Annotated in this window: 50 protein-coding genes (1 of these 50 running past the window's edge); 30 read left to right on the top strand and 20 right to left on the bottom strand. The window is 63.2% G+C overall.

Annotated elements, in window-relative coordinates:
- Positions 1 to 122: 122 nt before the first annotated feature.
- Positions 123 to 788, top strand: coding sequence for a TetR/AcrR family transcriptional regulator (locus IAE40_RS07385; protein WP_200602948.1), 666 nt, complete (start codon positions 123 to 125; stop codon positions 786 to 788).
- 34 nt (positions 789 to 822) lie between these two features.
- Positions 823 to 1,677, top strand: coding sequence for a sulfurtransferase (locus IAE40_RS07380; protein WP_125931178.1), 855 nt, complete (start codon positions 823 to 825; stop codon positions 1,675 to 1,677).
- A 12-nt stretch (positions 1,678 to 1,689) separates the two neighbouring features.
- On the opposite strand, the gene IAE40_RS07375 is transcribed toward IAE40_RS07380, so the two are convergent.
- From IAE40_RS07375 to IAE40_RS07355, 5 genes are all read right to left on the bottom strand, one after another.
- Complete coding sequence (locus IAE40_RS07375; RefSeq protein ID WP_153773272.1) at positions 1,690 to 2,682, bottom strand: hydrolase; 993 nt, start codon at positions 2,680 to 2,682, stop codon at positions 1,690 to 1,692.
- Between the two features lie 63 nt (positions 2,683 to 2,745).
- On the bottom strand, positions 2,746 to 5,463 hold the full coding sequence (locus IAE40_RS07370) for a M16 family metallopeptidase (RefSeq protein WP_153773273.1): 2,718 nt from the start codon (positions 5,461 to 5,463) through the stop codon (positions 2,746 to 2,748).
- Between the two features lie 90 nt (positions 5,464 to 5,553).
- Positions 5,554 to 6,147 (bottom strand): 16S rRNA (guanine(966)-N(2))-methyltransferase RsmD, encoded by a 594-nt coding sequence (rsmD, locus tag IAE40_RS07365; RefSeq protein WP_200602933.1) that lies wholly within the window; start codon positions 6,145 to 6,147, stop codon positions 5,554 to 5,556.
- Complete coding sequence (locus tag IAE40_RS07360) at positions 6,147 to 7,646, bottom strand: M16 family metallopeptidase (protein WP_200602932.1); 1,500 nt, start codon at positions 7,644 to 7,646, stop codon at positions 6,147 to 6,149. The genes rsmD and IAE40_RS07360 overlap by 1 nt, the downstream gene beginning before the upstream one ends.
- On the bottom strand, positions 7,639 to 8,994 hold the full coding sequence (locus IAE40_RS07355; RefSeq protein ID WP_153773276.1) for a M16 family metallopeptidase: 1,356 nt from the start codon (positions 8,992 to 8,994) through the stop codon (positions 7,639 to 7,641). The genes IAE40_RS07360 and IAE40_RS07355 overlap by 8 nt, the downstream gene beginning before the upstream one ends.
- 230 nt (positions 8,995 to 9,224) lie before the next feature.
- Here IAE40_RS07355 and ftsY point away from each other — a divergent pair, with 230 nt between their 5' ends.
- From ftsY to rpoH, 4 genes are all read left to right on the top strand, one after another.
- On the top strand, positions 9,225 to 10,733 hold the full coding sequence (gene ftsY, locus IAE40_RS07350; protein WP_197890454.1) for a signal recognition particle-docking protein FtsY: 1,509 nt from the start codon (positions 9,225 to 9,227) through the stop codon (positions 10,731 to 10,733).
- Positions 10,730 to 11,401, top strand: a complete 672-nt coding sequence (ftsE, locus tag IAE40_RS07345) for a cell division ATP-binding protein FtsE (RefSeq protein WP_011531723.1) — start codon at positions 10,730 to 10,732, stop codon at positions 11,399 to 11,401. The genes ftsY and ftsE overlap by 4 nt, the downstream gene beginning before the upstream one ends.
- Positions 11,398 to 12,423: a permease-like cell division protein FtsX gene (gene ftsX / locus IAE40_RS07340; RefSeq protein ID WP_063541629.1), complete on the top strand. Its 1,026-nt coding sequence runs from the start codon at positions 11,398 to 11,400 to the stop codon at positions 12,421 to 12,423. The genes ftsE and ftsX overlap by 4 nt, the downstream gene beginning before the upstream one ends.
- Positions 12,424 to 12,534: 111 nt before the next feature.
- Positions 12,535 to 13,389, top strand: a complete 855-nt coding sequence (gene rpoH / locus IAE40_RS07335; RefSeq protein ID WP_112899427.1) for an RNA polymerase sigma factor RpoH — start codon at positions 12,535 to 12,537, stop codon at positions 13,387 to 13,389.
- A gap of 78 nt (positions 13,390 to 13,467) precedes the next feature.
- Here the strand turns inward: rpoH and mtgA are convergent, their stop codons facing one another.
- Entirely contained in the window at positions 13,468 to 14,178 is a 711-nt protein-coding gene (mtgA, locus tag IAE40_RS07330; RefSeq protein ID WP_065863965.1) for a monofunctional biosynthetic peptidoglycan transglycosylase, read from the bottom strand.
- A 64-nt stretch (positions 14,179 to 14,242) separates the two neighbouring features.
- On the opposite strand from mtgA, the gene IAE40_RS07325 reads away from it, so the two are divergent.
- The 4 genes from IAE40_RS07325 to trmB all read left to right on the top strand — a co-directional run bounded on the left by IAE40_RS07325 (position 14,243) and on the right by trmB (position 16,497).
- Entirely contained in the window at positions 14,243 to 14,614 is a 372-nt protein-coding gene (locus IAE40_RS07325; protein WP_200602931.1) for a DUF423 domain-containing protein, read from the top strand.
- A 102-nt stretch (positions 14,615 to 14,716) separates the two neighbouring features.
- Positions 14,717 to 14,917 carry a sulfur carrier protein ThiS gene (gene thiS, locus IAE40_RS07320; protein WP_054891258.1) on the top strand — a complete coding sequence of 67 codons (201 nt, stop codon included), beginning with the start codon at positions 14,717 to 14,719 and terminating at the stop codon, positions 14,915 to 14,917.
- A gap of 53 nt (positions 14,918 to 14,970) precedes the next feature.
- Positions 14,971 to 15,765, top strand: a complete 795-nt coding sequence (locus tag IAE40_RS07315) for a thiazole synthase (protein ID WP_008092966.1) — start codon at positions 14,971 to 14,973, stop codon at positions 15,763 to 15,765.
- A 9-nt stretch (positions 15,766 to 15,774) separates the two neighbouring features.
- Entirely contained in the window at positions 15,775 to 16,497 is a 723-nt protein-coding gene (gene trmB / locus IAE40_RS07310; protein ID WP_200602930.1) for a tRNA (guanosine(46)-N7)-methyltransferase TrmB, read from the top strand.
- A gap of 56 nt (positions 16,498 to 16,553) precedes the next feature.
- On the opposite strand, the gene IAE40_RS07305 is transcribed toward trmB, so the two are convergent.
- The 9 genes from IAE40_RS07305 to IAE40_RS07265 form a co-directional block, all read right to left on the bottom strand.
- Positions 16,554 to 16,880: a DUF3392 family protein gene (locus IAE40_RS07305; protein WP_054891168.1), complete on the bottom strand. Its 327-nt coding sequence runs from the start codon at positions 16,878 to 16,880 to the stop codon at positions 16,554 to 16,556.
- A gap of 9 nt (positions 16,881 to 16,889) precedes the next feature.
- Complete coding sequence (gene hemW, locus IAE40_RS07300) at positions 16,890 to 18,068, bottom strand: radical SAM family heme chaperone HemW (protein WP_112899424.1); 1,179 nt, start codon at positions 18,066 to 18,068, stop codon at positions 16,890 to 16,892.
- A complete protein-coding gene (rdgB, locus tag IAE40_RS07295; protein WP_197890453.1) occupies positions 18,065 to 18,661 on the bottom strand; it encodes an RdgB/HAM1 family non-canonical purine NTP pyrophosphatase in 597 nt (198 codons plus the stop codon). The genes hemW and rdgB overlap by 4 nt, the downstream gene beginning before the upstream one ends.
- Complete coding sequence (locus IAE40_RS07290; RefSeq protein WP_200602929.1) at positions 18,658 to 19,092, bottom strand: DUF4426 domain-containing protein; 435 nt, start codon at positions 19,090 to 19,092, stop codon at positions 18,658 to 18,660. The genes rdgB and IAE40_RS07290 overlap by 4 nt, the downstream gene beginning before the upstream one ends.
- Before the next feature lie 24 nt (positions 19,093 to 19,116).
- A complete protein-coding gene (gene metW / locus IAE40_RS07285; RefSeq protein WP_063541621.1) occupies positions 19,117 to 19,737 on the bottom strand; it encodes a methionine biosynthesis protein MetW in 621 nt (206 codons plus the stop codon).
- Between the two features lie 7 nt (positions 19,738 to 19,744).
- Positions 19,745 to 20,884 carry a homoserine O-succinyltransferase MetX gene (gene metX, locus IAE40_RS07280; RefSeq protein ID WP_054891173.1) on the bottom strand — a complete coding sequence of 380 codons (1,140 nt, stop codon included), beginning with the start codon at positions 20,882 to 20,884 and terminating at the stop codon, positions 19,745 to 19,747.
- An 88-nt stretch (positions 20,885 to 20,972) separates the two neighbouring features.
- The gene (locus IAE40_RS07275) at positions 20,973 to 21,563 is read right to left on the bottom strand and encodes a YggT family protein (RefSeq protein WP_054891174.1); all 591 of its coding nucleotides are present in this window, start codon (positions 21,561 to 21,563) and stop codon (positions 20,973 to 20,975) included.
- A 10-nt stretch (positions 21,564 to 21,573) separates the two neighbouring features.
- Positions 21,574 to 22,392, bottom strand: a complete 819-nt coding sequence (gene proC / locus IAE40_RS07270) for a pyrroline-5-carboxylate reductase (protein WP_054891175.1) — start codon at positions 22,390 to 22,392, stop codon at positions 21,574 to 21,576.
- Positions 22,393 to 22,430: 38 nt separating this feature from the next.
- Complete coding sequence (locus tag IAE40_RS07265; protein WP_200602928.1) at positions 22,431 to 23,117, bottom strand: YggS family pyridoxal phosphate-dependent enzyme; 687 nt, start codon at positions 23,115 to 23,117, stop codon at positions 22,431 to 22,433.
- 65 nt (positions 23,118 to 23,182) lie between these two features.
- On the opposite strand from IAE40_RS07265, the gene IAE40_RS07260 reads away from it, so the two are divergent.
- On the top strand, positions 23,183 to 24,184 hold the full coding sequence (locus IAE40_RS07260; protein WP_153773281.1) for a type IV pilus twitching motility protein PilT: 1,002 nt from the start codon (positions 23,183 to 23,185) through the stop codon (positions 24,182 to 24,184).
- A 56-nt stretch (positions 24,185 to 24,240) separates the two neighbouring features.
- Here IAE40_RS07260 and IAE40_RS07255 read toward each other — a convergent pair whose 3' ends face one another.
- Positions 24,241 to 24,873, bottom strand: a complete 633-nt coding sequence (locus IAE40_RS07255) for a C40 family peptidase (RefSeq protein WP_153773282.1) — start codon at positions 24,871 to 24,873, stop codon at positions 24,241 to 24,243.
- Between the two features lie 168 nt (positions 24,874 to 25,041).
- Between IAE40_RS07255 and IAE40_RS07250 the strand changes: the two genes are divergently transcribed.
- Positions 25,042 to 25,461, top strand: coding sequence for an NINE protein (locus IAE40_RS07250; RefSeq protein WP_065863958.1), 420 nt, complete (start codon positions 25,042 to 25,044; stop codon positions 25,459 to 25,461).
- Positions 25,462 to 25,508: 47 nt separating this feature from the next.
- Here the strand turns inward: IAE40_RS07250 and IAE40_RS07245 are convergent, their stop codons facing one another.
- From IAE40_RS07245 to IAE40_RS07235, 3 genes are all read right to left on the bottom strand, one after another.
- Complete coding sequence (locus IAE40_RS07245; protein ID WP_054891179.1) at positions 25,509 to 26,207, bottom strand: SPOR domain-containing protein; 699 nt, start codon at positions 26,205 to 26,207, stop codon at positions 25,509 to 25,511.
- A 1-nt stretch (position 26,208) separates the two neighbouring features.
- Complete coding sequence (argS, locus tag IAE40_RS07240; protein ID WP_054891180.1) at positions 26,209 to 27,945, bottom strand: arginine--tRNA ligase; 1,737 nt, start codon at positions 27,943 to 27,945, stop codon at positions 26,209 to 26,211.
- Between the two features lie 132 nt (positions 27,946 to 28,077).
- Positions 28,078 to 30,297, bottom strand: coding sequence for a primosomal protein N' (locus IAE40_RS07235; RefSeq protein ID WP_112899420.1), 2,220 nt, complete (start codon positions 30,295 to 30,297; stop codon positions 28,078 to 28,080).
- A gap of 167 nt (positions 30,298 to 30,464) precedes the next feature.
- Between IAE40_RS07235 and rpmE the strand changes: the two genes are divergently transcribed.
- From rpmE to IAE40_RS07220, 3 genes are all read left to right on the top strand, one after another.
- Complete coding sequence (rpmE, locus tag IAE40_RS07230; RefSeq protein ID WP_054891182.1) at positions 30,465 to 30,680, top strand: 50S ribosomal protein L31; 216 nt, start codon at positions 30,465 to 30,467, stop codon at positions 30,678 to 30,680.
- 2 nt (positions 30,681 to 30,682) lie between these two features.
- On the top strand, positions 30,683 to 31,510 hold the full coding sequence (locus IAE40_RS07225) for a thermonuclease family protein (protein ID WP_197890445.1): 828 nt from the start codon (positions 30,683 to 30,685) through the stop codon (positions 31,508 to 31,510).
- 175 nt (positions 31,511 to 31,685) lie between these two features.
- Positions 31,686 to 32,954: a malic enzyme-like NAD(P)-binding protein gene (locus IAE40_RS07220; RefSeq protein WP_054891184.1), complete on the top strand. Its 1,269-nt coding sequence runs from the start codon at positions 31,686 to 31,688 to the stop codon at positions 32,952 to 32,954.
- Positions 32,955 to 33,083: 129 nt separating this feature from the next.
- Here IAE40_RS07220 and IAE40_RS07215 read toward each other — a convergent pair whose 3' ends face one another.
- Positions 33,084 to 35,534 (bottom strand): penicillin-binding protein 1A, encoded by a 2,451-nt coding sequence (locus IAE40_RS07215; protein ID WP_419555274.1) that lies wholly within the window; start codon positions 35,532 to 35,534, stop codon positions 33,084 to 33,086.
- A gap of 173 nt (positions 35,535 to 35,707) precedes the next feature.
- Between IAE40_RS07215 and pilM the strand changes: the two genes are divergently transcribed.
- The 15 genes from pilM to gspF all read left to right on the top strand — a co-directional run.
- On the top strand, positions 35,708 to 36,592 hold the full coding sequence (pilM, locus tag IAE40_RS07210) for a type IV pilus biogenesis protein PilM (protein ID WP_200602927.1): 885 nt from the start codon (positions 35,708 to 35,710) through the stop codon (positions 36,590 to 36,592).
- Positions 36,589 to 37,122, top strand: coding sequence for a PilN domain-containing protein (locus IAE40_RS07205; protein ID WP_200602926.1), 534 nt, complete (start codon positions 36,589 to 36,591; stop codon positions 37,120 to 37,122). The genes pilM and IAE40_RS07205 overlap by 4 nt, the downstream gene beginning before the upstream one ends.
- A 2-nt stretch (positions 37,123 to 37,124) precedes the next feature.
- On the top strand, positions 37,125 to 38,135 hold the full coding sequence (locus IAE40_RS07200; protein WP_200602925.1) for a pilus assembly protein PilP: 1,011 nt from the start codon (positions 37,125 to 37,127) through the stop codon (positions 38,133 to 38,135).
- The gene (locus IAE40_RS07195; protein ID WP_200602947.1) at positions 38,089 to 39,327 is read left to right on the top strand and encodes a secretin N-terminal domain-containing protein; all 1,239 of its coding nucleotides are present in this window, start codon (positions 38,089 to 38,091) and stop codon (positions 39,325 to 39,327) included. The genes IAE40_RS07200 and IAE40_RS07195 overlap by 47 nt, the downstream gene beginning before the upstream one ends.
- A gap of 4 nt (positions 39,328 to 39,331) precedes the next feature.
- Positions 39,332 to 39,850, top strand: coding sequence for a shikimate kinase AroK (aroK, locus tag IAE40_RS07190; RefSeq protein WP_063541601.1), 519 nt, complete (start codon positions 39,332 to 39,334; stop codon positions 39,848 to 39,850).
- 97 nt (positions 39,851 to 39,947) lie between these two features.
- Entirely contained in the window at positions 39,948 to 41,045 is a 1,098-nt protein-coding gene (gene aroB / locus IAE40_RS07185; RefSeq protein WP_153773288.1) for a 3-dehydroquinate synthase, read from the top strand.
- Between the two features lie 15 nt (positions 41,046 to 41,060).
- Positions 41,061 to 42,659, top strand: coding sequence for an AAA family ATPase (locus IAE40_RS07180; protein WP_065863946.1), 1,599 nt, complete (start codon positions 41,061 to 41,063; stop codon positions 42,657 to 42,659).
- 375 nt (positions 42,660 to 43,034) lie between these two features.
- On the top strand, positions 43,035 to 47,480 hold the full coding sequence (gene gltB / locus IAE40_RS07175; protein ID WP_054891193.1) for a glutamate synthase large subunit: 4,446 nt from the start codon (positions 43,035 to 43,037) through the stop codon (positions 47,478 to 47,480).
- A 123-nt stretch (positions 47,481 to 47,603) separates the two neighbouring features.
- Positions 47,604 to 49,022 (top strand): FAD-dependent oxidoreductase, encoded by a 1,419-nt coding sequence (locus IAE40_RS07170; RefSeq protein ID WP_054891194.1) that lies wholly within the window; start codon positions 47,604 to 47,606, stop codon positions 49,020 to 49,022.
- A 179-nt stretch (positions 49,023 to 49,201) separates the two neighbouring features.
- Positions 49,202 to 50,266, top strand: a complete 1,065-nt coding sequence (gene hemE / locus IAE40_RS07165; protein ID WP_153773290.1) for a uroporphyrinogen decarboxylase — start codon at positions 49,202 to 49,204, stop codon at positions 50,264 to 50,266.
- A gap of 198 nt (positions 50,267 to 50,464) precedes the next feature.
- Entirely contained in the window at positions 50,465 to 51,895 is a 1,431-nt protein-coding gene (gbpA, locus tag IAE40_RS07160; protein ID WP_200602924.1) for an N-acetylglucosamine-binding protein GbpA, read from the top strand.
- Positions 51,896 to 51,963: 68 nt separating this feature from the next.
- Positions 51,964 to 52,527, top strand: coding sequence for a type II secretion system protein N (locus IAE40_RS07155; RefSeq protein WP_200602923.1), 564 nt, complete (start codon positions 51,964 to 51,966; stop codon positions 52,525 to 52,527).
- A gap of 92 nt (positions 52,528 to 52,619) precedes the next feature.
- Positions 52,620 to 54,359: a type II secretion system secretin GspD gene (gene gspD / locus IAE40_RS07150; RefSeq protein WP_234465091.1), complete on the top strand. Its 1,740-nt coding sequence runs from the start codon at positions 52,620 to 52,622 to the stop codon at positions 54,357 to 54,359.
- Positions 54,356 to 55,819, top strand: a complete 1,464-nt coding sequence (gene gspE / locus IAE40_RS07145) for a type II secretion system ATPase GspE (protein WP_200602921.1) — start codon at positions 54,356 to 54,358, stop codon at positions 55,817 to 55,819. The genes gspD and gspE overlap by 4 nt, the downstream gene beginning before the upstream one ends.
- A protein-coding gene (gene gspF, locus IAE40_RS07140) for a type II secretion system inner membrane protein GspF (RefSeq protein ID WP_200602920.1) crosses the window boundary here: on the top strand, positions 55,820 to 56,782 show its 5' portion. It continues 240 nt past the right edge of the window; the window shows 963 of its 1,203 coding nt (coding positions 1-963); its start codon is at positions 55,820 to 55,822; its stop codon lies off the right edge, out of view. It begins immediately after the preceding gene.

The raw sequence follows: 56,782 nt of genomic DNA, 5'->3' as shown, positions 1-56,782 counted from the left end.
GGGCGAGTTGTTGAGCTTATACTCTAATCGGCCTTGATCTGTGAACGTCCGCGGGGTGCACCGCCCGTGGAATAAACCGTAAGATGGCTCGTCATCCGAAGCCCGCAGACCTGGATACCCGCATGGCCCCGCGCATGAAGACCCGTGAGCGCATCGTGCAAAGCAGCCTCGAACTGTTCAACCAGCAGGGCGAGCGCAGCGTCAGCACCAATCACATTGCCGCGTTCATGGAAATCTCTCCCGGCAACCTGTACTACCACTTCCCCAACAAGCAAGCGATTATCGCGTTGCTGTTCAGCCAGTACGAAGAGCTGGTGGACAGCTTCCTGCGCCCGCCCCAAGGCCGTGCAGCCACGGTCGAGGACAAACGCTTCTACCTCAAGGCACTGCTTGCAGCGATGTGGAACTACCGCTTCCTGCACCGCGATCTCGAGCATCTGCTGGAGAGCGATCCTGAGCTGGCCGCACGTTACCGGCGCTTCTCCCAGCGCTGCCTGCAGCAGGGCCAGGCGATCTATCGTGGCTTCGTCGAAGCGGGCATCCTGGACATGCTGCCGACCCAGATCGAGTCGCTGACCATCAATGCCTGGATCGTGCTCACCTCCTGGGTGCGTTTTCTCAGCACCACCCGCGAGCATTCCGCGCACCTGGGTGAAGAAGCCTTCAAGCGTGGGGTCTATCAGGTGTTGGTGTTGGAGCTAGGGTTCGTCACCGCTGGCTCCCGCGCTGCGGTGGATGCGCTATGCGATGAATTTCATGTTCCGTTCAACCAGGCCCTGGAACACTGATCCGGGCCTTTCGTGCCATCGATAGGAGATTGTCATGCCCCTTGCGCAACTGATCACCCCGCAGCAGCTGGCCGAGCGTCTGGACTCGCCGGGGCTGGTGATCCTCGACTGTCGCTTTGCCCTGGAAGACGTGGATTACGGCCAGCGCAGCTATGCCGAGGGGCATATCGCCGGTGCGCATTTCGCGGACCTGGAGCGCGATCTGAGCGGGCCTGTGGTCAAGGGGCAGACTGGGCGTCATCCATTGCCTGAGCCGCGCCGTCTGGTCGAGCGCTTGCGCGAGTGGGGCCTGGACAATGACAGCCAGGTGGTGTTGTACGACGACGGTCCCGGTGCCTTCGCTGCCCGCGCCTGGTGGTTGCTGGCCTGGCTGGGCAAGCGCAACGCGGTGTTCATCCTCGACGGCGGCCTCAAGGCTTGGCACGCGGCGCATCTGCCGCTGAGCCTGGATCCGCCGGTGCAGCGCGAGGGCAACTTCACGGGCGAGGCCGATGCGAAGCTGCTGATCGATGCCGAGCACCTGAACAAGCGTCTGGGCAGCGCCGACCTGACGTTGATCGATGCCCGCGCCTTGCCGCGTTTTCGCGGCGAAGTCGAGCCGATCGATCCTGTCGCTGGGCATATTCCTGGTGCGCAGTGTGCAGCGTTCACTGACAACCTGGGTGCGGATGGGCGTTTCCTGCCAGCCGAGCAGCTGAAACAGCGCTTCGCCGAGAAGCTGGCAGGGCGTGAGCCGGAGCAGCTGGTCGCCTATTGCGGATCCGGTGTGACGGCTTGCCATAACCTGTTTGCCCTGGCGCTGGCAGGATACCCGTTGGGGCGCCTGTATGCCGGGTCCTGGAGCGAGTGGATCAACGATTCCAGGCACGGTGTCGCCACTGGCGATTGAGGCAGCGAAGCGCTAGCGGCCCTCCAGCAGCCACTGCGGAATCCGGCGCTCAAGGTAGTAGCCCGGATTGCGCAGGCTGCCCTCTACAAAGCCCACATGTCCGCCGCGGCGGTGCAACTCGAAGTGCGTCTGCGGCGCCAGCTCCTGCGGTGCTGGCAGGCTGTGGTCGAACACGAACGGATCGTCCTGCGCGTGGATGATCAGTGTCGGTGTACGGTTTTCCCCCAGGTAATAGCGGCTCGAGGCGTGGCGGTAGTAGTCGTGGGCATCGCTGAAGCCATTGAGCGGTGCGGTTACTCGGCCATCGAAATCCCAGAAGGTCCTCAGGTTGCGTAGCGGCCCGAGGCGCTCCAGCGCAGCCAACCCTTCGTTGTGGCCCAAAGCCTGGAAGTGCTTCTGCTTGCTTTGCACGTAAGCCAGCATCTCGCGCATGAAGTGCGCCTGGTAGACCTTGCTGAAGCCTATGCCGATGCGATCGGCGCACTGATCCAGACGAAACGGCACCGACACTGCCACCGCTGCTTCAAGCTGGCTGGCCGAACCGCTTTCGCCCAGGTACTTCAACAGCACGTTGCCGCCCAACGAGTAGCCCACGGCATACAGCGGCGCCAGCGGTCGTTGCGCGCGCAGATGGCGGATGGTTTCGGCAAGATCTTCACTGGCGCCGGAGTGGTAGCTGCGAGCAAGCAGGTTCGGCTCGCCGGAGCAGCCCCGCCAGTTCAGCGCGACGCTGGCCCAGCCACGCGCCTGCAGCGCTTGCTGCAGGCCTTTTACGTAAGGGGAGTCGGAGGAGCCGGTCAGGCCGTGCAAGACCAGCACCAGCGGCGTGTCAGCTTGATGCGGGCCGTGCCAGTCCATGTCGAGGAAGTCGCCGTCGGCCAGCCACAGGCGCTCGCGGCTGCGCTCAAGTCTTGGAAGCCTGCGCCAGAGTGGGCCCCACAGTGTCTGCAGGTGAGGGTTTGACAGGCCGGTGGCTGGGCTGAAGGTTGCGGTGAGACTGGACATGCTCGGCGGCTCTTGGTGTGCCTGCCTAGAGTGCCACGAAACACCGCACCTGTGGTTGTGTTATCAGTCGGCTATTGGCAGTGCAGGCAGGGGCTGCTGAGCCACCTTGGGTCCGACGCAGGTCACGACACAACGGTTGCTGTCGAAGACCTGCCGAGCGACCGTCTGGATTTGTGTTGCCGTGGTTTGCGCGAGTTGTTCCTGGTAGCGCTGGAAATGATCCGCCGGCAATCCGGATGCGTTGATCTGTGCCAGCAGGTCTGCAAGCTCTTGGTCGTCGGCGAGGGTGCGCAACAGGTCACCGCACAGTTGGCTGCGTGCCAGCTTCATCTCGAACTCGCTTGGGCCTTGCTCGATGAAGCAGCGCAGCACGAGTTTGACGAGATCGATGGATGCTTGCAGATAGTGGGGCTTGATATCCCATTCGACGAGCAGCACCAGGGCGCCACGGTAGTCGTCGAAGTAACTGCGAATGGCGTAAGTGAGGGATCGCCGTTCGCGCAGTTCGGATACCAGGCGCGACTCGAAGCTGGCGCCCAGAATCTGGTTGGCCATGGTCAGCGCAGGAAACTGCTCATCGCCGGGCTGGATTTCTACCGCAAACGCCAGGCTGACCTTTACGTTGTCGGTGTCTGGGTTATTGCTTGGCTGTTCGATGTGCAAAGTCCTGGCCTGGTTGTATGGCCGGGCTTTTTCCAGGGCGGGAAGCGCAAGCTGGGTAATCGGCAGGGCCTGGCAAAGGTCGTTGACCAGTGTTTCGGCGTCCTCTCGAGACAGGTCCCCGGCCAAGGTGATTTCCAGGTTTGCGGCGCAGTAGGCTCGTTGGTGAAAGTCCACTATCTGCTGTCGGCTGATCGTCATGACACTGCTCGTAGTGCCATGACTGTCCCGCGTGTAAGGGTGGCTGTCATAAACGTTACGAAGCCTTTCCACCTTGAGCCGGTGTTCAGGTTTGGCTTCGCGACGGCGTAGATAGTTGATTAAGCGAGTGCGTATGCCTTCTAGCGCCGTGGCCTCGAAGCTCGGACGCGCACTCATGGCAACCAGCAACGCCACGGCTTCCTTGTAAAGGCCGTTGGTGAATGGGCTGCGCAGACGCAAGATGGCGTCGTCGTGCGTCACGTTGTGTTCGAGTGTGGCACCAAGCGACTTGAGTTGACTGGCTAGCTGCACGGCATCCAGTTGGTCACAACCCTGGTTGAGCATATACAGCGTCATTGCGGCCAAGCCGGGCGTGTCGCCGTCATGATAGGCCCCAGCCTTGAAGCGTAGTTGCAGGTCGACTGCAGGAGCACCTTGTACCGGAACGAAACACACCTTGCTGCCCAGCTCGGTATGCCACTGCTGTATTTCCTGAACTGGGGTGTCCAGGGCAGCCTCTGAAAGGCCTTGTGCCGAGGTCAGGCCGGACAGGTCCAGCGCAGCGCTACCAGTGGGCAAGTCGACGCAAGTCAGTACGGGAGTCTCTATTACCGTTGCCTCGGGCGCGCACATATGAGTGACGGTAAGGCGTTCACGGGTGAGGTAGGTCTTGATCGCGAGCTGGATGTCCTGCTCGGTGAGCGATGCCAGGGTCTGAAATTCATCATGCAGCTGCGTGGGGTCCAGGCCGCCGATCACTCTCCAACTGAGCGCATCTGCCTGGCCGGTGAGGTTGGCCTGGGCTTCTGCGTGCTGCGCCAGCAGGTGCAGCTTGGCATCTTCGATCTGCTGCGCGGTGAAGGGGGTCAACTGGAGGCTTTTGATGATGTCCAAAACCGCCTTTTCGGCGCTCGCTGGTGTGTTGCCGGGTGCGACATAGCCAGAGAACGTCAGCAGAGTATCGCCGCGCACCTGGTATTCATAGGACGGGCCGACGCCTATCAGGACCTGCCGTTTGCGCACCAGTTTGTCATGCAGGAGAGACGCCGCACCTCTGCCCAGCAATTCCGCGACAATTCTCAAAGCGTGCACGCTACGGGGCGACTCTGCCGTTGCCAGGCTTGGCACATTGAAGGACATCAGCAGGCCGTCGCGCAGGTTGGGCAGTGTCAGTGCCTGTTGGCGGTACGCCAATTGCTCAGGATGGCGAGGCGTCTGGGTCGGTTGCAGGGGGATGGCCTCGCAACCTGCGAAGTGCCGCTGCACCCATTCTTCGAGACGAGCCAGTTCGATGTCGCCAACGACTACCAGGGTGGCGTTGTTGGGGGCGTAATAATTCCTGTACCACGTGCGAATCGTGATAAGGCTCATGTCTTCGAGGTCTTGCGGGTCGCCGTAGTTGGGAGTGGCGTAGGGGCTGGTTTGGTGAGCAAGCTGTTTATGGCTTTCGAGGGCCTGTTGTACCGGCTGATTGTCGATTTTCAGTCGACGCTCATCGCGTACTGCGGTCTTGGCCTTTTCAAAGGCTTCGCCACCAAGGCGAGCATTGATCATGGCGTCGGCCATGATCTCCAGGCCTACCTCCAGGCGCGAGGCGGGCAGGGTCATCCTGTAGACCGTTGCATCGTTGAATGTAGAGGCGCCGCCGGTGCCGCCCAGCCAATTGATTATCCGAAGGTACTGGCCGGCTGCGAGTTTGCCGCTGCCCTCGAACACCATGTGCTCGATCACATGGGACAGATTGCTATGGCTTGGCGGTTCGTGGCTGGAACCCACGTGATAATGAAGCTGTGCACAAACAAGCGGGCTACGTTGATCACGCTGGAGGTAGACCTTCAGGCCATTCTCCAGGCGAAAGTGCTGTAGCGGCGTGCTTGGCGGGGTGATCAGGTTGGTGGGTTTGACAGTGGATGCTGGCATCGTCGAGCTGCTCCGGCGGGGTTTGAGAGCGGAGCAGCTTCGATCAGAGTACTTGCCGACAGGTGTTATCTATATCTGGCGCTCATGGTGTCAGCCACGCTGCCACAGGGCGTAGTTCACCTGACCCGTTTTCTTTTCCCGGTGCAAGCGCCAGTTGCCGGGCATCGGCAAACTGGAGGGCGAGGCTTCGCTTTCGGTATAGATCCAGGCCTGTTCTCGCAGCCATTGATGCTCTTCCAGCAGGTTGCAGACGTCTGCCAGCAGGTCCTTGTGGAAGGGCGGGTCGAGGAACACCACATCGAACTGCTGCTTGGCGGGGCCGCCGAGATAGCGCAGGGCGTCGGTCTGCAGGATCTGCCCGCGGGGGCAGCGCAGCAATTCGAGGTTGTGCTTGAGGTTGGCGATGGCTGCAGGGTTGCTGTCCAGTGCCACCGCATCGTCGGCGCCGCGCGAAAGGGCTTCGAGCACCAGTGCGCCGCTGCCGGTGAAGGCGTCCAGCACACGGGCGCCTTCGATGTAGGGGGCCAGCCAGTTGAAAAGGGTTTCACGCACGCGATCGGGTGTCGGGCGCAGGCCTTCGCCCTCGGGCACCGCCAGGCGACGGCTGCGCCACTCGCCGGCGATGATGCGCAGATGCCCAGCTCCCTTGCTTTGGGGCTGGGCGGGGTTGGAGGGTCTTGCCATCAGTGCTCCGGTACGCCGAGCGGTTGCTCGGAAGGTTTGTCTGTGGGCGGTGGCAGCGGCTTTTGCGGCACGCTCGGGCCTGCGGTGACGATCACCAGCTTGTCCACCGCCAAGTGCTTGTTCATCGCCGCCTTGACCTGCTCGACGGTCAGCGCCTGGGATTGTTGCATGAAGTCTTCGAGCCAGGTCAGCGGCAGGTTGTAGAAGCCGATGGCGCCCAGTTGGCCAACGATGCTCGCGTTGCTGGCATTGGAGAGCGGGAAGCTGCCGGCCAGCTCACGTTTGGCATCGTCCAGCTCTTGCTGGGTCGGGCCGTTCTTCAGGTAGTCGGTGAGGATGTCCTGGACCAGCTTGAGCGTGCCTTCGCTGAGTTCGGCGCGCGTCTGCAGGTTGATCATGAACGGGCCGCGCACCTGCATCGGGCTGAATACCGAGTACACACCGTAGGTGAGGCCGCGTTTTTCACGCACTTCGCTCATCAGGCGCGTGCCGAAGGCGCCGCCGCCGAGGATCTGGTTGCCCAGCGACAGTGCTGGCCAGTCAGGGTCCTGGCGAGTGATGCCCAGTTCGGCGAGCATCAGGTGGGTCTGCTTTGACGGGAAATCGATATGAGTCGCGCCCGGCTTGGGCTCTGCTGGTTCGCCAGGGCTGGCCAGTGCCGGACCCTTGGGCAGGGTGGCGGAGAGCTGCGTCGCGATGGTTTCGGCTTCACTGCGGCTGAGGTCGCCGACCAGGGCGATCACGGCATTGCCGGCAGCGTAGGCCTTGGCGTGGAAGTCGCGCAGTTGTGCCTGGCTGATACCCGGGATGCTTTCGGCGCTGCCGTCGCTGGGGTGGGCGTAGGGATGGCTGCCGTAGAGGTTGGCGAACAGCGCCTTGCCGGCCAGCTTGCCAGGGTTCTGCTTCTCGTACTCGAAGCCGGCCAGCAGCTGGTTCTTGATGCGCTTGAGGGCATCTTCGGGGAAGGTCGGCTTGCCGACCACGTCGGCGAACAGTTTCAGCGCCGGGTCGCGTTTGTCCGGGGCGCTCAGGCTGCGTAACGAGGCGATGGCCATGTCGCGGTACGAGCCGTTGCCAAAGTCGGCACCGAGCCCCTCGAAGCCTTGGGCGATCGCGGTGACGTCCTTGCCGGCCACACCCTCGTTGAGCATGGCGTTGGTCAGGGTGGCCAGCCCGGAGACGTTGCCGTCCTGGCTGCTGCCTGCGGCGAAGGTCACGCGCAGGTCGAACATCGGCAGCTCGCGGGCTTCGACGAACAGGACCCGCGCGCCTTCGGCGGTGGTCCAGTTCTGGATGTTCAGCTGGCGTCGGCTGGGGGATTTGCCGTCGAGCTCTGCCAACGACTGCAGCGTGTTGGCCGGGCGGGCGGCGTTGCTGTCGGCCTGGCCGGCGGCATTATCCGATTGCGCCGGGCGGGCCAGCAGCAGGGCCAGCGCCACGATCGCAGCCAGGATGCCGAGGCCGAACAGGGTATAGCGGGGGGCGCTGCGATCACTCATGAGCGGACTCCTCGGGCAGAACATGGGCAACGCTCAGGCGTTCGCGGGTGAAATAGGTGCGTGCGGCGTCCTGGATGTCCTGTGGAGTGACGCGCTTGAGGTCGTCCAGCTCGCTGTCGATCAGCTTCCATGAGAGACCCACGGTTTCCAACTGACCGATGGTGGTGGCCTGGCTGCTGATCGAGTCGCGGTCGTAGACCAGGCCGGCGATGACCTGGGCACGCACGCGCTCCAGTTCTTCTGCAGTGGGTGGCGTGTTCTTGAGCTCGTCCAGCAACTGCCAGACGCCCTTCTCGACGTCGGCGAGGGTTTTCTGCTTCTGCACGTTGGGGGTGGCGGAGATCAGGAACAGGCTGTCACCCCGGGTGAAGGCGTTGTAGCTACTCGAGGCACCGGCCACCAGCTCCTGGCCGCGCTCGAGGCGTGCCGGCATGCGCGCACTGTAGCCGCCGTCGAGCAGCGCCGAGATCAGGCGCAGGGCCTGGGCGCTGCGTGGGTCCTTGGCAGTGGCCAGGCCTGGGACGTTGAAGCCGTAGATCAGGCTGGGCAGTTGGGTGCGTACGTGAAGAGTGAGCTGGCGCTGGCCGGGTTCGGCCAGTTCCAGTGGCAGTTTGGCGGGAGGAATGGCGCGTTTGGGGATGGCGGCGAAGTACTTGTCCGCCAGGCCCTTGACCTCATCGACGGTGACATCGCCCACCACCACCAGCGTGGCGTTATTCGGTGCGTACCAGGATTCGTACCAGTGGCGCAGTTCCTCGACCTTCATCCGCTCGAGGTCGGCCATCCAGCCGATGGTCGGTGTGTGGTAGCCGCTGGCCGGGTAGGCCATGGCGCGGAACAGTTCGAAAGCCTTGGCGTTGGGCTGGTCGTCGGTACGCAGGCGGCGCTCTTCCTTGATGACTTCGATTTCACGACTGAACTCGTCGGCCGGCAGGCGCAGGCTGGCCAGGCGGTCGGCCTCGAGTTCCAGGGCTACCGGCAGTCGGTCGCGGGCCAGCACCTGGTAATAAGCGGTGTAGTCATCGCTGGTGAAGGCGTTTTCCTCGGCGCCGAGGTCGCGCAGGATGCGCGAGGCTTCGCCCGGACCGACCTTGGCGCTGCCCTTGAACATCATGTGCTCAAGCGCATGCGATAGACCGGTCTGGCCTGGCGTCTCGTAGCTGGAGCCGACCTTGTACCAGATCTGCGATACCACCACTGGCGCGCGATGGTCTTCGCGCACTACGACCTTCAGGCCGTTGTCGAGGATGAATTCGTGGGTCGGTTGCGTATCGGCGGCCAGGGCCGCAAGCGGCAGGCAGAGCGTGCCGAGCAACAGGCCAGCGGCGCGGCGGGCTAGAGCATTCATACGATGGATAACCTGTACGACGGCCCGCGGGGTTTAGCGTAGGCGGGCCAGGAGGTGCTAGGATACTGATCCGGTTGCCTGGCGACCATGCCTGTCGCCGTTCTGGCCCACAGGACACTACGACAAAACGTTGCGCATGAACCAGCCGGCTTCAAGAGAGTCTGTTCTGCGTATAGAGAATTCCCGATGCCCAATGATGGTGCATCGCTACCCTGAGATAGCCGTCTTCCATGTTTGGTTCCAACGACGACAAGAAAGCGCCGGCCGAGGCCGGTGAAAAGAAAGGCCTGTTCGGCTGGTTTCGCAAGAAGCCGCAGCAACCTGTCGCCGAACAGCCGCAAGCCCCCGAGCAGCCCGTTAACGAGCCGGTAGCGCCAGCCACGCCCGTCGAGCAGGCCGTTGTCGCTCCGCTCGAGCCGGTTGCCGCCGATGCGCCGGTTGTGCCAGATGAAGTGCCGCCGTCGGTAGAGGCTTCCCAGGCCATACCTGCGCAGCCCGTCGAGGTCGAAATCCCGGCTCCGGTGGCTGAGGCCCCGGTGGCTGCGCCGGTCAGCAATCTGGTATTGCCTGTCGCCGAGGAGCCCGTGGCGCTGGTCCCTGACCTGGAACCGAGCGAACCGCCAGTCATTCCCGAGCGCCCTGTCGCGATCCCTGAGCCTGTGGCCGCGGTTGTCGTCGAGCCTGAGCCGGTGGTTGTCACGCCCGTGGCCGAGGCGCCTGCGCCTGCACCGGTGGAGCCTCAGCCCGAGCCTGCCCTTGTCGAGCCAGAACCCGTGGTTGCCGTGGTTGCCGCTGCCGAGCAGTCCAAGCCCGGCTTCTTCGCCCGCCTCAAGCAGGGCCTGTCCAAGACCAGTGCCAGCATTGGCGAAGGCATGGCCAGCCTGTTCCTGGGCAAGAAGGTCATCGACGACGACCTGCTCGACGAGATCGAGACTCGCCTGCTCACTGCCGACGTAGGCGTCGAGGCCACTTCGCTGATCGTCCAGAATCTCACACAGAAGGTTGCCCGCAAGCAGTTGGCAGACGCCGATGCACTGTACAAGTCGCTGCAGGAAGAGCTGGCCGCGCTGCTGCGTCCGGTCGAGCAGCCTCTGAAGATCGAATCCCAGAGCAAGCCCTATGTGATCCTTGTCGTCGGCGTGAACGGCGCAGGCAAGACCACTACCATCGGCAAGCTGGCCAAGAAGCTGCAACTCGAAGGCAAGAAGGTCATGCTCGCTGCCGGCGATACGTTCCGTGCGGCTGCGGTAGAGCAGTTGCAGGTCTGGGGCGAGCGCAACCAGATCCCGGTGATCGCCCAGCACACCGGTGCCGATTCGGCCTCGGTGATCTTCGATGCCGTGCAGGCCGCCAAGGCCCGTGGCGCCGACGTGCTGATCGCCGACACCGCCGGACGTCTGCACACCAAGGACAACCTGATGGAAGAGCTGAAGAAGGTCCGTCGGGTCATCGGCAAGCTCGACGCTGACGCGCCGCACGAGGTCCTGCTGGTGCTGGACGCGGGCACCGGACAGAACGCCATCAGCCAGGCCAAGTACTTCAACCAGAGCGTGGAGCTGACCGGCCTGGCCCTGACCAAGCTGGACGGCACTGCCAAGGGCGGTGTGATCTTCGCCCTGGCCAAGCAGTTCAACCTGCCGATCCGCTTCATCGGGGTCGGTGAGGGTATCGACGATCTGCGCACCTTCGAGGCCGAACCCTTCGTCAAAGCCCTGTTTGCCGAGCGTGAGCACCCATGATCCGATTCGAGCAGGTCGCCAAGCGCTACCCCAATGGCCATGTCGGCCTGCATGAGCTGAGTTTCCGGGCACGCCGGGGCGAATTCCTGTTCGTCACCGGCCACTCCGGCGCGGGCAAGAGCACCTTGCTCCGCCTGCTGCTGGCGATGGAGCGCCCGACCAGCGGCAAGCTGCTGCTGGCCGGCCAGGACCTGGGTCAGATCAGCAATGCGCAGATCCCGTTCCTGCGCCGCCAGATCGGCGTGGTGTTCCAGAACCACCAACTGCTGTTCGATCGCACCGTGTTCAACAACATCGCGTTGCCGCTGCAGATCCTCGGGCTGTCCAAGGCGGAGATCGCCAAGCGCGTGGATTCGGCGCTGGAGCGCGTGTCGCTGTCGGACAAGGGCGAGCTGTTCCCCGCTGACCTGTCGACCGGGCAGCAGCAGCGCGTGGGCATCGCCCGTGCCATCGTCCACCAGCCGGCGCTGCTGCTGGCGGACGAACCCACCGGTAACCTCGACCCGCGGCTGGCCGCAGAGATCATGGGCGTGTTCGAAGACATCAACCGCCTGGGCACCACGGTGCTGATCGCCAGCCACGACCTGGCGCTGATCGCGCGCATGCGTCACCGCATGCTGACGCTTCAGCGCGGACGACTGATCGGCGATGGGGAGGCCGGACAATGAGCACTACGCGTACGCCAAAGGTTTCCGAGCGCGTTGCGCCCAAGGCCGCCGACCCGAAGCCGGAAAAACAGCGTGGTGGCCATGATGACGATGGTCCGGATTTCCGCACCCTGTTGAACGCCTGGCTGGAAAGCCATCGCGCCAGCCTCGCCGACAGCCTTCGCCGCCTGGGCAAGCAGCCAATCGGCAGCTTCTTCACCTGTCTGGTGATGGCAGTGGCACTGAGCATGCCCATGGGCCTGTCGCTGCTGCTGAAGAACGTCGAGAAGCTTGGGGGTTCCTGGCAGCGCGCAGCGCAGATTTCGCTTTATCTCAAGCTCGATGCGGGTAGCAAGGAAGGAGAAGCGCTGCGCGATGAGATCAAGGGCATGCCCGGCGTGGCCGAGGCGACCTACGTCAGCCGCGAGCAGGCGCTGCAGGAGTTCCAGCAGCAATCCGGCCTGGGCGAGGCCTTGCGCGAGTTGCCCGACAACCCGCTGCCCGGCGTGGTAGTGGTGACCCCGACCGAAGTCGACAAGCCGGCGCTCGAAGCCTTGCGTCAGCGCCTGTCGGAGTTGCCGCGGGTCGAAGTGGCTCAGTTGGACCTGGTCTGGGTCGAGCGCCTGGCGGCGATCCTCAAGTTGGGTGACCGTTTCGTCTTCGGCCTGGCGGTCATGCTGATTTCCGCACTGCTTTTGGTAATTGGTAACACAATTCGGCTGCACATCGAGAACCGCCGTGTCGAGATCGAAGTGATCAAGCTGGTCGGCGGTACCGACAGCTACGTGCGGCGCCCCTTCCTCTACATGGGAGCCTTGTACGGCCTGGGTGCGGGCGTGTTGGCATGGGGCATCCTGGCGTTTGGCCTGAACTGGCTGAACGACGCGGTTGTCGGGCTTTCCGGGCTGTACAACAGTGACTTCGCCCTGGGCGGGGTACCGGGGTCCGATGGTCTGTCACTCTTGATTGGTGCGGTGCTCTTGGGGTATATCGGTGCTTGGATTGCGGTCGCTCGCCACCTGAACGAGCTTGCACCGCGATAATGCTTTCTTGCCAGCATTGACTTTTTTTCATCCAGGAACTTCTTTCATGGTTCCGGGGTCAATGATGGCAGTGCCCACAAGGCACGAGTCCAGTGAGTCGGAGGTACTTGAATGACCACTTCGTTGCAACCTGCCTATGCCCTGGTGCCCGGTGCGAACCTGGAAGCCTACGTGCACACGGTCAACAGCATTCCGCTGCTGACGGTCGAGCAGGAGCGTGAACTGGCCGAGCGTCTCTATTATGAGCAGGATCTTGAGGCCGCTCGGCAAATGGTGATGGCCCACCTGCGTTTCGTCGTACATATCGCCCGCAGCTATGCCGGCTACGGGTTGGCCCAGGCTGACCTGATCCAGGAAGGCAACGTCGGCCTGATGAAGGCGGTCAAGCGCTTCAACCCCGAGATGGGCGTGCGCCTGGTGTCCTTCGCCGTGCACTGGATCAAGGCAGAGATCCACGAGTTCATCCTGCGTAACTGGCGCATCGTCAAGGTCGCCACCACCAAGGCGCAGCGCAAGCTGTTCTTCAATCTGCGCAGCCAGAAGAAGCGTCTGGCCTGGCTGAATAACGATGAAGTGCACCGTGTCGCCGAAAGCCTGGGCGTCGAGCCTCGGGAAGTGCGCGAGATGGAAAGCCGCCTGAGCGGTCAGGACATGGCCTTCGATCCGGCAGCCGATGCGGACGACGACAGCGCCTTCCAGTCGCCTGCGCACTACCTTGAGGATCACCGCTACGATCCTGCCCTGCAGCTCGAAGATGCCGATTGGAACGACAACTCCAACAGCAACCTGCACGAGGCACTCAGTGGCCTGGACGAGCGCAGCCGCGACATTCTCTATCAGCGCTGGCTGGCCGAGGAAAAGGCCACGCTGCACGAGCTGGCAGAGAAGTACAGTGTATCGGCCGAGCGGATTCGTCAGCTCGAGAAGAACGCGATGAGCAAGGTCAAGGCACTGATCACGATCTGATCGGCGCCCTGACTGAAAAGCCGCCTGTCCCTCGCGGGGCAGGCGGCTTTTTGTTGTTCGCATGGGGCGGCAAGCGGATCAAGGCTTGCGTGCGCTCTCCAACTGCATCAGGTAACTGGTTCCCCCGAGCTGGCTCATCTGTCGTCGAATCCATCCCGCCCGGCTGGCGACATAGGTGCTCGGGCGGCTGGCGCTCCACTTGATCGGGCTGGGCAGCACTGCAGCGAGCTGGCTGGCCTGTTGGCGAGTGAGACGGCTGGCATCGACGCCGAAGTGATAGCGCGCCGCTGCCTGGGCGCCGAATACGCCTGGCCCCCATTCGGCGCTGTTGAGGTAGACCTCGAGGATCCGCTCCTTCGACCAGAACAGCTCCATCAGGCCAGTGAACCAGGCTTCGAGACCTTTGCGAAACCAGCTGCGCCCCGACCACAGGAACAGGTTCTTCGCCACTTGCTGGGAGAGCGTGCTGGCGCCGCGGATACTGCCGCCGCGCTCGTTATGTGCCAGTGCGGCCTGGATCGCGGGAATGTCGAAACCCCAGTGGTTGGCGAAGTGCTGGTCCTCGCCCGCGATAACGGCCACCTTGAGCTCGTCGGAGATCTCGTCCCAGGGCGTCCAGTCGCGCTGCAGGTCGATCGGCTCGCCGCTGAACCAGGACTGCACCTTGCGTTCGACCATCAACGCAGTGCCCGGTGGTGGCACCCAGCGCAGCACGAGCACCAGCACGATGCTGCCGGCGGCGAACCAGAGCAGTGCGCGGGCGAGACGGCGGATCAGGGATGACAGCATGTCGATAGCTTGGCCGGACCGATGGAACCGGCCATTATACAGACCCCTCTCGAGGAGTCGTCCCATGCTTCGCAGCTTCCTGATGCTCGCCGCGTTCTTTGGCTTTACGGGTGTGGCCCTGGGTGCCTTTGCCGCACACGGCCTGAAGAACCGTCTTACCGCCGATTACCTGGCGATCTTCCACACCGGCGTCACTTATCAACTGGTCCATGCCCTGGCGATCCTGGCGGTCGCGCTGCTTTCGGTGCACTTGCAGGGGCGTCTGGTCGGCTGGGCGGGCGGGCTGTTCGCAGTCGGTATCCTGCTGTTCTCCGGCAGCCTTTACGTGCTGACCCTCACCGGGTTGGGCAAGCTTGGCATCATCACCCCCATCGGCGGCCTGTGCTTCCTCGCCGGCTGGCTGTGCCTGGGGCTGGCAGCCTGGCGCCTGGGCTGACCAAGCGGTCGGGAATCGCGACTAATGGCGTGTGTCGCCCTTGGGTTGCAAGGCTGATCGGGGCTAGAATGCGGGCCCCAATGAACGATGGTGGCCGTGCGCATGCGCATTCAACTGAACGGTGAACCTTACGAACTGCCTGCGGGCGAGAGCGTCGCGGCCCTGCTGGGTCGGCTGGAGCTGGTCGGGCGTCGTGTGGCGGTGGAGCTGAACCTGGACATCGTGCCGCGCAGCCAGCACGAAAGCACCCTGTTGAACGAGGGTGACCAGGTCGAAGTGGTCCACGCCATCGGTGGCGGCTGACGCTTCTGCCGTGCCCCACCCGCAAGTCCCGCAACCTTTCCAGAGGAACAACGATGAGCAACGTTCGTAGCGACAAGCCCTTCACCCTGGCCGGACGCACTTTCCAGTCGCGCCTGCTGGTCGGCACCGGCAAGTACCGTGACATGGAAGAAACCCGCCTGGCCATCGAAGCCTCGGGTGCTGAAATTGTCACCGTCGCCGTGCGCCGCACCAACCTCGGCCAGAACCCGGGCGAGCCGAACCTGCTCGATGTGCTGCCGCCGGACCGCTATACCATTTTGCCGAACACCGCCGGTTGCTATGACGCCGTCGAAGCCGTGCGCACCTGCCGCCTGGCCCGTGAGCTGCTCGATGGCCACAACCTGGTGAAGCTTGAAGTGCTGGCCGACCAGAAGACTCTGTTCCCCAACGTGATCGAAACCCTCAAGGCTGCCGAAGTGCTGGTCAAGGACGGTTTCGACGTGATGGTCTACACCAGCGACGATCCGATCATCGCCCGTCAACTGGCCGAAGCCGGCTGTATCGCCGTGATGCCCCTGGCGGGCCTGATCGGTACCGGGCTCGGGATCTGCAACCCCTACAACCTGCAGATCATTCTCGAAGAGTCCAAGGTGCCGGTACTGGTCGACGCCGGTGTAGGTACCGCCTCCGACGCCACCATCGCCATGGAAATGGGTTGCGAAGCCGTGCTGATGAACTCCGCTATCGCGCACGCCCAGCAGCCGGTGCTGATGGCCGAAGCGATGAAGCACGCCATCGTCGCCGGTCGCATGGCCTATCTGGCCGGGCGTATGCCGAAAAAACTCTATGCCAGCGCCTCGTCGCCGCTGGATGGTCTGATCAAGTAAGAGCCCCTGATGACTGAATCGCAAGAAACGCCGATCACCGCTGAAGGCGAAGAGCGCCCGCACCGCCGCATCAAGAGCTTCGTGATGCGCGCAGGCCGCATGACCGAAGGCCAGCAACGTGGCCTTGATCAGGGTGGCCCGCTGTTTATCCTGCCCCTGGCCGACAGCCCGGTGGATTATGACCAGGTGTTCGGCCGCTCGGCGCCGCGCACCCTGGAGATCGGCTTCGGCATGGGGCACTCCCTGCTGGAGATGGCCGCTGCTTCGCCTGAGCTGGACTTCATTGGCGTGGAAGTGCACCGCCCGGGTGTTGGCGCGCTGCTCAACGGCGTGCTGACCCAAGGTCTGAAGAACCTGCGGGTGTACGACTGCGACGCCATCGAGGTGCTCAACCGCTGCGTGGCCGACAACAGCCTCGATCGCCTGATGCTGTTCTTCCCCGATCCTTGGCACAAGGCGCGCCATCACAAGCGCCGCATCGTCCAGCCCGAGTTCGCCGAGTTGGTACGGCGCAAACTCAAGGTCGGCGGTGTGTTTCACATGGCCACCGACTGGGAGCCCTATGCCGAGCACATGCTGGACGTGATGAAGGTCGCGCCGGGCTACCGTAACCAGGCGGCTGACGGCGCTTATGTGCCGCGGCCTGAAGAGCGGCCGATCACCAAGTTCGAGCGTCGCGGCGAGCGGCTCGGGCATGGCGTCTGGGATTTGAAGTTCGAGAAGCTGTACTGATCGAAAAAACGCCCTGAGAAGGGCGTTTTTCATTTGGCTGGCCTGTACGCGTGGGGTTAACCGCGACGATCCGCCACCACGCCGATGAGCACCAGCACCACCAGCAGCACCGGCGCCAGCGCATAGTTGTTGAATTGCGCCAGCGCCTTCACCACCCAGGGCGTGGCATAGATCAGCGCCGCGCCGCTGCCGATCATCACCAGCAGCGCCATGAAAGGCACGCGCAGGGCGCCAGCGAGGCCACCCAGGCGCTGATCGACCCAGCCTTTGAGGTCGGTGCCGAACAACACCAGCAAGCACCCCACGAGCGCCAGCGAAATTTCTGACAGGTTGCTGCGGCTCCAGCGGGAAACGGTCGAGAGCAGGTCAAGTACCAGGTCCATGGGTCATCCTTAATTCAAGAAGTACTGCAGCAGGTCGTTGAGGAACAACTGGCCCCGCGGTGTCGCCGCCAGTCGATCGGGTTCGACCTGCAGAAGGCCCTTTTGTTCGGCTGCACGGCGTGCTTCTGCCAACTGTGCCAGCGGCAGGCCGGTGCGTCGGGTGAAGAGTTCGGCCTCCACGCCATCGGTCAGGCGCAGGGCATTCATCAGGAATTCGAACGGCAGCTCATCGGCGGGCAACAGCTTCTCGCCGGCTTTGAAGGGCTTCGCCGGGTTGAGGTAGTCCTTGGGCAGGCGGGTCTTCCAGGTGCGCAGGATACGCCCGTCCGGGAACGACAGCTTGCCATGCGCCCCCGCGCCGATGCCGATGAAGTCGCCAAAGCGCCAGTAGTTGAGATTGTGCCGTGCAGCGCGTCCTGGCTGGGCGTAGGCCGAAACTTCGTACTGGTGGTAGCCATGTTCGGCCATCAACGCTTGGCCGGCTTCCTGGATGTCCCAGAGGATGTCGTCCTCGGGCAGCTCGGGCGGCTGGTTCCAGAATACGGTGTTCGGTTCCAGGGTGAGCTGGTACCACGACAAGTGCGTAGGCGCGAGTGCGATGGCCTGGCGCAGGTCACCCAGCGCCTCGTCCAGCGACTGGTCCGGCAGGCCGTGCATCAGGTCCAGGTTGAAGTTGTCGAAACCTGCTGCGCGGGCCATGTCTGCAGCGCGCACGGCCTCGTCGCCGTTGTGGATGCGCCCGAGCTTTTCGAGCTTGCTCGGCTGGAAGCTTTGCACACCGATGGATAGACGGTTGATGCCGGTCTGGCGGTAGGCCTTGAACTTGTCCTGCTCGAAGGTACCGGGGTTGGCTTCGAGGGTGATCTCGATGTCCGGGGCGAACGGGATCCGTTGCTCGATGCCTTGCAGCAGGCGCCCCAGCGAGGCGGCACTGAACAGGCTTGGCGTGCCGCCGCCGAAGAAGATCGTGCTGATCGGGCGGCCCTGCACCGCGGGCAGCTCCTGGTCCAGGTCGGCGAGCAGGGCGTCGATGTAGTCGTCTTCGGGCAGCGTCGGGCCGGCCTGGTGCGAGTTGAAGTCGCAATAGGGGCACTTGCGCACGCACCAGGGGATGTGGATGTACAGCGACAGCGGCGGGCGCTCTGGAAGGATCAGGCCCGCCGGCTGCAGGGACGGCTGTTCGGTCATGCCAGGCCCAGACGCTGACGCAGCAGGGCCATGGCGCGGGCGCGATGGCTGAGCTGGTTCTTCTCGAGCGGTGCGAGGTCGGCGCTGGAGCAGTTGCGCTCCGGTACCCAGAACAGTGGGTCGTAGCCGAAGCCATGGTCGCCGCTGGCCTCGAACAGGATGCGACCGTGCCACAGGCCTTCGCAGAGGATCGGCAGAGGATCGTCGGCATGGCGCACCAGGGCCAGGACGCAGACGAACTGCGCGCCGCGCTGCTCCTCGGGCACGTCCTTCAGGGCACCGAGCAGCTTGGCGTTGTTCGCCGCATCACCCTTGCCGTCGGCGTAGCGAGCCGAGTAGATGCCCGGTGCGCCGCCCAGGAAGTCCACCGCCAGGCCCGAGTCGTCGGCCAGTGCCGGCAGACCGGAAAGGCGCGCAGCGTTACGGGCCTTGAGAATGGCGTTCTCGACGAACGACAGGCCGGTCTCCTCCGGCTCGACCTGGCTGAATTCGCCGATCGAGCGCAGTTGCACGGAGCCGCCAAGCATGGCCTGGAGCTCTTTCAGTTTGCCGGCATTGTGGCTGGCCAATACGAGTTGCTGGAAATTCATCATTCGCCTGGGAACACTTCCTGGTTGAAGCTGAGTGTGTGGCTGAGGCCGCCGGTTTCGATATTGAGGTCGAAGGTCAGGGTTTCAGCCTGTGCGATCTTGAACTGGGCGATGTAGTACACCGCACCTTGGTCGGTGATCTGCCTGAACGACAGCGGGCTGCTGCGGCCGGTGAGGTCCTTGACGGTGCCGCTGACCACCGCCGTGCCAGGCTTGCCGGCCTTGAGCACAGCGATGTTGAGCACGCCCTGATTCTTGCTGCGGACAAGGCCGGTGGCTGCGGCGATGCCCGGTTGCAGCATGCTCGAGGTGAAGGCGCTGTAGTGCACCGTGACGTCGCCGAAGTCCTGCTTGCGCTCGGGACGGGCGGCGTCGGCAGCCAGCACTGGCCAGGCCAGGCACAGGCTGATCAGCAAGAGAGCGAGACGACGCATGGTGCCATTCCTCCGATAGGTGGATCAGACCGCGACCTGGTGCTCCTGCAGCCCAGGACTACTGACCCGATAGATGCCGATCTCTCCCAGAAGATTAGGCCAAAGCCGACCGCCCCACCCGTTGCGGTGACGGTTGTCGACGGCCAGGCGATCGAGCACCTTGGCATTGCGCTCGTGGCACAGGTTCTCGAAGTCTTCGAAGGTGCAGAAGTGGATGTTCGGGGTGTTGTACCAGGTGTAGGGCATGAAGTCCGACACCGGCATGCGTCCTTTGGTGGCCAGGTACCAACGGCAGCGCCAGTGGCCGAAATTGGGGAAGGTGATGATGCACTGGCGGCCTACCCGCAGCATCTCGTCGAGAATGCGGTCGGGATATTCCACGGCCTGCAGGGCCTGGGTCATGACCACCACGTCGAAGCTGTTGCTGGCAAAGTTGCCCAGGCCCTTGTCCAAGTCTTGCTCGATGACGTTGACGCCCTTGTTTACGCACTCGGCGATGTTGTCGGCGTCGATCTCCAGGCCATAGCCGGTGACGTTCTTGCGATCACGCAGCGAGGCCAGCAGTTCGCCATTGCCGCAGCCCAGGTCGAGTACCCGGCTGCCGGCGGGGATCCAGTCGTGGATGATTTCCAGGTCGGCTCTCATGCGGTCCTCAGAGGGTGATGCGGTTCATGTAGTTCGCGAAACCCTGCATGTAGCGCGGGGTCGGGATGAGGAAGGCGTCGTGGCCGTAGGGCGAGTCGATGTCCAGGTAGCAGACGTTCTTGCGCGCAGCCATCAGGGCATCGACGATCTCTCGCGAGCGTGCTGGCGAGAAGCGCCAGTCGGTGGTGAACGACATGATGCAGTAATGCGCCGTGACATGCGCCAGCGTGGCGGCCAGGTCGCCATCGTGGGCGGCGGCCGGGTCGAAGTAGTCCAGCGCCTTGGTCATCAGCAGGTAGGTGTTGGCATCGAAGCGCCCCGAAAACTCCTCGCCCTGGTAGCGCAGGTAGCTCTCGACCTGGAACTCGACGCTGTGGAAGTCGTAGTTGAGCTTGTCGCTCTTGAGCTCACGGCCGAATTTCTCGCCCATCGAGTCGTCGGACAGGTAGGTGATGTGCCCGACCATGCGCGCCAGCATCAGCCCGCGCTTGGGGATCACGCCCTGGTCCTGGAACGAACCGCCGTGGAACTCGGGGTCTGTGAGGATGGCCTGGCGTGCCACTTCGTTGAAGGCGATGTTCTGTGCCGACAGCTTGGGCGCCGAGGCGATGTCCACGCAGTGGCGCACGCGATCGGGGTAGGTGATGGTCCACTGCAGCGCCTGCATGCCGCCCAGGCTACCGCCGACGATGGCGGCCCAGGTCTGGATGCCGAGGCGATCGGCCAGGCGGGCCTGGCTGTGTACCCAGTCTTCCACGGTCAGGACCGGGAAGTCCGCGCCATAGGGCTTGCCGGTAGCCGGGTTGAGGCTGCTCGGGCCGGTGCTGCCATTGCAGCCGCCGAGGTTGTTCAGGCTGACCACGAAGAAGCGGTTGGTGTCGATCGGCTTGCCCGGGCCGATGCAACTGTCCCACCAGCCCGGCTTGCGGTCGGTGGCAGCGTGGTAGCCGGCGGCGTGGTGGTGACCGGACAGTGCGTGGCAGATCAGCACGGCATTGCTGGCGCTGGCGTTGAGCTGGCCATAGGTTTCGTAGATGAGTTCGTACGAGGCCAGCGCGCGGCCACAGGCCAGGGCCAGCGGTTCATCGAACCGGGCGATCTGGGGGGTTACCAGACCGACGGAATCTTCGGGAAAGACAGTGGACATCGACCCTGCTCACGCTTGACGGAAGCGTAAGTCTAAAGAGCGCTACCCCCAGCGGCAAGCAAAGGCTGCCGCTGGATGACGCGGTGGTTCAGATCATCCGCCACAGCTGTTCCGGCATGCCGGCATAGGCAGCCAGTTGTGGCATCAGGAACGACTGGATCACCTGGATGGCGATGAAGGCGAAGATCGGCGAAATGTCCATGCCGCCGAGGTTGGGCACCAGGCGGCGGAACGGCGCCAGCACTGGCTCGCTGATCTGGTAGGCCAGTTCGGCGGCGGGGTTGTGGCTGTTCGGCGCGACCCACGAGACGATCACCATGACGATCATCGCGACCCAGAAAATCTTCAGGAACAGCGAGGTGATGCCGAGAATCGCCCACATCAGCAGGTGCAGGATGTCGCCGAAGGTGCCGTAGGTGACCATCAGCACGAAGGCCATCAGCAGCGCCTGGATCACGATCGCCAGCAGCAGCGAAGAGGTGTCCAGGCCAGCGATGCTGGGAATGACCCGGCGGATTGGCTTGAGCAGCGGTTGGGTGGCGCGCACGGCGAACTGGCTCAGCGGGTTGTAGAAGTCGGCCTTGACCAGTTGCAGCACGAAGCGCAGCAGGACGATCACCAGGTACAGGCTGACCAGGGTTTGCACCACGAAGATCGCGGCGTCGGACAGTGCATTCATCGACAGCTCCTTATTTGCCCAATTGTTCGGCCAGCTCGGCGGAGCGCGTGGCCGCAGCCTGCAGCGCCTGCTCGACGATGGCCTCGAAACCGTTGGCCTGGAACGACTTGATCGCCGCTTCGGTGGTGCCGGCCGGCGAGGTGACGCGGCGGCGCAGTTCGGCGGCATCGACATCGCTGGCAACCGCCATGTGCGCGGCGCCCAGGGCAGTCTGCAGGGTCAGTTGCGAGGCGGTTTCACGCGGCAGGCCGAGCTTCTCGCCAGCAGCGGTCATGGCCTCGATCAGCAGGAAGAAATACGCCGGGCCGCTGCCGGAGACCGCGGTCACGGCGTCCAGCTGCTGCTCCTGTTCCAGCCACAGGGCGGTGCCGACCGCAGTCAGCAGTTGCTCTGCCTGCTGGCGTTGTTCGCCGGAGACCTGAGCGGTGGCGTACAAGCCGCTGGCACCTTGGCGCAGCAGCGATGGCGTGTTGGGCATGCAGCGCACCACCGGGATTTCGCCCAGCCAGCTCTGCAGGCTCTGGCAGGTGATGCCGGCAGCGATGGAGACCACCAGTTGGCCCGGCGCCAGGGTTGGTTTCAGGGTCTCGCACACGGCTTTCATGACCTGTGGCTTGACCGCCAGCACGATCACGTCCACGCCATCGATGGCCTGGGCGTTGCTTTCGAAGGTTTCGATGCCGTGCTCGGCCTTGATCCGGGCGCGGGTCTCGGCACCCGGGTCGCTGGCGCGGATCTGCGCGGCGTCCAGGCCCTGGGCGCGCAGGCCGCCGATCAGGCTGGCGGCCATGTTGCCGGCGCCGATGAAGGCAATACGAGTCTTGCTCATGTCAGGTCCTTGAAGGAGAGAGTGAGTAAAGCATGGAATCAGGGCTGGCCGTAGTCGCGGGCGCCGAACAGGGCGGTGCCGATACGGACCCAGGTCGCACCCTGGGCGATGGCCGCTTCCAGGTCGTGGCTCATGCCCATGGACAGCGTGTCCAGGCCAAGGCCCAGGTTTTCCTGTAACTGGCGCAGGCGGGCGAAGGCGGCCTCCTGGATAGCGCGGTCGTCGCTGGGCTCGGGAATCGCCATGAGCCCGCGCAGACGCAGGTTGGGCAGTTCGGCCACGGCCTGGGCCAGTGCCGGCAGATCGGCCGGGGTGCAGCCGGATTTGCTGTCTTCGCCGCTGACGTTCACCTGCAGGCAGACGTTCAGCGCTGGCAGACCGCTGGGGCGCTGCTCGCTCAGGCGTTGGGCGATTTTCAGGCGATCCACGCTGTGTACCCAGTCGAAGTGTTCGGCAATGGCCTTGGTCTTGTTCGACTGGATGGGGCCGATGAAGTGCCAGATCAAGGGCAGGTCGCGCAATTCATCTTGCTTGGCCAGGGCTTCCTGCAGGTAGTTCTCGCCGACGTCGCGTACGCCAGCGGCGTGGATTTCGCGAATGGCGGTGGCGGGCTTGGTCTTGCTCACGGCCAGCAGGTGTACGCTGGCGGTGTCGCGTCCAGCGGCTCGGGCCGCGTTGTCGATGCGTTCGCTGATAGCGCGAAGGTTGTCTGCTAGGGTGGACATGGATCGATGCCGGCAGCTCAGTGGTGTGCGGCATTCTACCTGCTTGATGGCCTTTGGGGAGTCTCATGGATGTGACCGACCTGTTGGCCCGAGCCGTGGCGGCGGGGGCTTCGGACCTGCACCTGGCTGCGGGCGAGGCGCCGCTGTGGCGCCTGGATGGCGAATTGCAGCGCCTGGCGTTGCCCGTGCTGCAAAGTGAAATGATCGAGCAAGGCATGGCGGCTTGGCTCGATGCGCCTCATTTGCACCAATGGCTGGCGGGTGACGAAATCGACCTGGCCCTTGATTTGCCTGGGCTTGGGCGTTTTCGTCTGAACCTGTACAGACAGTATCGAGGGCTGGCCGCGAGCTTGCGGCTGATACCTGCACAGGTGCCGACGGTCGAAGAACTCGACCTCACGGAAGTGTTTCGAGCCATTGCCGAGTGCCGTGATGGCCTGGTGCTGGTAGGTGGTCCGACCGGTAGTGGCAAGTCCAGCACACTGGCTGCGTTGATCGCGCAGCTTGATCGTGAGCGCTCAAACCACATCCTCACATTGGAAGATCCGGTCGAATTCGTGCACCGCGCCGAGCGCTGCCTGATCACCCAGCGCGAGATCGGCCGCCACAGTCGCGATTTTGCCCAGGGGTTGCGCAGTGCCCTGCGCCAGGATCCGGATGTGATCATGATCGGGGAATTGCGTGACCTGGAGACCATTCGCCTGGCGCTGCGAGCGGCGCAGACCGGGCATCTGGTGCTGGCCACGGTGCATACGCGAACAGCGGCGAGCAGCATCGATCGCCTGGTGGACGTGTTCGCCGCCGAAGAGAAGCCGCTGGTGCGCGCCATGTTGGCCGAGTCGTTGCGTCTGGTGGTGGCGCAGGTGCTGGTGCGTCGGGTGGGTGGTGGCCGGGTGGCGGCGCGGGAGGTATTGGTGGCGACGCCAGCGGTGCGCAACCTGATTCGCGAAGGGCGGATGGCGCAGTTGCAGTCGGTGATGCAGACCGGCACGGCGCAGGGGATGGTGACGATGGAAGGGGCGATGCAGGCGTTGATGAAGCGGGGAGTGATCGACGGGGCAGGGTGAAACTGCTGGCCTCTTCTTGGGTTTGCCCGCGAAGAAGCCAGAGAGAGAAACCTACCTCAACGCTTGGCCAGCCGCAGCGCCTCCTGCTCCTTGGGCAGCACGCGCTTGGCAACCACATAATGCTTCTGCCAGTACGGCTTCTCGAGGCTGTCGATGCTCACCCGCTTGCCGGTGCGCGGCGCGTGGATGAAGCGGTCGTTGCCAAGGTAGATGGCAACGTGATTGACCCGACGGCTCTTGATGTTGAAGAAGATCAGGTCGCCGGGCTTGAGGTCATCCCGCGCCACTTTCACGCCATGCCCTTGGGCCATGGCGTTCGAGGTGCGTGGCAGATCGATGTCGGCGACATCGTTGAAGGCGTACTTGACCAGGCCGCTGCAGTCGAAGCCCTTGCCAGGCGTGCTACCGCCCCAGCGGTAGGGGGTGCCGAGCACGTTGACGGCGCGGCTGAGTACTTCGCTGCTCTGCTTGGGCGACATCGCCGCCACTTTCAGCGCGTGGTTCTTCGCGGCATTTGCCGGACGCGCACGCAGGCTGACCTGCTTGGCGGGGGTGCGTTTCACGGAAACATCGGCGTTGGAGGTGTAGCCAGTGAATCCGTTGGGGAGTCGTTGCTCACGGTTGGTGGCGTGGGCGGCCAGGGGTAACAATAGGCAGAGGGTCAGCCATGTCTTGAAGAAAGGCGGCATAGTTGAAGCTCTTTATGGATGTTTATAGATGTTGGCGCGCAACTTTATAACAGCTTTTTGATCAAAATCTGATCCGTTGGTCGTGTGGCTGGGTACCATACGTCGGGGCAAAACGAAAAAGTCACATTTTTCGTTAGAAAATTTTCGGCTATCCCACGAGGGTTTTGAATGAATACGTATCAACAGGGTGCGCCGCTTCATGACACGCACAGCAAGGTCATCGGGTACCTGCTGTGGATCTTCGGCTTCACCGGCTCGCACCGTTTCTACTACGGCAAGCCGATCACCGGGACGATCTGGTTCTGCACGCTGGGCTTGCTGGGTATCGGCTGGCTGATCGACCTGTTCCTGATCCCGTCCATGGACCGCGAGGCTGACCTGCGGTTCCAGCCAGGGCCGGTGAACTACAGCGTGGCGTGGGTGCTGCTGACGTTCCTGGGTATTTTCGGCATTCACAGGCTTTACCAGGGCAAGTGGATCAGCGCACTGATCTACCTGTTTACCGGCGGCCTGTTCCTGATTGGCGTGCTGTATGACTTCTGGACCCTCAACACCCAGGTTTCCGAGGTCAATGGCAAGCAGCGCTGACTCCCTCAGAAAAAAGGCCTTGTCGCAGTGCGGCAAGGCCTTTTTCGTTACTGGCGGGTCTGTCGCTGCTGCAGCAGCAGGTTGCTGAAACCTGCTCCAGCCAGCTGCTTCTGTGCCACGGTCAGTTGTTCACGGTTGCTGAACGGACCGACCAGTACGCGGTACCAGGTTTCTTCCTTCACCGTCCCCGATTCCACCTTGACCACCTGGCCGAGCAGGATGATCTGCGCACGTACCTTGTCGGCATCGGCTTCCTTGCGGAACGAACCGGCCTGGAGGAAGAACTGCGTGGTCGCTGCAGGCTTGATCACTGGTGGAGCCGGTGGCGGCGTCTGCCCCGACAGCGCAGCCTGGGCTCGGGCCGTGTCGATCTTCGCGGCTTCGGCAGGAGTGACCGGCGTGACCGGCTGGGCCGGCACGGGCGGCGTCTTCTCCGGCACCGCTTCAGGCGGCACGATCACTTCCGACTCTGGCAGCAGGGTGTAGAAATCGTACTTGGGCTTGATCGGCTGCGGCGTGGTCGGCGTGCTGCCTTTGGCCGCCTCGGCGACCTTGGCGGGCTTCTGCTGTTCAGGCTTGGCACGCTTGATGTCGTCGCCGCCGGGCTCGAGCTTCATCAGGAAAACGATGAATGCGCCTACGGTCAGGCCGACCGCCAGCCAAACCCAACCCGGGATCGGCTGTTTGGCGGGTGGCTGGTGACGGCTGGCGCCGCGCTTGGGCGCGGGTTTTTTCTTGGCAGCCAACTTACATGCGCTCCAGGGTTTCCAGGCCGAGCAGCTCCAGGCCCTGCTTGAGAGTACGGCCGGTCAGCGCGGCGAGACGCAGGCGGCTCTGCTGCTGTTCCACGGTTTCGGCGGTGAGGATCGGGCAGTTCTCGTAGAAGCTGGAGAACAGGCCGGCCAGGTCGTAGAGGTAGCTGCACAGCACGTGTGGGGTGCCTTTTTCGGCGACGTTGTTCAGCGTTTCGCCGAACTGTGCCAGGCGAGCCGCCAGGTCCTGCTCGTGGGCAGCCTGCAGCACGATGTCGCCCTCGACTTCGTCGAAGCCCTTGCCCAGCTTGCGGAACACGCCGGCCACGCGGGTATAGGCGTAAAGCAGGTAGGGCGCGGTGTTGCCTTCGAAGTTGAGCATCAGTTCGAAGTTGAAGCTGTAGTCGCTGGTACGGTGCTTGGACAGGTCGGCGTACTTCACCGCGCCGATCCCGACCACTTCACCGATGTGGCGCAGTTCGTCCTCGGCCAGGCTCGGGTTCTTTTCCTTGACCAGCGCGTAGGCGCGCTCCTTGGCTTCGCTCAGCAGGTCGATCAGCTTCACGGTGCCGCCGTCGCGGGTCTTGAACGGACGGCCATCGGCGCCGTTCATGGTGCCGAAGCCCATGTGCTCCATTTTCATCGGGTGCCCGACGAAGCCGGCGCGGCGAGCCACTTCGAACACCTGGTTGAAGTGCAGCGCCTGACGTTGGTCGACGAAGTACAAGGCGCGATCGGCCTTGAGCACATTGCTGCGGTAGCGCACCGCAGCCAGGTCGGTGGTGGCGTAGAGATAGCCGCCGTCGGCCTTTTGCACGATCACCGGCAGTGGCTCGCCTTCGGTGTTCTTGAACTCTTCCAGGAACACGCACTGCGCACCCTGGCTTTCGACCAGCAGACCCTTGGCCTTGAGGTCGGCGACCACGTTGGCGAGGTCGGCGTTGTAGGCACTTTCGCCCATCACGTCGGCCATGGTCAGCTTGACGTTGAGCAGTTCGTAGGTCTTTTGGCAGTGCGACAGCGAGATATCCTTGAAGCGCGTCCACAGCGCCATGCACTCGGGGTCGCCGGCTTGCAGCTTGACCACCAGGCCACGGGCGCGGTTGGCGAAGTCTTCCGATTCGTCGAAGCGCTTCTTCGCCGCGCGGTAGAAGTTTTCCAGGTCCGACAGCTCGTCGCTGGTGATGGGGTTTTCTTCCAGGTAGGCCAGCAGCATGCCGAACTGGGTGCCCCAGTCGCCCACGTGGTTCTGGCGGATCACCTCGTCGCCGAGGAATTCCAGCACGCGCGCGACGCTGTCGCCGATGATGGTCGAGCGCAGGTGGCCGACATGCATCTCCTTGGCCAGGTTTGGCGCCGACATGTCGATGACCACTTTTTCCGCTGCGCCGGCCTTGCGCACGCCCAGGTGGGCATCTGCAAGTGCCGCCTCCAGGCGGTTGGCCAGGGCGTCGGTGTTCTGGAAGAAGTTGAGGAAGCCGGGGCCGGCGATCTCGACCTTGCTGATGTCGGCGCTGGCAGGCAAGGCGGCGATCAGCTTGTCGGCCAGGTCGCGCGGCTTCATGCCTGCCGGCTTGGCCAGCATCATGGCGATGTTGCTGGCGAAGTCGCCGTGGGTCTTGTCGCGGGCGTTTTCCACCTGGATCGCCGGCGTCAGGCCTTCAGGCAACACACCTTCGTTGACGAGTTGGGTGAGGGCTTGCTGGATCAGCTGGCGAATGGTGTCTTTCATCGGGTTCTCTTTTCGACCGCAAGCGCGGTGCAGCGCTTCGATGCGCAGGTGGAAAAACGGAACATTATCCGTGGCCGGGGCTTGATTGCCAACCTTTACGGCTCGCGCAGGATTGCGCTGGCTTTCATGGATTCAGTAGAGATCGACCGGGTCCACATCCAGCGACCAGCGCACCTGCCGTCCCGACGGCATCTGTTCCAACACTAGCAACCAGCTACTGATCAGTCGATGCAGCGGCGCCCGGGCATTGGCCTGGATCAACAGCTGCGCGCGGAAGCGGCCGGCACGGCGCTCCATGGGGGCAGGTACCGGGCCGAGCAGCTCGATGCCGCTCAAGCCCTGCTCTGCCAGCACACCTTCGGCGGCGGCGCAGGCTTCGTCGAGAAAGGCTTCCGCCTGCCCTGGCTTGTGCGCTTCGGCGCGCAGCAGGGCCAGGTGCGAGAAGGGCGGCAGACCGGCGGCGCGCCGCTCGCTCAGGGCTTGCTCGGCGAAGGCGAAATAGCCTTGCTCGGTCAGTTGCACCAGCAGTGGATGCTCGGCCAGGTGGGTCTGCACGATCACCTTTCCAGGCTCCTCGGCCCGCCCGGCGCGGCCTGCGACCTGGACGATCAGCTGCGCCATTCGCTCGCTGGCGCGGAAATCACCCGAGAACAGTCCGCCATCGGCATCGAGAATGGCCACGAGGGTTACCCGCGGGAAGTGATGCCCCTTGGCCAGCATCTGGGTGCCGACCAGAATGCTCGGCTGGCCGCGCTGGATGGTGGTGAACAGGTGGTGCATGGCGTCCTTGCGCGACGTGCTGTCGCGGTCCACGCGCAGGACGGGGTAATCGGGGAACAGGGTCTTCAGGCGCTCTTCGGCGCGCTCGGTTCCGGCGCCGACCGGGCGCAGGTCGACGTGGGCGCACTGCGGGCATTGCAGGGGCAGGCGTTCGTCGTAACCACAGTGGTGACAGCGCAGTACGCCTGAGCGCTGATGCACGGTCATGCGTGCATCGCAGCGTGGACACTCCGACAGCCAGCCGCAGTCGTGACACAGCAGCGTCGGGGCGAAGCCGCGGCGGTTGAGGAACACCAGCACTTGCTGACCGGCTGCCAGGGTCTGGCCGATCGCCTGCTGCAGTGGGCCACTGATGCCGCTGTCCAGCGGCAGGCTGCGTACATCCAGGCGCATGAAGCGCGGCGGGCGGGCGCCGCCGGCGCGCTGGTTCATGCGCAGCAGGCCGTAGCGCCCGCTGTGGGCGTTGTGCAGGCTTTCCAGCGAAGGTGTCGCCGAGCCCAGCAGGATCGGGATGTTCTCCTGGTGCGCGCGGACCACGGCCAGGTCGCGGGCGTGATAGCGCAGCCCTTCCTGTTGTTTGTAGGAGCCGTCGTGTTCTTCGTCGATGATGATCAGGCCCGGGTTCTTCATGGGCGTGAACAGTGCCGAACGTGTGCCGATGATGATGTCGGCCTCGCCATCGCGGGCAGCGAGCCAGGCATCCAGGCGCTCGCGGTCGTTGACGGCCGAGTGCAGCAGGGCGATGCGGGCATTGAAGCGCTGCTCGAAGCGCGCCAGGGTCTGCGGGCCGAGGTTGATCTCGGGGATCAGGATCAGTGCCTGCTTGCCGGCCTCCAGGGTTTCGCGAATCAGCTGCAGGTAGACCTCGGTCTTGCCGCTGCCGGTGACACCGGCCAGCAGGAAGGCGTGGAAGCTGCCGAAGCCTGCGCGCACGGCCTGGAAGGCAGCGCTCTGCTCCTCGTTGAGCGGCAGTTCCGGCTGGGCCAGCCAGCGGTCATGGCGTGGCGCCGGCAGGTGCCGGCGCACCTCGACCTGCACCAGTTCCTTGGCCAGCAGCAGGTCGAGGCTATCTTTGTTCAGCCCGAGTTTGGCCAGCACGCTGTGGGCTACGCCATGAGGGTGCTGGGCGAGGGTCTGCAAGGCCTCTTTCTGGCGCGGTGCCCGGGCGATACGTGGGTCGTCCAGGCGCGCGCCGGGGGTCGCATGCCAGAAACGCTCCTGGCGCACTTCGGCTGCTTCGCCCTGACGCAGCAACACCGGCAATGCCCAGCTCAGGGTGTCGCCCAGGCTGTGCTGATAGTAGTGGGCGGTCCACAGGCACAGCTTGAACAGTGCCGGAGGCAGCGGCGAGACCGGGTCGAGCAGCATGCTCGCTGGCTTGAGCTTGTCGGCGGGGACTTCGCTCTGCTCGCAGACCTCCACCAGCACGCCGATCATCTCGCGACGGCCGAACGGTACGCGGATGCGCATGCCGGGTGTCAGTTGCTGGCGTGCCATGGCGGCCGGGGCCCGGTAGTCGAACAAGCGACGCAGGGGCGAGGGCAGGGCAAGGCGCAGGATGACGTCGGACACGCGGCAGGTCTTCGTAGCTGGTCGGGAATCGCACGAGCCTAGCAGACGACGGCCGGTGCAAGCGACAACTTGCGCTGGCCTGGCGGTCTGGTATTATTCGCCGCCTAATTACGTGCGGTATTCAACAATTGGTGTTGGGTGGCGGCACGCAGCTCGAGGAAGTGACCATGAAAGCCGATATTCATCCGAACTACGAAGCAGTTGCTGTCACCTGCAGCTGCGGCAACAAATTCGAAACCCGTTCGACCCTGGGCAACACCCTGGCGATCGACGTTTGCAACCTCTGCCACCCGTTCTACACCGGTAAGCAGAAAGTCCTGGACACCGGTGGTCGCGTACAGAAGTTCGCCGATCGCTTCGGTATGTTCGGTACCAAGAAGTAATCATGCGCACGGCGAGCCCTTCGGGTTTCGCATTGCTGCAAAAGAAGGCGCCCCTCGTGGGCGCCTTTTTTGTGGGCGCAATCTGGCATGTTCCCGCGCAGGCCTTCTGCCCGGTGCCCGAGGCCGTGCAGCCAGTGACGGTGCGTCAGGTCGTCGATGGCGATACCGTGCGTCTGGGGGATGGCCGCAGCGTGCGGCTGATTGGCATCAATGCACCTGAGATCGGGCGCAAAGGTCGCACCAGTGAACCCTATGCCGAAGCGGCCAGGCGACGGCTGGAGGCACTGGTGCAGGCCAGTGATGGCCGGGTGGGGCTGGTGCCGGGTGTGGAACCCAGGGACAAGTACGGGCGCACCTTGGCGCACCTCTATGGCCGCAATGGCGACAATCTTGAGGCACGGTTGCTCAGTGAAGGCTTGGCCTATCGCGTTGCGGTGGCACCCAACGTGCGTCTGGTTGGTTGCCAGCAACAGGCCGAACAGGCCGCACGCACAGGTAGGCTCGGGCTCTGGCGGCAGTCGCCGGTCATCGCAGCGGGGCGCCTGAGGCAATCCGGGTTCGCTGTGATCGGCGGCAGGGTGAGCGCGATCGATCGCAATCGAGGAGGCGTCTGGCTGGAGCTTGACGAGGCTGTGGTGCTGCAGGTTCCCGCTCGTCTGCAACGCGCCTTCCCCGACGGTTTCTTCGATAATCTCAAGGGGCGTCAGGTCGAGGCGCGCGGCTGGGTGCTGGACCGTTCCCGCAAGGGCGGGCTCAAGCCTGGGCAGCGACGCTGGCTGTTGCCGCTGAGCGATCCGAGCATGTTGGAGCAGGTTTCGGTGAAAAAATAGTTGTAGACATTATTGGTTTGGATTGTACACACTCAAGGCCGTAAGCCCCGCGGGTTGTAGCGTAAAGTCGTAGGCCAAGGGCCTTGACACATGTGACCGGGCAGTCTTGTCGCCTCCCGGCTCTTTGCGTATCCTCGGCGGTCCGTCAGAACAGTAAACAAGCGGAATGCCCACCATGTCAGACTTGAAAACCGCCGCTCTCGAATATCACGCTCAACCTCGCCCGGGGAAACTGAGCGTCGAACTCTCCAAGCCAACCGCCACCGCCCGTGACCTTGCCCTGGCCTACAGCCCAGGCGTCGCCGAGCCGGTACGCGAAATTGGCCGTGATCCAGAGCTGGCCTACAAATACACCGGCAAGGGTAACCTGGTCGCTGTGATCTCCGACGGTACCGCCATCCTCGGCCTGGGTGACCTCGGCCCGCTGGCCTCCAAGCCAGTCATGGAAGGCAAGGGTGTTCTGTTCAAGCGTTTCGCCGGTATCGACGTGTTCGACATCGAAGTCGAGTCGGAAAGCCCACAGGCCTTCATCGACACCGTTCGCCGCATCTCCATCACCTTCGGTGGCATCAACCTCGAAGACATCAAGGCACCTGAGTGCTTCGAGATCGAGCGTACCCTGATCGAACAGTGCGACATTCCGGTCTTCCACGATGACCAGCACGGCACCGCCATCGTGACGGCCGCCGGCATGATCAACGCCCTGGAAATCGCAGGCAAGAAGCTCGAAGACGCCAAGATCGTCTGCCTGGGTGCCGGCGCTGCCGCCATCTCCTGCATGAAGCTGTTGGTCAGCATGGGCGCCAAGGTCGAGAACATCTATATGATCGACCGCAGCGGCGTCATCCACGCTGGCCGCGACGACCTGAACCAGTACAAGGCGCAGTTCGCTCACGCCACCGACAAGCGCACCCTGGCTGATGCGCTGGAAGGCGCTGACGTGTTCGTTGGCCTGTCCGGCCCGAACCTGCTGAGCCCGGAAGGCCTGAAGTCGATGGCTGCCAACCCGATCGTGTTCGCCTGCTCGAACCCGGATCCGGAAATCGCTCCAGAGCTGGCCCACGCCACCCGCAGCGATGTGATCATGGCCACCGGTCGTTCCGACTACCCGAACCAGGTCAACAACGTTCTGGGCTTCCCCTTCATCTTCCGTGGTGCCCTGGACGTTCGCGCCAAGCGCATCAACGAAGAGATGAAGATTGCCGCTGCTATCGCCCTGAAAGACCTGGCCAAGCTGCCGGTTCCGAAGGAAGTGTGCGAGGCCTACGGTGTTGAAGGTCTGGAGTTCGGCCGTGAGTACATCATTCCGAAGCCGCTGGACGCTCGCCTGATCACCGTCGTTTCCGATGCCGTGGCCAAGGCCGCCATCGAATCCGGTGTGGCGACCCTGCCGTATCCGAAGCACTACCCGCTCAAGAGCGTGGATGACGTGTTCAACGGCTGATCCCGTTGTAGCGACATGAAAAAGCCCCGGCTCGCAAGAGTCGGGGCTTTTTGTTGGCCGCTGTTCTACAGATGACCGCTCCACCTGTAGAAGCGACACAAGGCCGCTGCTACAGGTTCAGATCGCTACTCAGAACAGATCCATCGGCGCCGCCTCATCGGCCGGCAGCGGGCTGCCTGGTGCTGAGCCGTTGCCCAGCTCATCTACCGATGGTGGTGAATCCTCGGCCTTGAACAGCTCGAAGTAGGCGTTCGGCGTGCTTGGTGTCGCCGCGCGACCGCTGACCGGATCCACGCGCAGGCTGAGGATACCCTCCGGCTCTGCCGGTGCGTGTTCAGGCTTGCCCTTGAGTGCCGGGCCCATGAAGTCCATCCAGATCGGCAGTGCAACGGTGCCGCCATATTCTCGGCGACCAAGTGTTTCAGGCTGGTCGAAACCGACCCAGACCGTGGTCACGTAGTCGGCGTTGTAGCCGGAGAACCAGGCATCCTTGGATTCGTTGGTGGTACCGGTCTTGCCCGCGATGTCGCTGCGGCCCAGGGCCAGGGCGCGACGGCCAGTGCCACGCTTGATCACGTCCTGCAGCATGCTGGTCAGGATGTAGGTGGTACGGCCATCGACGATGCGCTCGGCAATGGCCGGCGTCTGCGGCGGCGGGGCGATCTGGCCCAGTGCCGAAGGTGCGGTGCCCGGCTGCGGGAGCGTGGTGATCGGCTCTTCGGGCGCGGCGATTCCGGCCTGGTCCTGATTGCCCTGGGGAACGCGCGCCGGGTTGGCGGTGAACAGTGTTTCGCCGTTGCGGCTTTCGACGCGCTCGATCAGGTAGGGGTTGATCTTGTACCCGCCGTTGGCAAAGGTGCTCCAGCCGGTGGCGATTTCCATCGGGGTGAGCGTTGCGGTACCCAGTGCCAGCGACAGGTTGCGCGGCAGGTCCTGCTTGTTGAAGCCGAACTTGGCAATGTAGTCGATGGTGCGGTCGACCCCCATCGCCTGGAGCAGGCGGATCGAGACCAGGTTGCGCGACTTGTACAGCGCCTCACGCATACGGATCGGACCGAGGAAGGTGTTGGTGTCGTTTTTCGGACGCCAGACCTTGTCGAGGTATTCGTCGACGAACACGATCGGTGCGTCGTTGACCAGGCTGGCGGCGGTGTAGCCGTTGTCCAGTGCGGCGCTATAGACGAAGGGCTTGAAGCTGGAGCCTGGCTGGCGCTTGGCCTGCATGGCGCGGTTGTAGTTGCTCTGCTCGAACGAGAAGCCACCGACCAGGGCGCGGATTGCACCGCTGTTCGGGTCAAGCGTGACCAGTGCGCTCTGGGCGCCCGGCACCTGGCTGAACTTGAGCTTGCCGTCGTCCAGGCGTTGCAGGCGCACCAGGTCGCCGATCTGCGCGACATCGGCCGGCGACTGAGGCGCGCGCCCCTGGGCATTGCTGTTGATGAACGGACGGGCCCACTTCATGGTGTCCCAGGCCACGTCTTCGTCCTGGCCGCCGCGCGTCATGACTTTCAGGCCGGTCTTGTCCACCTGGGTGACGATGGCCGGTTCCAGGCCGCCGAGGGTGCGTTGCTTGCCCAGTTCCTGCTGCCAGGCGGTGCGGGTCTTGCCCGGGAAGCGCGCTTCGGGGCCGCGGTAGCCATGGCGCTCGTCGTATTGGGAGAGGCCGTTGAGAACTGCCTTGTTCGCGATCTCCTGCGTGTCGCTGGGCACGGTCGTGGTGACCCGGAAACCTTCGGTATAGGCATCGCTGCCGTAGCGTCCGACCATCTCGGCGCGCGCCATTTCGGCGACGAACGGTGCATTCACCTCAGGTGTCGGTACGTGATAGCTGGCGTTCAGCGGCTCGGCGAGGGCGGCCTGGTAGCTTGCCTCATCGATCTTGCCGAGCTTGTACATGCGGCCGAGGATCCAGTCGCGGCGCTCCTTGGCACGCACCGGGTTGGCCAGCGGATTGAAGCGCGAAGGGGCTTTGGGCAGGCCGGCGATCATCGCCATCTGCGCCAGGCTGACATCACGGATCGACTTGCCGTAGTACACCTGCGCGGCGGCATCGATGCCGTAGGCGCGGTTGCCCAGGTAGATCTTGTTGACGTACAGCTCGAGGATCTCGTCCTTGGTCAGCTCACGTTCGATCTGCAGCGCCAGGAGGATCTCGTTGGTCTTGCGCGAGAAGCTGCGCTCGCTGGTGAGGAAGAAGTTCTTCGCCACCTGCATGGTGATGGTGCTGCCGCCGGTCTGGATATGACCAGACTTCACAAGTTGGGTCGCAGCGCGCATCAGGCTGCTCGGGTCGACCCCGTAGTGATTGAGGAAATTGTCGTCTTCGGCTGACAGAAGCGCCTGGATGAACTGTGGGGGAATTTCCGCAAAACGGATTGGCGAGCGGCGCATTTCGCCAAACTCGGCAATCAGTTTGCCGTCGCTGCTGTACACCCTCAGGGGGATCTGCAACTGGATGCTTCTGAGCGAGTCGACCGAAGGCAGGCTGGGACTAAGATACAGAAACGCACCACTCAGACCGAGCACGAGCGCGCAGATGACGGCGACGAAAGACCACCAGAAGAACTTCAGCAGACGTATCAAGGCTTTTGGGTGTCCAGGTTGAGAAGTGGAGTGCACGCAGGCCCGGCGGACGGGAAAAAACGCTGGGCATTATAAGCATTTTCGCCCCGCCGGGTCATCGGTCGGTCGGGGCAATGGGCGCAATCGCCCCGGATGGCAAGGGTTTGCCACGGTCATGATAAGGAGCAGCGATGCTTGGACGCTTTGGCAGGGATGCCGGTTCAGTATTGGGGGTGGAAATTGCCTCCGATTCCGTGAGGATTCTTGAGTTGCAGCGGCGACGAGGGCGCCATGAGGTGGCTGCCTGGGTGGTCGAGCCAATCCGGGGGGCTTTGCGGGGTGGTGGCGATACCGAAGTGCAGGCCATGGCCCTGCGTCAGGCGTGGCGCCGTTGTGGCAGCCGGTCTCGACGGGTTGCGTTGGCGGTGCCGGGCTCGCAGGTGATCTGCAAGGTGGGCCAGTTGCCCGCCGCACTGGCGGAGCCTGAACGAGAAGCGCATCTGCTTGCCGATGCCGAGCGCCTTTTCCCTTTCCCGATTGACGATCTGGCCCTGGACTTTCAGGTGCTGGGCATCTCCCAGCAGGCACCCCACATGCTCGATGTGCTGGTCGGGGCCGCTCGCCAGAGCGTTCTGGCGCCGCTGTTGCAGCCGTTCGAGGCGGCAGGCCTGGAGGTGGTTGTCGTCGAGGTGGACAGTCTGGCGCTGCGTCGCTTGCAGGCCACCGACAGCTGCCGGCCGCTGCTGCAGGTCGAAGCCGACAGCCTGACCCTGCATGGCTGGCCCGATGGACCCCTGCCTTGGCGAAAGGCGCAGAGGATCGAGCCTGGCGTGGGTTCGGCCGAGTTTCTGGCGCATCTCGAGAGCTTGCTGGAGGGGGATCCTCCGTTCGAGCTGAGCGCAGGGTTGATGGTCGGCGGCGGGGCGGCGACGGACGCTTGCGTGCGGTCGCTGGCGCGGCATTTCGGATTCCCCTGTGAGCGGGTTTGTCCGCAGGGTGTTCATGCGGCTTCGCTGCCAGACCGCTGCGGCGCCATGGTCCTGCCCCTCGGCCTCGCCCTGGGAGGTACGCAATGAGCCTGCGCCTGAACCTGCTGCCATGGCGTGAGCGCCAGCGTCTGGTGGAGCTGCGCAACTTCAGACTGGTGTTTCTGGGCAGTCTGTTCGCAGCGTTTGTCGTAGTCATGCTGGTTGATCGGTTCGCCCATCTGCGCCTGAAGCAGCAAGCCGCTGCCGGTTTGCAGCGTCAGCAACAGCTCCGGTTGCTGGATGGGCAAGTAGCACGCCTCGAGCAACTGCGTGAGGCGCGCGCGGGCCTGGGTAGGCAGGTCGATGCGCTCGGTGCGCTGCGCTCCTCGCAGCAAGGAGTACCGCAGTTGTTGATCGAGATCGAACTGGCGATTCCGCATGGGATGCAACTGACCCGCCTGGACGTGCAGGACGACCGGCTGCAGATCAATGGCCTAGCGGTTTCTCCTGCGGTGCTGGCCCAGTTCATGCGCGACCTGCAGCGCTCGCCGATACTCCTGGACCTTGAACTCAAGCACGTCTTGGCGCGGGCCGGTGGCGATGCGTTCTCACTCGTGGCCCGGGTGGTGGCCTCTTGAACATGCGTATCGCTGAGATGCTCGTCTGGCACGAGATGGCGGGGCGCTCGCGTATGTACAGGGGCGCGGTTGTAGTCATTGGTGTGTCGCTGGTGCTTGCCTGCGGCTATCAGTTCCGTCTGCAGGAGGTGCGCGCAGCCTACCGTCAAGGCGTGGCGAGCGAAGTCGAGCAGCGGAAGCTGTTGCAGGCGCGGGAGCAACAGGTGCTGGCGCTGGATGACGCCGAGGTGGCGCTGGCGAGCGAGGCGAAGCGGCTGCGGGATGCGCGTTGGCGATTGTCGGGCGGCGAGGGCATGAGCGATCTGCTCGACCAGTTGGCCGTGTCGGGGCGCACCTACGGCCTGGTCTTCGAGCGCCTCGACGTGGAGGAAGAAGTCGAGGGGCCGGGTTACCGCCAGGTGTCCTTGCAGATGCAGGTGAGTGGGCGCTATGCCGCCCTGCGACCCTGGCTGGACGAGTGGCTGGGCCAGTTGCGCCTGCTGCGGGTGACCCGTTTGCAGTTGGAGCCTGCAACAGAACGGCCGGGGTTGCTGCAGCTTCATGTGTGGGTGCAGGCATTTCATGCCGGCGAGGCACTGCCAATGCCGGCTTCGCTGGCCGATGAGCCCGCTCGGCCCATCGGTCGGACGCCCGCGCTGGACCCATTTGCAGCCTGGTCGTCGCGTCGGCATACGGAGGGGTTGGCGGGGGTGCCGCTGGAGCAGTTGGAGATGGTGGGCAGCCTGTCCCGCGCGGGGCAATCCCAGGCGCTGGTGCGCTGGGCCGGGCGTGTTTACCGGGTTGCCAAGGGGGAGCGCCTGGGGCGTGAAGAGGGTGAAGTCATAAAGGTCGACCAGGATCAGGTCGAGATCAGGGAGCGGCTGTTCAACGGTGGCGAGTGGCAAGAGCGCTCAAGCTACCTGACGTTGAGCCGGCCCGCAGGCGCAAGGAGCGAACGTGAAAAGACTGCTGATCGGCGTCGTGGCGATGCTGCTGACGCTATGGGCAATGGCGGAGCCCCTGTACAAAGGTGAGCCGCTTTCGCTGAATTTCCAGGACGTCGAGGTTCGTGCAGTGCTGCAGGTGCTCGCCGATTATACCGGCATCAACCTGGTGGCCAGTGACACGGTTCAGGGCAATATCACCCTGCGGCTGCACGAAGTGCCCTGGGATCAGGCATTGGAGCTGGTGTTGCGCAGCCGCGGGCTGGCCAAGCGTGAGGAGGGCAATGTGCTGTTGGTCGCCCCCGCCGCAGAGCTCGCCGAGCAGTCGCGCGAGGCGCGCGTCGACCAGGCGCTCGAGGCGCAGTTGCAGCCGCTGCATCGGGAGTTGCTGCCGATTCATCATGCCGATGCGTCCGACCTGGCGAAACTATTGTTGGAGAGCCTCGCGGATGACGAACCTGCGGCAGGGCGCGGCAGTTTGAGCGTGGATTCGCGGACCAACACCCTGATCGCCACCCAGTCGGCCGCGCGCCTGGCTGAGTTGCGGCAACTGGTTGCGGATCTGGATGTGCCGGTGCGCCAGGTGATGATCGAGGCCCGGATCGTCGAGGCCAACGTCGATTACGAGAATGTGCTCGGCATTCGCTGGGGTGCAAAGCTGGGCGGTATGCCAGCGCGGTCAGGCAGTGAGCTGTTTGTCGATCTTGGCGCGCAGGGGGCGACCTCTGGCGTGGGCGTAGGGGTGGTGCGCGGCGATGTGCTGCTTGATCTGGAGCTCAGTGCCATGGAGAAAAGCGGCAATGGCGAGGTCATCTCCCAGCCCAAGGTGGTCACTGCCGACAAGGAAACCGCGCGTATTCTCAAGGGCACCGAAGTGCCGTACCAGCAGTCGAGCAAGAGCGGCGCCACCTCGGTGGCTTTCCGCGAGGCATCGCTGTCACTGGAGGTCACGCCGCAGATCACCCCGGATGGCAAGGTCATCATGGCGGTGCGGGTGACCAAGGACGAGCCAGACTACGTCAATGCCCTCAACGACGTGCCACCGATCCGCAAGAACGAGGTCAATGCCAAGGTGCGCGTGGCCGATGGCGAGACGATTGTGATTGGTGGCGTGTACTCGACGTCGCATAACAATGGAGTGGACAAGGTGCCATTTCTTGGCGATCTGCCGTATGTTGGACGGCTGTTTCGACGCGATGTATTACAAGAGAAAAAATCTGAGCTGCTGGTCTTCCTGACTCCGCGTATCATGAGTGACCGGGCGATTGCTGTGAGTCGTTGATTCTGTGCGAAATTTGATACTTGTAGGGCCCATGGGCGCCGGTAAGAGCACCATCGGGCGCCTTTTGGCCAAAGAGCTGCGCCTGCTGTTCAAGGATTCCGACAAGGAAATCGAGCTGCGAACCGGCGCCAACATCCCGTGGATCTTCGACAAGGAAGGCGAGCCGGGCTTCCGTGATCGTGAGCAGGCGATGATTGCCGAACTCTGCGAGCTCGACGGCGTGGTTGTCGCAACAGGTGGCGGCGCAGTGATGCGCGAGGCCAATCGCCAGGCGTTGCACAGGGGCGGGCGTGTCATCTACCTGCATGCCTCGGTGGAACAGCAGGTCGGCCGTACTGCACGTGATCGCAACCGTCCACTGCTGCGGACCGCCAACCCGGAAGCCACGCTGCGTGCGTTGCTGGAAACGCGCGACCCGCTCTATCGCGAAATCGCCGACCTCGTGGTGGAAACCGACGAACGGCCGCCGCGCATGGTAGTGCTCGATATTCTCGAGCGTTTGCAGCAGTTGCCGCCCCGCTGAGCCGGGACTATCCTCGGCGACCAACGCCGGGGCGACGTTGAACGTTACCGCGCTGGCCGCTCAGGCAAGGCCGCGCCAAAGCACATTGTGGGGATACATGCAGACATTGAAGGTCGATCTGGGCGAACGTAGCTATCCGATCTACATTGGCGAGGGCCTGCTGGACCAGCCCGAGCTGCTGGCGCCGCACATTGCCGGGCGGCAGGTCGCCATCGTCTCCAACGAAACCGTCGCGCCCCTGTATCTCGAGCGGTTGAGCAAGACACTCGGCGCCTGGTCGGTGCTGCCGGTGGTGCTGCCTGACGGCGAAGCCCACAAGAACTGGGAAACCCTCCAGCTGATTTTCGATGCCCTGCTCACGGCCCGCCATGATCGGCGCACCACTGTGGTCGCGCTGGGCGGCGGGGTGATCGGCGACATGGCCGGCTTTGCCGCGGCCTGCTACCAGCGCGGCGTCGACTTCATCCAGGTGCCGACCACGCTGCTGTCCCAGGTGGATTCGTCCGTTGGTGGCAAGACCGGCATCAATCACCCACTGGGCAAGAACATGGTCGGTGCCTTCTATCAGCCCAACGCGGTGCTGATCGACACCACCAGCCTGCGCACCCTGCCAGCCCGCGAGTTGTCGGCGGGCCTCGCCGAAGTGATCAAGTACGGCCTGATCTGCGACGAGCCATTCCTCGGCTGGCTGGAAGACAACATGGCAGCCCTGCGCGGGCTCGATTCCGTGGCTCTGACCGAAGCCATCCGCCGCTCCTGCGCGGCGAAGGCGGCCGTGGTCGGTGCCGACGAGCGCGAGTCTGGCGTGCGCGCCACCCTGAACCTCGGCCACACCTTCGGTCATGCCATCGAAACCCACATGGGTTACGGGGTATGGTTGCATGGCGAGGCCGTCGCTGCCGGGACCGTCATGGCCCTGGAGATGTCCATGCGTCTGGGCTGGATCGACCAGTCGGCGCGTGATCGCGGAATTCGCCTGCTGCAGGATGCAGGCTTGCCGGTGGTGCCTCCACAGCAAATGACCCCGGCGCATTTCATGGAACATATGGCGGTCGACAAGAAGGTGCTCGACGGACGCCTGCGCCTGGTGCTGTTGCGCCAGATGGGCGAGGCCGTGATCACCGACGACTATCCGAAAGAGATTCTTCAGGCCACGCTTGCAGCGGATTATCGCGCGATCGTGGCGCAGCTTTGAGGTTGTGACAGCGCAATGACCAGTTTGCATGCCGATGAGGCGTTCCTCGATCACTACCAGTTGAGTCACGATCCGTTCGCACCTCGGGTGCCCGGATTCAAGTTCTTCCCTGCCCAGCGCAAGCCGGTGCTGGGCCAACTGCATCACCTGGCGCGTTACAGCCACCTGATGCTGGTGGTAACCGGCCCGCTTGGCAGCGGCAAGACCCTGCTGCGCCAGGCCCTGGTGGCCAGCACCAACAAGCAGTCGGTGCAGAGCGTGGTCGTTTCCGCGCGCGGCGCAAGCGATGCTGCCAGCGTGCTGGGCCAAGTAGCCCAGGCGTTGAACGTCGCCCAGCCGGAAGTGCAGGCAATCCTTTCCCAGGTCGTCCAGCTGGCGTTGACCGGGCAGGAAGTCTATCTGCTGGTGGACGATGCGGAACAACTCGACGAGTCGGCACTCCAAGCGTTGCTGGAGCTGGCGGCAGGCGTTCCGGAAGGGCGCCCGCATGTGTTCCTGTTCGGTGAACCTTCGCTGATTGCCGGGCTGGACGAACTCAGTGTCGAGGAAGAGCGCTTCCACATCATCGAGCTCGCCCCCTACAGCGAAGAAGAGACTCGTGAGTATCTGGAGCAGCGCCTGGAAGGTGCTGGCCGGGGCCTTGAAGTATTCAGCGCCGAGCAGATCGCCGATATCCACGAAAACTCCGACGGCTGGCCAGGAAACATCAACCAGGTTGCCCGCGATACCTTGATCGAAGCCATGATCGCTACCCGCAGTACGGAAAAGCGACCATCCATGGGGTTCAAAATGCCTAAGAAACATGTGCTCGCGTTGTCCGCTGTCGTTGTGGTCGCTGTCGCGGCCGCGGTCCTGATGCCCAAGAAAGGGGACAAGGCACCGACCGAAGCACCTGCGGCCCAGGCCCAGTTGCCACTGGGACAGTCGGGCAATGGCGGACCGACCGTCGAATTCTCCGGTTCTTCGCAGCCCATGCCACTGCCGCTGGTAGGGCAGTCGCAGCCGGTCATGCGTGAGCCGCTGGCCCAGGCTGCAGGCATGGGAGATGGCGACGAGGCGGGCCCTGCCGGTGATACTGCACTGCAGCCTTCAGCGCCCTCTGCTGCCGTTCCTCCCACCGTCACCACGACTGCGCCGCCCCAAGGTGTCGCCGCCGGTCCTGCACCCGCTCCGGCCCAGCCGGTTGCGCCTGTGCAGAAACCTGTCGCAACCCAGCCGGTCAAGCCGGTTGCGCCTGCCGCCAAACCAGCGCCGGCCCCGACCCAGGTGGCGACCGCCAAGCCCGCTGCCAAGCCTGCCGAAAAACCCGCCGCCGGTGGCGCAGGCAACAGCGGCTGGTACAGCGGCCAGAAGCCGGGCAACTATGTGGTTCAGGTGTTCGGTACCAGCAATGAATCCGCTGCCCAATCGTTCGTCAGGGAACAGGGTGGCGACTATCGCTACTTCAAGAAAACCCTGCAGGGCAAGCCGCTGTATGTGGTGACCTACGGCAATTTCAGCAGCCGCGATGCCGCAGCTGCGGCAATCAAGAACTTGCCAGCGAAGGTCCAGGCTGGTAAACCTTGGCCTCGTACCGTCGGCAGCGTTCAACAAGAGCTGGCCACGGCCCGCTGATCCTTCCGGGCGGCACTACCCCCGCCGCCCAGTTGCTGAGCGAATCCCGGACTCGACAAAGCCTGCTGTGCTGATGCGCGGCAGGCTTTTCTGTCCCAGACTGCCGGCCACAAGCCTTCTGTTGCAGTCACGGCTGAAACGCTTCAGACTCTGCTCAAGCCGTTACCACGGCGCATGACGCAAAAACATTCAAAAATGCGACATAAACTTTCAACGATTCGTCGTGAAAATTTGTGAGCTTCCGTGTCGCTGTGCAACAATGGTTTCCCTATACCCACCGCAAAAAAGCTGGCATTCGATCGGCGTGGATGGTAAGTGGTTGTACTAAAAAGAGATTTGCCTTGGTTGAGAGGCGAACCTGGTGAGAAAGTGTCTATGAAAACAGGTCTGTACCATCCCGAAGAGTTCAAGGATAACTGTGGTTTTGGCCTGATCGCCCACATGACGGGCGAGCCGAGTCACCACCTTCTGCAAACTGCCGTCGAGGCCCTGACCTGCATGACCCACCGTGGTGGGATCAACGCAGATGGCAAGACCGGTGACGGTTGCGGCCTGCTGATGCAGAAGCCCGATCAGTTCCTGCGTGCCGTGGCCCTGGAGCACTTTGCCGCCGAGCTGCCCAAGCAGTACGCCGTCGGCATGGTGTTCTTCAATCAAGACCCGGTAAAAGCCGAGGCTGCGCGCGCCAACATGGACCGCGAGATCCTCGCTGCCGGCCTGCAATTGGTCGGCTGGCGCAAAGTGCCGATCGATACCAGCGTGCTCGGTCGCCTGGCCCTCGAGCGCCTGCCGCAGATCGAGCAGGTGTTCATCGGTGGTGAAGGTCTCACCGACCAGGAATTCGCCATCAAGCTGTTCAGTGCCCGTCGCCGTTCGTCCGTGGCCAACGCCCACGACGCCGACCACTACATCTGCAGCTTCTCGCACAAGACCATCATCTACAAAGGCCTGATGATGCCGGCGGATCTCACCGCCTTCTATCCGGACCTGGGCGATGAGCGCCTGCAGACCGCCATTTGTGTCTTCCACCAGCGCTTCTCCACCAACACCCTGCCGAAATGGCCGCTGGCGCAGCCATTCCGCTTCCTCGCCCACAACGGCGAGATCAACACCATCACCGGCAACCGCAACTGGGCCATGGCCCGTCGCACCAAGTTCGCCAACGACCTGATTCCCGATCTGGAAGAGCTCGGTCCGCTGGTCAACCGTGTCGGCTCCGACTCCTCCAGCATGGACAACATGCTCGAGTTGATGGTCACCGGCGGCATCGACCTGTTCCGTGGCGTGCGCATGCTCGTGCCGCCAGCCTGGCAGAACGTCGAGACCATGGACGCCGACCTGCGCGCCTTCTACGAGTACAACTCCATGCACATGGAGCCGTGGGACGGCCCGGCCGGTATCGTCATGACCGAAGGCCGCCACGCCGTGTGCCTGCTCGACCGCAACGGCCTGCGTCCGGCGCGCTGGGTGACCACCAAGAACGGCTACATCACCCTCGCCTCGGAAATCGGCGTGTGGAACTACAAGCCCGAGGACGTCATCGCCAAGGGCCGTGTTGGCCCGGGCCAGATCTTTGCCGTGGACACCGAGACCGGTCAGATCCTCGACACCGACGCCATCGACAACCGTCTCAAGTCGCGCCACCCCTACAAGCGCTGGCTGCGTCAGCATGCCACCCGCATCCAGGCGACGCTGACCGACGACCAGGGCGTGGCCAGCTACGATGCCGACCAGCTCAAGCAATACATGAAGATGTTCCAGGTCACCTTCGAGGAGCGTGACCAGGTGCTGCGCCCGCTCGGCGAACAAGGCCAGGAGGCGGTCGGCTCGATGGGCGACGACACGCCGATGGCCGTGCTTTCGCAGCGTGTGCGCTCGCCGTACGACTTCTTCCGCCAGCAGTTCGCCCAGGTGACCAACCCACCGATCGACCCGCTGCGCGAAGCCATCGTGATGTCCCTGGAAATCTGCCTGGGCGCCGAGCGCAATATCTTCCAGGAATCCCCTGAGCACGCCTCCCGAGTGATCCTCAGCTCGCCGGTGATCTCGCCTGCCAAGTGGCGCTCGCTGATGGCCCTGGAGCGCGAAGGCTTCGACCGTCACCTGATCGACCTCAACTACGAGCAGGATGTCGGCCTTGAAGCGGCCATTCGCAACATCGCCGACCAGGCCGAAGAAGCGGTGCGCAGCGGCAAGACCCAGTTGGTGCTGAGCGACCGCTTCATCGCCCCGGGCAAACTGCCGGTACATGCTTCGCTGGCCGTTGGTGCAGTGCATCACCGCCTGACCGAGCAGGGCCTGCGCTGCGACAGCAACATCCTGGTGGAAACCGCCACCGCCCGCGACCCGCACCACTTCGCCGTGCTGCTGGGCTTCGGCGCCTCGGCGGTCTACCCGTACCTGGCGTACGAAGTGCTGGCCGACCTGATCCGCACCGGCGAAGTGCTGGGCGATCTGGATGAAGTGTTCAAGTACTACCGCAAGGGCATCTCCAAGGGCCTGCTGAAGATCCTGTCGAAGATGGGTATCTCCACCATCACGTCCTACCGCGGCGCGCAGCTGTTCGAGGCCATCGGCCTGTCGGACGAAGTGGTCGGCCTGAGCTTCAAGGGCGTGTCCAGTCGTATCAAGGGTGCGCGTTTCGAAGACCTGGAGAGCGACCAGAAGCTGCTTGCGGCCGAAGCCTGGAGCGCGCGCAAGCCGATCCAGCAGGGCGGCCTGCTCAAGTTTGTCCACGGCGGTGAATACCACGCTTACAACCCGGACGTGGTCAACACCCTGCAGGCTGCAGTGCAGCAGGGCGACTACGCCAAGTTCAAGGAATACACGACGCTGGTCGATCAGCGTCCGGTGTCGATGATCCGCGACCTGCTCAAGGTCAAGGTGGCCGATCAGGCCCTGGCACTGGATCAGGTCGAGCCGCTGGACGCCATCCTCAAGCGCTTCGACTCCGCTGGTATCTCCCTGGGCGCGCTGTCGCCGGAGGCCCACGAAGCGTTGGCCGAGGCGATGAACCGCCTGGGCGCGCGCTCCAACTCCGGTGAGGGCGGCGAAGACCCGGCCCGCTATGGCACTCTCAAGAGCTCGAAGATCAAGCAGGTGGCCACCGGCCGCTTTGGTGTGACCCCGGAATACCTGGTCAACGCCGAAGTGCTGCAGATCAAGGTGGCCCAAGGCGCCAAGCCCGGCGAGGGCGGCCAGTTGCCAGGCGGCAAGGTCAACGGCCTGATTGCCAAGCTGCGCTACGCGGTGCCGGGCGTGACCCTGATCTCGCCGCCACCGCACCACGACATCTATTCGATCGAAGACCTGGCGCAGCTGATCTACGACCTCAAGCAGGTCAACCCGCAGGCGCTGGTGTCGGTCAAGCTGGTGGCCGAAGCCGGCGTCGGCACGATCGCTGCCGGTGTGGCCAAGGCCTATGCCGACCTGATCACCATCTCCGGCTACGACGGTGGCACCGGCGCCTCGCCGCTGACCTCGATCAAGTACGCTGGCGCCCCGTGGGAACTGGGCCTGGCCGAAACCCACCAGACCCTGCGTGGCAACGACCTGCGCGGCAAGGTGCGGGTGCAGACCGACGGTGGCCTGAAAACCGGCCTGGACGTGATCAAGGCCGCGATCCTCGGCGCCGAGAGCTTCGGCTTCGGTACCGCGCCGATGATCGCCCTGGGCTGCAAGTACCTGCGTATCTGCCACCTGAACAACTGCGCCACGGGCGTCGCCACCCAGAACGACAAGCTGCGCAAGGACCACTACATCGGCACTGTCGACATGGTGATCAACTTCTTCACCTTCGTCGCTGAAGAAACCCGCGAGTGGCTGGCCAAGCTGGGCGTACGCAGCCTCGGCGAGCTGATCGGTCGTACCGACCTGCTCGAAGTGCTGCCGGGCGACACCGAGCGCCAGCACCACCTGGACCTCACGCCGCTGCTGGGCAGCTCGCACATTCCGGCCGACAAGCCGCAATTCTGCGAAGTCGACAAGAACCCGCCGTTCGACAAGGGCGAGATGGCCGAGAAGATGGTCGAGATGGCCTTGCCGGCGATCCGCGACCAGGCCGGTGGCGAGTTCGCCCTCGACATCTGCAACTGCGATCGTTCCATCGGTGCGCGTATCTCTGGCGAGATCGCCCGCCTGCATGGCAACCAGGGCATGGCGGCTAACCCGATCACCTTCCGCTTCAAGGGTACGGCGGGGCAGAGCTTCGGCGTATGGAATGCCGGTGGCCTGAACCTGCACCTGGAAGGTGACGCCAACGACTACGTCGGCAAGGGCATGACCGGTGGCAAGATCACCATCGTGCCGCCAGCCGGCAGTCCGTTCGAAACCCAGCACAGCGCCATCGTCGGCAACACCTGCCTGTACGGCGCCACTGGCGGCAAGCTGTTCGCCGCCGGTACCGCGGGCGAGCGTTTCGCTGTGCGTAACTCCGGCGCCCACGCTGTGGTCGAGGGCACCGGTGATCACTGCTGTGAATACATGACCGGCGGCTTTGTCTGCGTCCTGGGCAAGACCGGTTACAACTTCGGTTCTGGCATGACGGGCGGCTTCGCCTATGTGCTCGACATGGACAACACCTTCTTCGACAAACTCAACCACGAGCTGGTGGAAATCCAGCGTATCAGTGGTGAGGCGATGGAGGCCTACCGCAGCCACCTGGCGCGCGTCTTGGGCGAGTACGTGGAAGAAACCGGCAGCGAGTGGGGGCGTGAGCTCTCCGAGAACCTGGACGACTATGTGCGGCGCTTCTGGCTGGTGAAGCCGAAGGCGGCCAATCTGAAGCAACTGTTGTCCAGCACCCGTGCCAACCCGCAGTAAGAGCAGCTGCAAGTGGCGAGCTGCACGCTGCACGTAGAGGCAGCGTACGGTTCGCCCGGCTTAAGTGATCGTCTTGCGGCTTGCAGCGTGTAGCTTGCAGCTGCTGTTGAGAGGTTTTGAAAAATGGCTGAACGTCTGAGCAACGACTTCCAGTTCATCGAAGTGGGCCGCAAGGACCCGAAGAAAAAGCTGCTGCGCCAGCGCAAGAAGGAGTTCGTCGAGATCTACGAACCCTTCAAGCCGCAGCAGTCCGTGGAGCAGGCACACCGCTGCCTGGGCTGCGGCAACCCCTATTGCGAGTGGAAATGCCCGGTACACAACTTCATCCCCAACTGGTTGAAGCTGGTGTCCGAAGGCAACATCCTGGCGGCAGCGGAGCTGTCGCACCAGACCAACACCCTGCCGGAAGTGTGCGGCCGCGTATGCCCGCAGGACCGTCTGTGCGAGGGTGCCTGTACCCTGAACGATGGGTTCGGCGCAGTGACCATCGGCTCGGTGGAGAAGTACATCACCGACACCGCCTTCGCCATGGGCTGGCGCCCGGACATGTCCAAGGTCAAGCCCACCGGCAAGCGCGTTGCGATCATCGGTGCAGGCCCTGCGGGCCTGGGCTGCGCCGACGTGCTGGTGCGTGCCGGAGTAACGCCGGTGGTGTTCGACAAGAATCCCGAGATCGGTGGCCTGCTGACCTTCGGCATCCCCGAGTTCAAGCTGGAAAAGACCGTGCTGAGCAATCGCCGCGAAGTCTTCACCGGCATGGGCATCGAGTTCCGCCTGAACACCGAGGTGGGCAAGGACATCACCATGGAACAACTGCTCGCCGAGTACGATGCAGTGTTCATGGGCATGGGCACCTACACCTACATGAAAGGCGGTTTCCCGGGTGAAGACCTGCCGGGTGTGCACGATGCTTTGGACTTCCTGATCGCCAACGTCAATCGCAACCTGGGCTTCGAGAAGTCGCCGGAAGACTTCATCGACATGCAGGGCAAGAAGGTCGTGGTGCTGGGCGGTGGCGACACCGCGATGGACTGCAACCGCACCTCCATCCGCCAGGGCGCCAAGGCCGTGACCTGCGCCTATCGTCGCGACGAAGCCAACATGCCTGGCTCGCGCAAAGAGGTGAAGAACGCCAAGGAAGAGGGCGTGAAGTTCCTCTACAACCGCCAGCCCATCGCCATTGTCGGCGAGGACAAGGTGGAAGGCGTCAAGGTGGTCGAGACCCGTCTCGGTGAGCCAGACGCCCGTGGCCGCCGCAGCCCCGAGCCGATCCCGGGCTCCGAAGAGATCCTGCCGGCCGATGCCGTGGTGATCGCCTTCGGCTTCCGCCCGAGCCCGGCGCCTTGGTTCGAACAGCATGGTATCCAGATGGACAGCCAGGGCCGCGTGGTGGCTCCTGAGAAGGGCAAGTTCAAGCACCAGACCAGCAACCCGAAAGTCTTCGCCGGTGGCGACATGGTGCGCGGGTCTGACCTGGTGGTGACGGCGATCTTCGAAGGGCGTACCGCTGCTGAAGGGATCCTGGACTACCTCGAAGTCTGATCCTGGCTATTCGCGGGGCAGGTCGGAGCGTCGAACCGCCGTTCCGACTTGCCCCGCGATGCATTTTGTATACAAAAATCCTTGATCCACGGCACCCGATAGACAAAACGCATGGCCCTGGCCGTGCCTTTTGCGCTGGCGTCTGAGAAAATGCCCGCACTTTTTTGCTGGATGCCGACATGACTGCCCTGAAGAACGATCGTTTCCTGCGTGCACTGCTCAAGCAACCCGTAGACGTGACCCCGGTCTGGATGATGCGCCAGGCCGGCCGCTACCTGCCGGAGTACCGCGCCAGCCGCGCCAATGCCGGCGACTTCATGAGCCTGTGCATGAACCCGCAGTTCGCCTGTGAGGTGACGCTCCAGCCGCTGGACCGCTACCCGCTCGACGCCGCAATCCTCTTCTCCGACATCCTCACCATCCCCGATGCCATGGGGCAGGGCCTGTACTTCGAGACGGGCGAAGGCCCACGTTTCAAGAAGGTCGTCAGCACCCTGGCCGATATCGAGGCGCTGCCGATTCCCGATCCGCACAAGGACCTGGGCTATGTGATGGACGCGGTCAGCACCATCCGCCGTGAGCTCAACGGGCGCGTGCCTCTGATCGGCTTCTCCGGCAGCCCCTGGACCCTGGCGACCTACATGGTCGAGGGCGGCTCGTCGAAAGACTTCCGCAAGACCAAAGCGATGCTGTACGACCAGCCCGAGGCCATGCACCTGCTGCTCGACAAGCTGGCACAATCGGTCACCAGCTACCTCAATGGCCAGATCAAGGCCGGCGCCCAGGCGGTGCAGATCTTCGATACCTGGGGCGGTGCACTGTCGGCAGCGGCCTATCAGGAATTCTCCCTGGCCTACATGCGCAAGATCGTCAGCGGTCTGATTCGCGAGCATGAAGGGCGCAAGGTGCCGGTCATCCTGTTCACCAAGAATGGCGGCCTGTGGCTGGAAAGCATCGCCGAGGCCGGTGCCGACGCACTGGGCCTGGACTGGACCTGCGAGATCGGCGACGCCCGTCGCCGTGTCGGTGACAAGGTTGCGCTGCAGGGCAACATGGACCCGACCGTGCTGTACGCCAAGCCCGAGGCGATCCGCAACGAAGTGCAGCGGATCCTGGCCAGCTACGGCAAGGGCAGCGGCCATGTGTTCAACCTGGGCCATGGCATCACGCCGGAGGTGGACCCGGAACATGCCGGTGTGTTCATCAACGCCGTGCACGAGTTCTCGGCGGGCTATCACGGCTAAGGCGACCTGTGAGCGATCCGGGTCTGCAATGGGCTTCGGATCTCACAGGCCAGTGTGCATTGACGGCGCTTCCTCTCGGACTAGCCTTACAGTCCGCGCTCCAGCGTTTTCTTAATCTTCGTGCTCTTTCGGCTCAAGCCGTATCGGTCGTCCATGCAGATGACCGAGCGGACTTGGGCTTTGCCACGAGGATTTTGTATGAAACGAGTAGCTCCACGAAAAGGATTTCTGGCGAGCAGCGTATGCGCTGCGCTTGTCAGTACGACCCTGTTGCCGCAGTTGGCAAATGCCCATGGTTACCTGCAAGACCCGCCTTCGCGCGACATCCTGTGCAAGCAGAAGCAGAACACTGGCTGTGACTCGGTGAACTGGCCACCCAGTGCCGGAGAGTTCGCCCAGGGATTCCCAAGTGATGGTCCAGCTGATGGCAAATTGATTGGTGGTCACATATTTCCTGTCCTTGACGAGCAGAGTGCCAACCGTTGGCATCGTGTCCCGCTCGACAAGCATGAAATCGAATTCAAGTGGCTCTACACAGCAGCGCATGTAACCAAGAGATGGGAATATTTCATCACCAGGAGAGACTGGAATCCCAACGCTGCCTTGGAGCGCGCATCGTTCGAGAGCACGCCATTCTGTTCCGTCGATGGTGGCGGCAAGAAAGCCGATGATCCCTCGCATCCCAAGCACACCTGCGCAATTCCTGCCGATCGCTTGGGACATCACATCATCCTTGGCGTATGGACTGTCGGTGACACCAGCAATGCGTTCTACAAGGCTGTCGATGTCGATATCCAGGTTGACGGCGGGCCTGCACCCGAATGGCGCCAGGTCGGCAGCATCAATCCGCATCGCAATCTTAAGAAAGGCGACAAGGTCAAGGCCAGAGCGTTTGTCGGCGGTCATGAGTCCGAGCAGTTCAGCGCCAGCATCGTTATCGAAACCGCCGAGGAGGGTGGGGCGCCGAACTGGGCCTACAAACTGGCCAAACAGATCAACGCCATACAGGTGTTGGTCAGCGCAGGACAAAAGGACGCCGAGGGCAACGTCGCGCCGGTGCGCGGTTCCAATATCATCTTTGCCAAGCAGGAAAGCGGCGTTACGGGCTACGAGTTAGGCTTCGAAGGCAGCCCGCCGGACGCCTATATGCACTTGCACGGGGTGAAGCCGCAATACAGTTTGATAGACGGTAAAGCCACCATCGACTTCTCGGTGATGACCAATCGCTCGATGGAAGTCACCGCAACACTGTTCGATGCGAGCAACAAGCAAGTCGGCTACCAGCGTCAGCCGGTGGATTCGACCACGAAGCCGTTCGCCGTCGACGCCATCAGCGTGGAGGGTGGGCATGTGCTCAAGGTCGTCGGCAAGAATGAAGATGACGAGATCCTCCTGCAACAGGAGCGCGACCTGACCCTTGAGGCGCAAGGCGAAGAAGCCTATCCCACCTTCCCGGAAGGCATTGCAGGCTACACCGCGGGTACCCGGGTCTATGCCAGGGGAACTCGCGATGTCTATGAATGCAAGCCTTTCCCCTACTCGGGGTATTGCCGCCAATGGACCGAAAGCACCACCCAATATGAGCCCGGCATTGGTTCTCACTGGCAGAGCGCCTGGGACAGGCATTGATGAACAGGGGGTATCCGAACAGGGTGCCCCTTTTCATAAGCGGGAATGGGCATGGCTTACGACAAACAATGCTGGCAACTGCTGTCGTGGCAATCGGTGCTCGTCATCCTCCAGCGGGGGTTGCCTTGATACCTGAACATTACCGTCGTCATGCGGCGTGGCTGGTGTTGCCTGTGCTGCTGGCGTCGTTCCTGGTGTGGCGAGAAGACCGGTTACGCAGTCACTGGCGCACCGAGGAACCGGCGGTCGCCACATTGCAGGACGTCGAAGTTGACCGCTCCCTTGCGGTTACCACGCTTGCGCTGGCGTTCGGTTTTCGGGCCGCGGATGCGAGAGCTTCCGTGCGCTCGGACATCATTCTCAAGGCCACTTTCGCCTCCAGTGCCGGAGGGTCGCGCGCGCTGGTTGCCCTGGATGGCAAGGTTGCGGCGTATCGCATTGGCGACCGTCTGGCGGGCGGTGCTGTCGTCCGGCGCATCGAATCGCATGCAGTTGCACTATGGATTGATGGCGTTGAGGAGGTTCTGCCCCTTGAGGGGACCAAGGGCTCCTTGCTGCACCTGGTGAGAGAAACCTCCCATGCGCCAACAAAACCGGATTCCCATCGTCTTTTCCTGCGGACTCCCCGATGAACATACGGCTCATGTTGCGGTTAGCGTCGCTGAGCGCGCTTTTGTGCCTGTCTGGCGTGTTTGCCCACGCGCAGCCTCCGGCCACCTGGCAAATGGCGATGAGCGATGCGGATGTTCGCGATGTGGTACGGGAGGTAGGGGCAATCCTCGACCAACCGATCATTCTCGATCCTCGGGTACAGGGGCGGATTACGGTGCTATCCAATGAGCGGCTGGACAGTGAAGGTATCCGCAGATTGTTCTACTCGGTACTCAATGCTCATGGCTTTGCTGCAGTGAACGATGATGGGCGTTTACTGGTACTGCCGGCGAGCGAGGCCAAGGCGTGGGCAGATCAGCAACTAGACGCTGCGCCGACAGCCTTCACTACCCGAGTATTCAGCCTCCAGAGCAGTCTTGCCGCCGATCTGGCAGGCCTTCTGCGTCCATTGGTTTCCAGCAATGGCTACATCGGCCCTTCGAGTTCGGCCAATGCCTTGATCGTTACCGACTCGGGGACGAATCTGGAACGCCTTGCGACATTGATTGCGCAACTCGACAGTGGTCAGCGACACGACCATGAAGTTGTCGTGCTGCGTCATGCCCAGGCCAGTGAATTGCTGGCGGTGATCGAGGCGGCGGCGGGTGGGACGGAGACTGGCGTGCGGGTACTTGCCGACACTCGCAGCAATACAGTGCTGGTGCTGGGCCCCATTCAGTCCAGGCGACGTCTGGCGCAGTTGGCACGTTCGCTGGATGTGCCGACGCCGCAGGCTTCACAGAATTGGCGAGTGATCAGGCTTCAGCACAGCAATGCCGAGCAATTGGCCGAAGTACTGGCTGAAGTTGGCGATGGCCTGAACGGCAAAGCATCAGGGGAGCGCAAGGGTTTCGACAACTTGTCGGGAAAAACCTCGGTCAAGGCGGATATCAGCCAGAACGCTCTGGTATTGCTAGGTGAGCCGGAAGTGTTGATCAGTCTGGAGCAGATCATCCATCAGCTCGATCAGCCGCGTGCCCAGGTGTTGATACATGCGGCCATCGTCGAAGTCAGTGGCAGTATCTCCGAGGCCCTCGGGCTGCAGTGGGGTATCGATCGAGGCAGCCTGAGGGGCGGAATCACCTTTCCTGACAGCGGGTCTTCATTGTCGACGCTGCTTGGCGGTGAGTCTCTACCAGCAGGGGCCGCACTGGCGATCGGATCTGATCGTTTTGCTGCATTGGTCAGTGCGTTGGCGAGCAACTCCAGCAGCAACCTGCTGTCCACGCCCAGCCTGGTGACACTGGATAACCAAGAGGCCCAGATCCTTGTCGGACAGAACGTGCCGTTCAGATCCGGCAGCTATGCAACCCCAGGCAGCGGCACGGAAAACCCCTTCACCACCGTCGAGCGCAAGGACATCGGCATCAGCCTGAAGATTCGTCCCTATATCAATGAGGGCAGCAGCTTGCGTCTGGAGGTCGAGCAGGAAAGCTCGGAGCTTGCGCCCAGCGTGGTCGAGAACGATCTGATTACCAACAAGCGCACCCTCAAGAGCACCATTCTCGCTGCCGATGGCGAAATCATCGTGATCGGCGGATTGATCAAGGACAGTGTGCGTGCCGAGCAGCGCAGCGTGCCGCTGTTGGGAAGTCTGCCTCTGATCGGCGGATTGTTTCGCTGGCAGCGAGACATCGATGAGAAAACCAACCTGATGGTGTTCCTGCGTCCGACCATCCTGCGTACCCGGCAGCAACTGACCGAAGCTGGCGAGCGTGCCTATCGAGATGTGCGCTCTCCTGCGGCCTCTTCCTTCCCGGACGATGTGCAAAACCTGTTCGATTCCCCCTCCATCAGAAGTGACCGTCCATGAATGGGTCTCTGCCGTTTGCCTTCGCCAGACGCTACGGCGTGCTCTTCGACCAGCATGCCGAACCGCCCGTCATGCTCATGCGCAAGGACACCTCGCTGTCGTCGCTTTCGGAGGCGTATCGCTTGGTGGGTGCTGGTTGGGATTTGCAGTGCCTGGACGCCGAACGCTTCGCCGAACGTCTCGCCAGTTACTATGGTCGGACACAAGATGCTGCCCAGACTGTGGTTCAGGACATCGATCAGCAGTTGGACCTTGCGCGGCTGGCCGAGGAATTACCGCAAACCTGCGACTTGCTCGACCAGCAGGATGATGCACCGATCATTCGTTTGCTCAATGCACTGCTCAGCGAGGCCGTCAGGTCGCGTGCATCGGATATTCATCTGGAAACTTTCGAGCAGCATCTGCGTGTACGCATGCGCATCGATGGTGTCATGCGTGAAGTGCTGTCGCCGCCACGAGCGCTGTCGGCCCTTCTGGTATCCCGGATCAAGGTGATGGCACGGCTGGACATCGCGCAGAAGCGCATTCCCCAAGACGGTCGCATCAGCCTTCGCCTGGCCGGGCACGAGGTGGATGTGCGGGTTTCGACCCTGCCCGCGGCCCATGAAGAGCGGGTCGTGCTGCGCCTGCTGGACAAGCAGGCGGTACGTCTTGATGTCGAGTGCATGCAGATGCAGCCGCAAACTCGCTCGGGGTTTGTGCGATTACTGCAAAGACCTCATGGCATTTTTCTGGTTACCGGCCCCACCGGATCGGGCAAGACCACCACGCTTTACACCGCGTTGTCGGTCTTGAACGAGGTGACGCGCAACATCCTGACTGTTGAGGATCCGATCGAGTATCACTTGCCCGGTATTGGCCAGACCCAGATCAACAGCAAGGTCGACATGACCTTCGCCAGGGGGCTGCGGGCGATTCTTCGACAAGACCCGGACGTAGTGATGGTCGGCGAGATCCGTGATCGCGAAACCGCAGAAATTGCCGTACAAGCATCCCTGACCGGTCACTTGGTGTTGTCGACGTTGCATACCAACAGCGCATTGGGGGCGATCACACGCTTGACCGACATGGGAGTGGATCCTTGCCTGCTCGCGTCGTCGCTGTCGGGGGTGATGGCCCAGCGTCTGGTCCGCCAGTTGTGTCCCAGCTGCAAGACGCCCATGGAGGTCGACGCCGTCACCGCGCAGTCGCTCGGCTCCCCTGCAAACCTGCCTGCGCGGATCTATCGTGCGCAAGGTTGCGAGCATTGTCAGCATGGCTACAGTGGGCGGCTTGCGTTGCATGAACTGGTGCTGGTGACTGCGGAACTTGCCGAAGCGATTCATCGGCGCTCCTCGCAGGCGCAGATGCTCGATTGGGTACGTCAATCCACGCCAAGCTTGTTTGACCACGGCGTGCAACGTGTGTGCGAAGGCCAGACCAGCGTCGAGGAGTTGCTGCGGGTGGCGGGGCAGGGATAGATGATGAGGTTCAGGTATCTCGTTCAAGACCCCCAAGGTGCGCGCAGGCGGGGCACCCTCGAGGCCGGAGACGCCAGGCAAGCTCGACAGTTGTTGCGCGAGCAGGGGCTGCTCATCATTGCGGTCCGCGCGGTTCGACTGCAATGGAACAGTCGCTTGCGGCCTGTCCGGCTTGGAGCGACACAGCTGGCGATCATCACGCGGCAGTTGGCTACCTTGTTGCGTGCCAGCATGCCGTTGAGCGATGCGTTGCTGGCGGTCGCTTCGCAAAGTGAAGATCGCCAGGCCAGCAAGCTGATGGGTGCCGTTAACGAGCAGATCGCCCAAGGGCGTACGTTGGCCGATGCCCTTGGCCATTATCCGCAGGCTTTTCCTGCGGTGTACCGGGCAACGGTGGCGGCAGCCGAGCGCTCGGGTCATCTGTCGAGCGTATTCGAGCGTCTGGCCGACCATGGCGAGCGTGAGCAATCGCTGCGCCAGAAGGTTCAACTGGCGATGGTCTATCCGCTGATCCTGTTCCTGGTGTCGTTGCTGGTGGTGGGGTTCCTGCTGGGATATGTGGTGCCAGATGTCGTCCAGGCCTTCGCCCGCGATCAGGCGCAGTTGCCCTACGCGACCTTGTTGTTGATCGCTCTCAGCGAGTTCACTGGGCATTTTGGGCTTTTGATCATCATGACCGTGCTGTGCTGCGTGGTGGCCGTTCGCTGGGCGCTGCTCCAGCCCGCCAGGCGACGGCGCTGGGATGCACTGGCTCTGCGTATACCGTTGTGGGGTGAGTTCATTCGTGCCAGCAACGCAGCGCGTTTTGTCGCCACGTTGGCCACACTCGGGCGCAGCGGCGTTCCTCTGGTCGAAGCCATGCGCATCGGTGCCGTGGTTACCAGCAACCTGGCATTGCGCGAACGTCTGATCCGCGCCGCCGAAGAGCTGACCGAGGGTTCTAGCTTGGCCAGCAGCCTGACG

This window comes from Pseudomonas sp. S44 (assembly GCF_016624805.1).
GTDB classification, from domain to species: Bacteria; Pseudomonadota; Gammaproteobacteria; order Pseudomonadales; family Pseudomonadaceae; genus Aquipseudomonas; species Aquipseudomonas machongensis.
Note: the sequence above shows the minus strand (reverse complement) of the source record. Positions and strands in the feature narration are given on the sequence as shown.

Coding starts and splice junctions, on each gene's coding strand:
- IAE40_RS07355 (WP_153773276.1), bottom strand. CDS start 8,994: ATGAATGCTCTAGCCCGCCGCGCCGCTGGCCTGTTGCTCGGCACGCTC.
- aroB (WP_153773288.1), top strand. CDS start 39,948: ATGCAGACATTGAAGGTCGATCTGGGCGAACGTAGCTATCCGATCTAC.
- pilM (WP_200602927.1), top strand. CDS start 35,708: ATGCTTGGACGCTTTGGCAGGGATGCCGGTTCAGTATTGGGGGTGGAA.
- gbpA (WP_200602924.1), top strand. CDS start 50,465: ATGAAACGAGTAGCTCCACGAAAAGGATTTCTGGCGAGCAGCGTATGC.
- IAE40_RS07375 (WP_153773272.1), bottom strand. CDS start 2,682: ATGTCCAGTCTCACCGCAACCTTCAGCCCAGCCACCGGCCTGTCAAAC.
- metX (WP_054891173.1), bottom strand. CDS start 20,884: ATGTCCACTGTCTTTCCCGAAGATTCCGTCGGTCTGGTAACCCCCCAG.
- mtgA (WP_065863965.1), bottom strand. CDS start 14,178: ATGCTGTCATCCCTGATCCGCCGTCTCGCCCGCGCACTGCTCTGGTTC.
- IAE40_RS07250 (WP_065863958.1), top strand. CDS start 25,042: ATGAATACGTATCAACAGGGTGCGCCGCTTCATGACACGCACAGCAAG.
- IAE40_RS07265 (WP_200602928.1), bottom strand. CDS start 23,117: ATGTCCACCCTAGCAGACAACCTTCGCGCTATCAGCGAACGCATCGAC.
- IAE40_RS07275 (WP_054891174.1), bottom strand. CDS start 21,563: ATGAATGCACTGTCCGACGCCGCGATCTTCGTGGTGCAAACCCTGGTC.
- IAE40_RS07380 (WP_125931178.1), top strand. CDS start 823: ATGCCCCTTGCGCAACTGATCACCCCGCAGCAGCTGGCCGAGCGTCTG.
- IAE40_RS07180 (WP_065863946.1), top strand. CDS start 41,061: ATGACCAGTTTGCATGCCGATGAGGCGTTCCTCGATCACTACCAGTTG.
- IAE40_RS07370 (WP_153773273.1), bottom strand. CDS start 5,463: ATGCCAGCATCCACTGTCAAACCCACCAACCTGATCACCCCGCCAAGC.
- gspD (WP_234465091.1), top strand. CDS start 52,620: ATGGCGATGAGCGATGCGGATGTTCGCGATGTGGTACGGGAGGTAGGG.
- argS (WP_054891180.1), bottom strand. CDS start 27,945: ATGAAAGACACCATTCGCCAGCTGATCCAGCAAGCCCTCACCCAACTC.
- gspE (WP_200602921.1), top strand. CDS start 54,356: ATGAATGGGTCTCTGCCGTTTGCCTTCGCCAGACGCTACGGCGTGCTC.
- proC (WP_054891175.1), bottom strand. CDS start 22,392: ATGAGCAAGACTCGTATTGCCTTCATCGGCGCCGGCAACATGGCCGCC.
- IAE40_RS07170 (WP_054891194.1), top strand. CDS start 47,604: ATGGCTGAACGTCTGAGCAACGACTTCCAGTTCATCGAAGTGGGCCGC.
- hemE (WP_153773290.1), top strand. CDS start 49,202: ATGACTGCCCTGAAGAACGATCGTTTCCTGCGTGCACTGCTCAAGCAA.
- IAE40_RS07205 (WP_200602926.1), top strand. CDS start 36,589: ATGAGCCTGCGCCTGAACCTGCTGCCATGGCGTGAGCGCCAGCGTCTG.
- IAE40_RS07155 (WP_200602923.1), top strand. CDS start 51,964: ATGCTGGCAACTGCTGTCGTGGCAATCGGTGCTCGTCATCCTCCAGCG.
- rpmE (WP_054891182.1), top strand. CDS start 30,465: ATGAAAGCCGATATTCATCCGAACTACGAAGCAGTTGCTGTCACCTGC.
- gltB (WP_054891193.1), top strand. CDS start 43,035: ATGAAAACAGGTCTGTACCATCCCGAAGAGTTCAAGGATAACTGTGGT.
- IAE40_RS07200 (WP_200602925.1), top strand. CDS start 37,125: ATGCGTATCGCTGAGATGCTCGTCTGGCACGAGATGGCGGGGCGCTCG.
- IAE40_RS07195 (WP_200602947.1), top strand. CDS start 38,089: ATGCTGCTGACGCTATGGGCAATGGCGGAGCCCCTGTACAAAGGTGAG.
- ftsX (WP_063541629.1), top strand. CDS start 11,398: ATGAGCACTACGCGTACGCCAAAGGTTTCCGAGCGCGTTGCGCCCAAG.
- IAE40_RS07305 (WP_054891168.1), bottom strand. CDS start 16,880: ATGGACCTGGTACTTGACCTGCTCTCGACCGTTTCCCGCTGGAGCCGC.
- IAE40_RS07255 (WP_153773282.1), bottom strand. CDS start 24,873: ATGCCGCCTTTCTTCAAGACATGGCTGACCCTCTGCCTATTGTTACCC.
- rsmD (WP_200602933.1), bottom strand. CDS start 6,147: ATGGCAAGACCCTCCAACCCCGCCCAGCCCCAAAGCAAGGGAGCTGGG.
- IAE40_RS07220 (WP_054891184.1), top strand. CDS start 31,686: ATGTCAGACTTGAAAACCGCCGCTCTCGAATATCACGCTCAACCTCGC.
- rpoH (WP_112899427.1), top strand. CDS start 12,535: ATGACCACTTCGTTGCAACCTGCCTATGCCCTGGTGCCCGGTGCGAAC.
- IAE40_RS07315 (WP_008092966.1), top strand. CDS start 14,971: ATGAGCAACGTTCGTAGCGACAAGCCCTTCACCCTGGCCGGACGCACT.
- metW (WP_063541621.1), bottom strand. CDS start 19,737: ATGAGAGCCGACCTGGAAATCATCCACGACTGGATCCCCGCCGGCAGC.
- hemW (WP_112899424.1), bottom strand. CDS start 18,068: ATGACCGAACAGCCGTCCCTGCAGCCGGCGGGCCTGATCCTTCCAGAG.
- IAE40_RS07360 (WP_200602932.1), bottom strand. CDS start 7,646: ATGAGTGATCGCAGCGCCCCCCGCTATACCCTGTTCGGCCTCGGCATC.
- thiS (WP_054891258.1), top strand. CDS start 14,717: ATGCGCATTCAACTGAACGGTGAACCTTACGAACTGCCTGCGGGCGAG.
- trmB (WP_200602930.1), top strand. CDS start 15,775: ATGACTGAATCGCAAGAAACGCCGATCACCGCTGAAGGCGAAGAGCGC.
- IAE40_RS07325 (WP_200602931.1), top strand. CDS start 14,243: ATGCTTCGCAGCTTCCTGATGCTCGCCGCGTTCTTTGGCTTTACGGGT.
- ftsY (WP_197890454.1), top strand. CDS start 9,225: ATGTTTGGTTCCAACGACGACAAGAAAGCGCCGGCCGAGGCCGGTGAA.
- IAE40_RS07225 (WP_197890445.1), top strand. CDS start 30,683: ATGCGCACGGCGAGCCCTTCGGGTTTCGCATTGCTGCAAAAGAAGGCG.
- IAE40_RS07290 (WP_200602929.1), bottom strand. CDS start 19,092: ATGCGTCGTCTCGCTCTCTTGCTGATCAGCCTGTGCCTGGCCTGGCCA.
- ftsE (WP_011531723.1), top strand. CDS start 10,730: ATGATCCGATTCGAGCAGGTCGCCAAGCGCTACCCCAATGGCCATGTC.
- rdgB (WP_197890453.1), bottom strand. CDS start 18,661: ATGATGAATTTCCAGCAACTCGTATTGGCCAGCCACAATGCCGGCAAA.
- IAE40_RS07385 (WP_200602948.1), top strand. CDS start 123: ATGGCCCCGCGCATGAAGACCCGTGAGCGCATCGTGCAAAGCAGCCTC.
- IAE40_RS07260 (WP_153773281.1), top strand. CDS start 23,183: ATGGATGTGACCGACCTGTTGGCCCGAGCCGTGGCGGCGGGGGCTTCG.